Raw genomic sequence first — 57671 nt, 5'->3', positions numbered from 1 at the left:
GCCCATAACCTTCTGCTATATTAGATGAAACAGAGATAGCGCTTCTTTTTATTTGCGAAGTTAATCCATACTTTTCATCCTCAGGAAATAGCTTCACTAAGCGATAAACATGAGTTACCATATCTACTGATTTTTGCCAAACTATCAAATCTCTATAACTCTTCATTTAACAAATTTACGTTTTTTTGATGTTTCTGTAATACTTAAAACATTTGTCTTTTTTTTGCCTAATGCCTTTTCCCTGATATCAGCTTCACCCTTCTAAAACCGTTCTCATAGCTTTGGCTTTAAGCAAACACTCTTCATATTCGTTTAAAGGATCTGATTTTGCTGTAATGGCACCTCCAACTGAGTATGACACGTATTTATTACTGGCATTATATAAAATACTGCGGATAACAACATTAAAGTCAAAGTCGCCTGTTGGCGAAATATAGCCGACTGCTCCAGAATATAAACCGCGTTTGGTTTCTTCTAAAGTTTCAATAATTTTCATTGCCGAAATTTTTGGTGCTCCAGTCATACTTCCCATAGGAAACGTACTTTTAATAATATCTATTGGATGTGTCTTTTTATCTACCTGAGAGGTTACTGTAGATATCATTTGATGTACTTGATCAAAGGTATAAATCTTACATAATTCTTCAACTTTTACGCTCCCTTTTGTTGCGGTTTGCGATAAATCATTACGCACCAAATCTACAATCATTACGTTTTCGCTACGTTCCTTTTGATCCGATACTAAATTGTTTTTTAAAATAGAATCTAATATAAAATCAGCCTCACGTTTTGCGGTCCCTTTAATAGGTTGGGATATAATTTTAGTGCCTTCTTTTTTAATGTAACGCTCTGGAGACGCAGACAATAAATATTTATCATTAAGCTTTAAAAACGTCGCAAATGGTGGTTTTGATATGGCGTTAAGTTTATTATAAATCTCTAACGGATTTATAACGGTGTCCTCTGCATAAAACTCTTGACAAAAATTAGCTTCGTAAATATCACCTCTGTGTATGTGACTTAACATGGTTTTAATCTTATCAAAATACGCGTCTTTATGTATTCTAAGTTTTATTTTAATAGGGTCGTTTTCGATAGGTAAATTGTTAATTTTATCGTCCTTGTAACAATTTATTGTATTTAAATCGGTTTCCACTTCATCATCAACCATTTTTAAATACTGCAGTTCCACAGTGTCACCTTTAATTAAAAAGATTTTTTTAGGTTGAAAAAAATATAAATCAGGAAATGCTAAACCATCATAATTAGCAGATTTTAAAGGCTCTACATCATTTTTTAAATCGTAAGATAAATAACCAAAAACCCAGTCATTAGCTAATGTTTGGTATTCTTTAAACTGCTCAAAAGCATCTTTATAATCCGTTTGAAATCCTGTAAAGGCATCGACAGCTAAAACAGCATCATAGCTAGAGTATTGTTGCTTATACTGGTTAGAATCCAGCCAAACAACATCGTCAAATTGCTGACTCCAAGACAATAAATTTTGCTTGAAGTCCTCAGGATTAGTTAGTTTATGTTTTGTCGTTGTTCTCACTTTAAAAAATGTTGCGTAAAGTTAAACAGAAATGTTAAAAAAACGAGTATTTTAGTCATGAGATTAAATATAAGACAGATGTTTCAAGTATCAAATGAGGTATTAAAAATTTCGGTTAAACCGAAAGGCGCAGAATTATGCGAAATTGCTTCCGTTAAAAACGACAATCAATTTATGTGGCATGCAGATCCTGACATTTGGGGAAGCTACGCACCCAATTTGTTTCCAATAATTGGAGCTTTAAAAAATGACCAATACACTTTTGAAGGTAAAACCTACAACATGCCAAAGCACGGTTTTGTTAGGCATAATGACGATATAAAACTAATTGATCAAAGCAAAAATAGTTTAACTTTTAGTTTAATTTATAATGAAGACTTATTAAAACAGTTTCCTTTTAAGTTTGAGTTTTTAATCACTTACACTTTAGACAATAACACTTTAAATATTAAACACACGGTTAAAAACTTAGATAATAAAGCAATCTATTTTAGTATTGGTGGACATCCTGCTTTTAAATGTCCTATTTATAAAGATGAAAATTATACGGATTATAGTTTGGTTTTTGAACACGAAGAAACAGCACAAACCTATTTATTAAATATAGATAATGGTTTAGTAACCAATCAAACTAAACCTGCTTTTAATACTAAAAACAGTATTAATTTAAGACCAGATTTATTTAATGAAGATGCGCTTATTTTTAAGGATTTACAATCCAGAAAAGTGGCTTTAGTGAGTAAAACTCATGGCGAGATATTAAATATCACCTACAAAGACTTTAATTATTTGGGTATTTGGGCTAAACCAAACGCACCTTATGTTTGTGTAGAACCTTGGCTAGGTATTGCTGACGCTGAAAACACAACACAAAAACTAACCGAAAAAGAAGGGATTATCAAATTACCACAAGATGAAACCTTTAATGCAAGCTACAGTATACAAATACATGAGCATCATTTAGGGTAAACAAAATAATAGTGGTAATTTTGTAGGCTAAAATAACACGTTTTGAGCTTTAGAGATTTAAATTTAAACACCCCTTTATATAACGCAATTGACGACCTAGGGTTTACACAACCAACTCCAATACAAGCAGAAGCTTTTAATGTAGTTGCAAGTGGTAAAGATATGGTCGGTATTGCACAAACTGGTACTGGTAAAACTTTTGCCTATATGTTACCAATACTTAAAAACCTAAAATTTTCTAAGCAAGATAATCCTCGTGTTTTAATTTTAGTACCTACTAGAGAATTAGTAGTGCAAGTTGTTGATGAGATTGAAAAATTAGCAAAATACATAAACACGCGTGTTCTTGGTGTTTATGGAGGCACAAACATTAACACACAAAAACAAGCAGTTGCACAAGGTCAAGATATTATTGTTGCAACGCCTGGACGATTGTATGATTTAGCAGTTAGTCGAGTACTACAACTTAAATCTTTAGAGCGCTTAGTTATTGACGAAGTAGATGTCATGCTAGACTTAGGGTTTAGACATCAATTAATTAATATTTTTGATATCCTTCCAGAACGCAGACAAAATATTATGTTTTCTGCTACAATGACAGAAGATGTTGACGAATTAATTACTGACTTTTTTACTGCACCACAAAAAGTATCTATTGCTATTTCTGGTACACCTTTAGAAAACATAGCACAAACAAAATATAGTGTCCCTAATTATTACACTAAACTTAATTTATTAGTACACTTATTACAAGACGCTGAAACGTATAATAAAGTATTAGTTTTTGTATCCAACAAACGTATGGCAGATAGACTTTTTGAAGCTTTAGACGAGTTTTTTAAAGAAGAGTTATGTGTCATCCACTCAAACAAAACGCAAAACTACAGACTACGTAGTATCGAGCAATTTAGAGAAGGTATAAATCGTGTTTTAGTTGCTACTGATGTAATGGCACGTGGATTAGATATTGATAACGTAACACACGTTTTTAACTTTGATACACCAGACTATCCAGAAAACTACATGCACAGAATTGGTAGAACAGGTCGTGCAGAACGCGAAGGACAAGCAGTTGTTTTTAGTACCAAAAAAGAACAGGACAGTCTTGAAAAAATTGAAAGTCTAATGCAAATGGACATTCCGGAATTGCAAATTCCAGAGGAAGTTGAAATCTCTACAGAGTTGATTGAAGAAGAACGCACTGTAATTAAAGAACGTAACAATCCAACCAAACGTAAAGACATTGATGCACCTGGACCTGCTTTTCATGAAAAATCAGAAAAAAATAGTAAAGAAAATTTAGGTGGTAGTTATAAATTTAAAATTGCTGCCAAGTATAAAAAGCCAAAAACTAGAGGTGATAAAAATTACAATAAACGTAATAAAAAATAAAAAAAGCGAGCTAAATAGCTCGCTTTTTTTATTTCTAAAAATCTTATATCCTAATCCATATTATCTTGACTAACAATATTTCCTTGTTGATCATAAGTTGTTGATCCAGTTTCTTCGCCATTCTCATAATTGATTTTATACTCTACACCTCCATTTTCAAAATATTGTGTAAACAGACCATGCTGCTCACCATCCTTAAAATTAGTGGTTACAAATAATTTTCCGTTAGGATGATATTTTTTCACTTCTCCAACAAAATTATTAGTTCTTAAATCTATGCTACCCTCTTGCTGTATTGTGCCATCATCAAAATATGTCACTGTTTTTTTTGGCGTTTTCAAAATCAAACCTCTTATCTGTTCTGATATGTTTTTTATAGACTCTTCTCTCTTTAAACTTCTACTTTCCAACTCGTCCCTTACACGATCAATAACTCTATTGGTATTACTTCTTTCATTCTTGTAATTTTCTTTAACTTCTATACATCTAGTACGTGAATTTAAATATTCATTTTTACTACGTATTCCCTCGTTAATTGCATTATTATAAAGTTTTACATTGTTAGAATAATTATTATACTCTTTGTTACAATTGGATTTATTATAGATGTTATTTTTACATAAATTATATGTCGTTTCACTTAGTGTCACCATCGCTTTTAAAGTGGACAACCTCCTATCTAATTCTTTTCTTTTATTGTGATTAGCTTCAAAAGCTTTGCATATAGCAGTATCATCTGGATTTTTGTTATTGATCTTAAAGCTTACATTTAAATGATTCATTTTACTTTCAGTTTCCATTAAATCTAATTCATGCTCCACCTCCAAGTCTTGCCAATCAATTACCAATTGTACTGCATTGTTGTCTTCTATTACTTTTTTTATAAAAGCAACATTTTCAGGATTATGATTATTGAAATATTGATCTGCCAATTCTGAATAGTCTTGACTAAAAATTGAATTGATAAAAACTAAAAAAAAGACTACTAACAATTTGATTTTAAGAATACTATTCATTTTATAAATTTTAACATTTAACCAACAAGATAGAAAATTATGTTAAAAATTAAAATCTTCCGTATTAAATATGCGTCAATTTTATGTAAACATGTCTTGGTAAAGACATTTATTACTCCTGCTTTAAATACTGTAATTTAATGTAACGGTATTATATAAATTTTAATGTAAACTAACCACACGACTCATTTGCCATATATTTGCTTCTTTTTTCCATATCACTATAAACTTGCTAGGCTTGGATATGGCATTAGGTTCTTGATTATTATAAAATGTATGCATACCTATTTGCACTGCTCCAAAATTATTAATTGGATATACCTCAACACTTCCCATTACCAATTGTCTAGTTACTTTACCGCAAATATTATTTTTTAAGCCTTCCATATAATCTGATTTAGAAGTCATTAAGCCACCATTATCGTGATAAAATTCTAAATTTTCAGGAATCATTTTATTTTGTAAGATTAAATCACATGTATTATAAGCTTCAAAATAAATCCGATCTTGCTCTAAAATTGTATTATACAACGTTTTATTTACAATCTCCTGAGGCTTTACGTTGTCTACTTTTATAACGGTTTTAATTTTACAGGAACTTATTAGTACTAATAATAGGAAATAAATAAGACTTTTAGTTTTGCTGATTTTCATGATTAATAGTTATTGGTTAAGCATTAATTAATTAATTGATTAGTTACTTAATAAAGAGACTGTATAGTATTATATGTTACAGTTTTAACAAAAAAAAGCGAACCAAATTGGTTCGCTTTTTTTTATTTCCGCGAAAGCGGAATATTAATTTAATTTTTAAACATGCAAAGCACGATCATCAGTTGCAGCTAAAGCAGCTTCTTTTACCGCTTCTGCAAATGTTGGATGTGCATGTGACATACGCGAAATATCTTCGGCAGATGCTCTAAATTCCATAGCAACTACTGCTTCTGCAATTAGATCTGCACAACGTGCACCAATCATGTGTACACCTAATACTTCGTCTGTCTTTTTATCTGCAAGGATTTTTACAAATCCATCTAAGTCTCCTCCTGCTCTAGCACGACCTAACGCTCTAAACGGAAATTGACCTACTTTATAATCTACTCCAGATTCTTTTAACTCTTCTTCTGTTTTACCAACAGCAGCAACTTCTGGCCATGTATAAACAACACCAGGAATTAAGTTATAATCTATATGTGGTTTTTGACCTGCTAAAGTTTCAGCAACAAAAACACCTTCTTCTTCAGCTTTATGCGCCAACATTGCACCTTTTACAACATCTCCAATTGCGTAAATGTTAGATACATTAGTTTGTAAATGCTCATTAACTTCTACTTGACCTCTGTCTGTTAATTTAACTCCAGCAGCTTCAGCATTTAAACCACCAGTAAAAGGCTTACGTCCAACAGACACTAAACAATAGTCTCCTTTAAACTCAACAACTTCTCCTTTTTTGTTTTCTGCTTTAACAATTACTTCATCTCCAACACGCTCTACTGACTGTACTTTGTGAGATAACATCATGTTAAATTTAGCCTTTTTAAAGACTTTATTCAACTCTTTAGACAAAGCTCCATCCATTCCTGGAATAATTCTGTCCATATACTCTATAACAGTAACCTCTGCACCTAAACGTCTGTAAACTTGACCTAACTCTAAACCAATAACACCACCACCAATCACAATCATGTGCTTAGGGATTTCTTTAAGTTTTAATGCTTCAGTAGAAGTAATAATACGCTCTTTATCTAAAGTAATAAATGGTAAAGTAGATGGTTTACTACCTGTAGCTATAATCGTATTTTTTGCTTCGATTGTAGTTGTTTCTTCACCTTCGATAACAATGTGTGTAGCATCTTTAAAACTACCAACTCCTGTAAAAACGTCGATGTTGTTTTTCTTCATTAAAAAGTCAACACCACCAGTAGTTTGATCTACAACTGCTTGCTTACGACCAATCATTTTTTCTAAATTCACTTTAATATCTCCCGGAATTTCGATCCCATGATCTTCAAAGTGTTTGGTTGCTTCTTCATAATGATGCGAAGAGGCTAATAGTGCTTTACTTGGTATACATCCTACATTTAAACATGTTCCACCTAAAGTAGAATATTTTTCAATAATTGCAGTTTTCATTCCTAATTGTGCGCAACGTATTGCTGCTACATATCCACCAGGACCTGAACCGATAATTGCTACGTCGTATTGACTCATATATTTTGTTTTTTCGCTTTCGCGGAAATTAATAATTGTTATAATATTAAACAAAAGTACGATTTGTGTCTGTAATAATGAAGTAGAAACACCTAATTTTATTATACGCTTAACAGTAAGCCATAAAAACATAAAAGTCCATAAAAATCAAATTATTATTTGACTAGTTACAGACTTGTTATGAAGGTCTCCCTTAAGATTAATAGCACTGTAAAATTGCACAATACTGATAATTAACACAATACTTAAATTGAGTAAATTTAATTTTAAATTAGATTTTTATTAAATTTTAGCATACCCACTAACTCGCCAGTGGAAGAAATTTTTAATTTTTTTAGAATATTACGTCTGTGCGTGTCTACGGTATGCGAGCTGATATTTAATTTTTCTGAAATCTCCTTGCTTGTTAAGTTTAACACTAATAATCTAATAACATCACGCTCTCTATTACTAATAGACTCTTTTAATAATTTCTGAGAAAAATTATTAAAATATATAGTTTCATACTCATTATTAGCGTTTAGTAATTTAGCAGTTGCTGTGATATGCATTTTAATTTTTGGATCCAAAACCGTATAATGTGCCAATCCTATTATAGGCTTCATATCTAAATCAAAAGACAAAGGTGTGGTGTTTTGCACAATGTTAACATAGGTATCGTTTCCGTTTTTAAACCTGTAATTCCAAGTGTAATTAGTCTTACTTCTGTCTGTCGGTTTAATTTCAGTCAAGGTAAACTCCATTAATTGGTTCATGGCACTTAACCAGACCTCTATATCCTCTGGATGAATTCGACTCCAAAAATAGCGCATCCCTTGTGTTTTTAACACGTTAGGATCTATGCCTAAGCAGGAACTAAGATTTTTACTGATATACTCAAATTTTAAATCCTGTGTATTGGTTACGCAAAAAAAGGTGGAACTATAGGGTAAGTAACTATCCAATTCCATCATTTTTTTTATATGTGTTTCTAGTGACGGTTTTTCATAGGATTTAAATATATTTTTATATAATTCCTTGATTTGTGAATACTTCATTTAAAAATTATTAATAGCGATTAATTTTTAAACAAGTTATAAAAAAAAATTAAATTGGTATGGCAGTAGTACTTTTTACTTCACTGATAACAAACATACTATGTGTACTTCCAATGTGGTTTATATTGGTAAGTTTTTCTACCATAAACTCCCTAAACGCTTCCATATCTTTAACCATAACTTTTAATAAGTAGTCATAATCACCACTAATATGATGACATTCTAAAACCTCTGTTAAGTTGGTTACCTCCTTTTCAAACTGTACTACATATTCTTGGATGTGTTGCGATAGTTTTATGTGACAAAAGGCTACAAAACTTTTTTCTACCTTTTCCTTTTTAACTAAAGCGACATATTTATTAATTACACCATTGTTTTCAAGTTTTTTAATACGCTCAAAAACAGCAGTAACGGATAAATTTAACTTGTTAGATAACTCTTTATTAGTCTGTTTACTATCATTTTGTAACAATTGTAGTAGTTTTTTGTCAATGGCATCAAAGGTCATAATGGAAAAATTTTCAGTGGAATTAAATTAAAATCAAATATACATAATTTATTTTCTGTATAATTAGTAATATTTAGTTTTAAAATCTAAATTTAACCATATCTATTGATTATTAATCTAACATCATTGATATTTGATGTAATCATTACTAAAAATAATACAAATGAAATTTAAACCAGCAGATAATATTCAAGACTTACAATATTTTGGAGAATTTGGAGGAGTAAACCCTTCAATATCAGACTCGTCTACCTACACTTTTTTGAAAGCAAAAACCATGTTTGATACTTTTGAGGGTAATACAGATGGATGCTATTTATACTCAAGACACTCTACACCTTCAAACCTTTATTTAGGTGAAGCATTAGCTGCTATGGAAGGAACAGAAAGTGCCAATGTTGCAGGATCAGGAATGGGAGCAATAACACCTACCCTTTTACAATTGTGTGGTGCTGGTGATCATATTGTATCTAGCCGAACGATTTATGGTGGTACTTACGCGTTTTTAAAGAATTTTACGCCAAGAATGAACATCCAAACGTCGTTTGTAGATATTACAAAATTAGATGTTGTTGAAGCTGCAATTACTAAAAACACAAAAGTTTTGTATTGCGAGTCTGTAAGTAACCCTTTATTGGAAGTTGCAGATATTAAAGGTTTAGCTACTTTGGCTAAAAAGCACAACTTAACCTTAGTTGTAGACAATACGTTTTCACCCTTATCTATTTCGCCAGCACAATTAGGTGCAGATATAGTAATACATAGTTTAACCAAATTTATAAATGGATCTTCGGATACTATGGGAGGCGTTGTTTGTGCTAGCACTGAGTTTATTAATTCTCTTAAAAGTGTCATTGATGGTGCAAGTATGTTACTTGGTGCTTCTATGGACAGTTTACGCTCTGCTTCGATTTTAAAAAATATGAGAACACTGCATATCAGAATGAAGCAACACAGTAAAAATGCGTCTTATTTAGCCGAAAAATTTGAAGGACTAGGTATTAAAACAGTATATCCAGGATTAGCTTCTCATCCATCTCATGACGTTTTTAAATCTATGATGAATGAAGCTTATGGTTTTGGAGGTATGCTTACTATTGATGCAGGATCTTTAGATAAAGCCAATGCGTTAATGGAATTAATGCAAGAAAAAAACGTAGGTTATTTAGCAGTAAGTTTAGGATTTTATAAAACCTTATTTAGTGCTCCAGGAACCTCTACCTCTTCAGAAATACCACAAGAGGAACAAGCAGAAATGGGATTAAGCGAAGGTCTAATTAGATTTTCTATTGGATTGGATGACGATATAGAGCGTACTTTTAACATGATAAAAGCATGTATGATTGAAGTTGGTGTTTTACAATTAGAAACAGCATAAATTGATAAGTATTTTTTTTAATAAAAGCCTGAGCAAATACAATGTTCAGGCTTTTATATTTTCATTTAAAAAAAGCACAAAAACCAAATGCATTAAAGCTTGTAATTATACTTCAAATTAACCCAAATTCAATGCTAAATTATCCTTTCCAAATTCACTTAAATATTAATCAGAAGTTAGTAGAATAATTAATTTTGACACCAATTACATTTAACTTACTAATTTTCAGCACATAAATCCATTTGCATAACTTATTGTAAAATCGTAACATTACAACACTAAAAAAACTAACTAACATGCAAGACGACAATATTTCAGAATTTAAAGCAAACGATCAAAATATAGTTGAAAATAAAGAACTTAATTTTATTGAAGCTCTAATTCCTGTCGTGATACTTATGGCAATGTTGGCTTACAACATTTTTTTTGTAGAAGGTCAAGAGTGGTTTGGAACTTATACTAACCAAATTATACTGCTTTTAGGTGGTGCATCTGCAGCTGTTGTAGGATTATTTAATAAAGTTTCTGTTAAACCTATGATTAAAGAAATCTGGGAAAACCTACAAAGTGTTTTTGTTCCTATCATGATTTTATTTTTAGTTGGCGCTTTAGCTGGTACTTGGTTAGTCAGTGGTGTAATTCCTGCAATGGTATATTATGGACTACAAGTGTTAAGTCCTGCTATATTTTTACCAGCTTCTGTAATTATTTGTGCTATTATATCCATAGCAACAGGAAGTTCTTGGACAACCTCTGCAACCGTTGGTATTGCTTTAATAGGTATTGGAAGCGCGTTAGGTATTAGTCCTGGTATGATTGCTGGTGCTGTAATATCTGGAGCCTATTTTGGAGATAAAATGTCTCCTTTAAGTGATACCACAAACCTTGCTCCTGCTATGGCTGGAACAGATTTATTTACACACATTAGGTACATGACCTTTACAACTGTACCAACTATAATAATTACTCTAATTGCTTTTGGAATTATGAGCGCGACAATAGATACCACAGGAAGTGCTGATATAAGTGGCTTATTAACCAGTATCGATGGTACATTTAATATCACACCTATGTTATTTATTGTACCATTGGTTGTCATTGTTTTAATATTATTTAAAACTAAACCTTTAGTCGCCTTAGTTACTGGAGTTATACTAGCAGCTATTTTTGCTATTATATTTCAATCAAACGTATTAAATGGATTAGCAGACTCAAACTTTACTGCCATTATAAAATCTATTTTAACAGACACGCAAATCACTACAGATAACGATAAACTTAACGACTTATTTAGTGCTGGTGGTATGCAAGGTATGCTTTGGACCATCCTTTTAATTTGTTGCGCTATGGTTTTTGGAGGTATTATGGATGCAATTGGTGCATTATCTAGATTAACTAAAGCACTTTTAAAATTAGCTACTACAGTTTTTGGATTGTTTGCTAGTACTGTTATTAGTTGTTTAGGTTTAAATGCTATTGCTAGCGACCAATATTTGGCGTTGGTAATACCTGGTAAAATGTTTAAAAAAGCATATCAAGATAAAGGACTTGCGCCAGAAAACTTAAGTCGTACTTTGGAAGATTCTGGAACTGTAACCTCTGTACTTATCCCATGGAACACCTGTGGTGCATACCAGTCGGGAGTTTTAGGTGTTGGTGTTGGTGAGTATTTTGTGTATGCTATTTTTAATTGGCTTAGTCCATTTACAACCTTACTTTTTGCTGCTCTTAATCTTAAAATAAGAATGCTAAAAGATAAATCATTATAAATTATACCTTTTTATATAAACTATAATTAAAACTTATAGCCTAATAAGATTTAAAAATTTTATTAGGCTTGTTTTTTTAATATCATACTGTACTTTTGCATACTGTAAAAACAAAGTAATTAATTTTAAAATTTTAAACAAATGGCAATAGTAGGAAAACAGTTTCCAGATTTAAACGTAGACGCAATGAACGAGTTGGGAGATACTTTTAAAATCAACGTTCTTGAAGAAGCAAAAAACAACAATAAAAAAGTAGTTTTATTCTGGTACCCAAAAGATTTTACTTTTGTTTGTCCAACAGAATTACACGCGTTTCAAGCTGCTAAAGAAGAGTTTGCAAAAAGAAACACAATCGTTATTGGTGCATCATGTGATACTCCAGAAGTACACTTTGCATGGTTAAGCCAATCTAAAGATAATGGTGGTATCGAAGGTGTAACCTACCCAATCCTTGCAGACAGCAACCGTAACTTATCTAGTATATTAGGTATTTTAGATATCAAAAACGAAACTTACGATGAAGCTACTGGAACTGTACAAGTAGAAGGTGACAACGTAACTTACAGAGCAACTTATATTATTGATGAAGATGGTATCGTACAACACGAAAGTATCAACAACATGCCATTAGGTAGAAACGTTGGAGAATACTTACGTTTAGTAGATGCTTTAACGCACGTACAAGAAAAAGGTGAAGTTTGTCCTGCAAACTGGGAAGAAGGTAAAGATGCAATGCAAGCTAACGCTAAAGGTACTGCAGCTTATTTAGCAAACCACGTAAACTAAATTATTATGTTACAAGAACTAAGTCAAGATAACTTAAGCGAAATTATAGCAAACAACGACACTGTAGTAGTACAATATTCGGCTACATGGTGTGGTAACTGTCGTATCATGAAACCAAAAGTTAAAAAATTAGCTGGCGAGTTAGAAAATATAACGTTTGTTATCGCTGACGCGGAAAAATTTCCGGAATCAAGAACATTAGCTACTGTAGATAATTTACCAACATTCGCAACCTTTAAAGGCGGAAAATTTGTAAATCAAACACAGACTAACAAATTTGACGTTTTAAAAGAGTTAGTTGACGAAGTAGCATAACAACAAATAAGTCAGGTTGAGTATAGTCGAAGCGTAAAATACTTCGGCTATTTTCAATCGGATTAAAAAAAATAATTATCAATGAAATTACCTGTAATAAAACATTTAGCTCAATTTATAGAAGACAATGACGAGGATTACATCGTTGAAACTATTGAAACTCTAGAAGCCCTAACCGAAGTACCATCTTTAAAAGATGAAGAGTTAGACGTTATTGGAGAGCTAATCTCTAATATGTATGGCGCAATTGAAGTTAATAAAATGATTAAAGATGGTACACCTAAAAAAGAGGCTGTAAACAACTTTATGAAACGTGTTTTAGGTTCTATTGATAAGTAAGCTTAAGAGAAAGAAAAAGAATTATTAAAACCACTTTATATACTAAAGTGGTTTTTTTATACCTAATAATTAATTGGTTAACCAATTTTTATTACCTTACAAGGTATTACCAACCTAAACAACCAATACCATGATCAAAAATCACTTATCACAAGTATTTTACTGCTTTATAATTACTATTATTTTAGTATTTAATAGCTGTAAAGACAAAATAAATAGTGAAAACCAAACTAAAACAGAGCAAACAGAAGTTTCTAAAACAGTATACGCTAGCAGTGTTATTCCGTTTTTTGACCAATGGAAACTTATTTTAGGTGATGGTTCAAATGCAGGAATAGCAACTGAGTTTGAAAACAAAGATTTTTTCTACACTCAAAACGATGGAAAAGACAACTGGGTTGTATTTAAATCGCCAAATGGTGGTGATACCCACGGAACATCAAATAACACAAGAACCGAATTAGCACAAACAAAAAAATGGTATCCAAAAACTGCCAATGATAAATTATCTGCAACATTAAAAGTAATGAATGTATCTGCAACAGGAGATGCAACTGTGGCTGCATCACACTCCGTAGTAGTTGGCCAAATACATAGTGCAGATGCTTTTGAAAACGAACCATTAAAAATATTTTACAAAAAATACCCTGGTCATACTAAAGGTTCTGTATTCTGGCATTACGAAATTAATACAGCAGGAGATGACAATGCAAAACGTTGGGACTACTCCTCTGCTGTTTGGGGTAATGACTTTTCTGTTGTTGGTAGTGACGTCTCTACTTTCCCTGAAGAACCAAAAGAAGGAATAGAATTAGGAGAAGAATTTAGTTACCAAGTCGTAGTAAAAGATGGTATAATGAATTTAACTTTTACAAGTCCTAATCATGAAACCAAGACCTTTACAAAAAACTTATTACTATCAGAATATACTACTAAATCAGACATACCAGAGCAAACTAAAAAGTTGTTTTTTCCAATTGGACAAGATGGTGTAGAACGTTCAGAAGCCTATGCAGGCGAAGGTTGTTTCTTTAAACTTGGCTGTTACAACCAAACAAATGGTAAATCTCCTGAAGTAAATAAAAACTGGTGTTCTGGTGCAGAGACACATGGTGGAGACATACAAAAGCAATATGCTGATGGTAACTATGCAGAAGTATGGTTTAAAACAGGAAGTATATCTGTAAGTGATACTGCTGTTTCTAACGATGGCTATTTTGCTAAAAACGATTAAAATCACTTAGTGTAATATTTTTCAAAACCACTTTACAAATGTAAAGTGGTTTTTTGTTTTTATACTACAACTACCCAAAAGCAATCTGTAATCCCATAAGGACAAATACAAAACCACTAACCCGATTTAGCCAAATCCCAGAATTAGGATTACCTTTAATTTTAGTTGAAAATGTACTAGCAAACATAGTTAACGTCACATACCAAATCACACCAATTATTGCAAACGTAACACCCAATAAAACAAAAGGAACTGGATCTTCTAATTTTGAAGGTGTTATAAACTGCGGAAAAAATGCCAAAAAGAATAATGCAACTTTAGGATTTAAAGAATTTGTAAAAAACCCAGACCAAAAGTCGTTTTTAGAACTGTTTTTAACTTCACTTACCCTATTTTCTATAAATAAAGCAGAAGTATCCATATATTTTTTCATACCAATATAAACCAAATAGGCTGCACCAATATACTTAATAACCATAAAGGCTATTGCAGATTTTGCAATTAAAACCGTTAAACCAATTGCAGACAAAAACGTGTGCGTTAAAATACCTGTATTAATACCCATTGCTGACACTATTCCAGATTTACGACCTTGACCAATAGATTTATTTAACACAAATACAGTATCAATTCCTGGTGTCATTACAAAAAATAAAGCGGTAACCATAAAGGTCAAAAAATTCTCGATGCCTAACATATTATTTCAGTTTACGGATTATAAAAAAATGTTATACAAAGAAACCATGATAATAAGTGCTAAAAAATACATATTTTTGATTCAGTAATGCAAAAAACGCATTTATCATGACCACACAGCAAATAAAATATTTTTTAGTTTTAGCCGAAGAGCTTCATTTTTGGAACACTGCCGAAAAAGTCTTCATCTCTCAATCCTCATTAACTAGACAAATACAAGCGTTGGAAGACGAGCTTGGTTTTTCACTTTTCGAAAGAAATAAAAGAAATGTAAAACTAACCGATGCTGGTAAATTCCTGCAACAACATTGGAGCAAAACCATGAACGAGTTAGACCACATTTACCAACAAGCCAAAAAAATTAATCAAGGTGATGCTGGTGTGGTGTCTATCTCTTATCCTGGTTCTATCACCTTTAGTTTGTTGCCTAATTTTCTAGATCTTATTAAAACCAATTTACCAGATCTTAAATTAGAATTAGCCGAACTTACCGATGAAAACCACGAAAAACTACTCCTAAATTACAAAACAGATATTGCGTTTAGTCGGGATTCTATTTCGCATATTAATATACAATCGCTTAAATTATTTACAGAGCCTATTTGCATTGCTGTTCCCAATGACCATTGGTTAAATACAGATACCATTAACAATATAGACAAACTGCAACACGAAAACTTTATACTTTCAGGCTTACACCAAACCACCTATTTTTCGTCTTTATTACGTAATTTGTTTAATCAGTATGGTTTTGAACCTAAAATTAGCATCGAATCCGATTTTGGTGGTATGATTTTAAATCTGGTGTCCAAAGGACTTGGTATTTCTATTTTACCCCATTCTTTTAAATATTCAAAATTTAATAATGTGCGTTTTATAGATTTAGAACAAACCATTGATTTATATATTCATTGGCGAAAAAACGAAGTCAACAAAACCATCACTAAAGTTATAGATTGTGCTAAACAGTTGGACACAAGCGTCTATTAAACAAAAACTAATTCCTGAGAATTAAACCTTTTTTCATATTTTAAGTCCAAATAGTGCAACCTAATTATTTTCAATTTATGAAAACCGACCATTTATTATCTTTTGGATTACTCGCTTTATTGTTTTTTGCTTCATCTTGTTCCAATTCAGATTCAGAAGAATATATTCCTATTCCAGACAGCAATACTATAACACAATTAAACCTACCTGACACCTATTTTAACTACGCAAACATTGCATTACCTAGTTATTATACCGCAAGCGAATTCCCGCCACAATTTCAGTTTCAAGCAGTAACAGCTTATGACAATACACCTGCAGACAACCCAATAACAGATGCAGGTGCAACCTTAGGTCGTGTTCTTTTTTACGATAAAAAATTAAGTGGTAATGGCACAGTTGCTTGTGCTTCTTGTCATCAAGCGGAACATGGTTTTTCGGATGCCAATACACTAAGTCAAGGATTTGAAGGTGGATTAACCAGAAGACATTCCATGAGCATTGTAAATGCTAGATTTTATGCTGGCGGAAAATTCTTTTGGGACGAGCGCGCCAACACTTTAGAAGATCAAGTCTTAATGCCTTTTCAAGACGACGTAGAAATGGGTTTAACGCTTCAAGAATTAGTTAATATAACTAGTAGCCAAGACTACTATCCGCAACTATTTCAGGATGCATTTGGCGATCAAACTATTACAAGCGATAAAATCTCTAAAGCCTTAGCACAATTTATACGCAGCCTAGTTAGTGTCACTTCAAAATATGATGTTGCCAGAAGCGAAGTCTCCTCTCCTATGGCTAACTTTCCGAGTTTTACAGACCAAGAAAACCAAGGTAAAACCCTATTTTATGCACCACGTACGTTAACCAATGGTGTTAGCGGAAACTGTGTTGGTTGCCACCAAACCGAAGCCTTTATTGGACCTTTTCCAAACACCAATTTTCCACTTACAACTTTTGCAACATCCAATGGTTTAGACGCTACCTCTACAACAGATTTAGGTGTTAGTGAAGCCACAGGAAACACCAACGATACTGGTAAATTTAAATTCCCATCGTTAAAAAATATTGGTGTGCGTCCACCTTATATGCACGACGGTAGGTTTGCCACTTTAATGGAAGTTGTGGAGCATTACAGTTCTGGCATTCAAAACCATCAAAATTTAATTACGCCTTTAGTAAATGATGCTGGCGAAGTTGGACAATTTAATTTTAATCAAGAAGAAAAAAATGCATTAGTCGCTTTTCTAAATACATTAACTGACAACGACATGCTTACTGATGAAAAATATAGCAATCCATTTATAGATTAACATGAAACACCTTTTTATAATCACCATCCTATGTACACTATTTAGCTGTAGTAGCGATAATACCACTTCCGTAGAAACGCAAAACCCAACACAAAACCCAACACAAAACACACCTAATATTCTGTTTATTATTGCTGACGACTTAGGTAAAGATGCTATAAATGGTTACACGGAAGGCAACATAAAACCCAACACACCACATATAGACGCTATCCGTAATGCAGGATTAACATTTAATAACTTTTGGTCGTATCCAACCTGCTCGCCAACCAGAGCCTCTATTTTAACTGGAAAATATGGTTACCGTACCGATGTAAAATGGGCTGGAGACGTTATTCAAAATTCCGAAACCAGTTTGCAACAATACATTACCAACCAAACCAATACTAGTTATGCAACTGCAATTGTTGGTAAATGGCATTTGGCAGGCAACAGCAGCACTTTTAATCCCGAAATATTTGGTGTCGATTATTACGTTGGATTACTTAGAGGCGAACCACAAAGTTATTACAACTGGTTATTAACAGAAGATGGAAGCAGTACTTTACAAACGGATTATAGCACAACTGCCTTCACAGATTTATCCATAAACTGGATACAACAACAAAACAAACCTTGGTTTATGTGGTTGGCTTATAATGCGCCACACACACCGTTTCATGTACCTCCAAGCAACATGCACTCGCAAGGCAATCTACCAGAATATGCTAACGGAATGGACGAAACACCCTATTACATGGCAGCTATTGAGGCTATGGATTTCCAAATTGGTCGTTTATTAGATACTCTATCGGAAACAGAAAAAGCTAATACTACCATCATTTTTATTGGTGATAATGGCACACCAAATGAAGTCGCACAAGCACCTTATTTAAGTACAACTACCAAAGGAACCTTGTATCAAGGCGGAATAAATGTACCACTTTTTGTCTCTGGATATGGTGTAACCAGAACAGGAATAGATCAAAATTTAATTACAAGCACAGACCTATTTGCAACCATTGCCCAATTAGCAGGTGTTAACACAAGTCAAATTAACGATAGTAAAAGTTTTAAATCCTTACTTACTGAAAACACTACGGTAAGAGATTTTCAATATGCCGAAAAAGACGATGGAAACGTTAATAATTGGACCATAAACAACGGAAACTATAAGTTGATAACATACGCTAATGGCTCACAAGAATTTTACAATCTTAACAACGATGCTTACGAAAGCAATAATTTATTAAACAACACATTAACTGAAGAGCAAGCTAGTGCTAAAGCCACTTTAGAAACCGAACTTAGCGTTATTAGAAACTAAACCTTTAAATTAAAGTTAAACTTTGGAATAATCATTCCAAAATAGATACCTTTGGCTTGTGAATAAAAAAGAAGCCATACTAAACTCTGCCATTACGCTACTAACTCAACAAGGCGTACACAAAACACCAATGTCTGCTATTGCTAAAGCTGCAGGAACAGGAATGGGTACTATTTACAACTATTTTCCTAACAAAGACATATTAATAAATACCATTTACATTAGTATAAAACACCAAGAAAAAGAGCTGTTTTCAGATTTTGATGCTAACAAATCTATTAAAACCCAATTTGAAACGTATTACACTGCTATGATCGATTTTTTTATAGCAAATCCTACCTATTTTAAATTTATGGAACAGTTGCAAGCCTCTCCTATTATTACAGAAGAAAGCAGAAACGAAGGTGTAAAATCTATTATTCCAGTTTGTAAATTACTAGCCAAAGGACAAGAAGAAGGCCAAATTAAAGCCATAAATATGGACGAATTACTCATGTTTATTGGTGGTTCTGTTTTAGCCTATTTACGTTGGTATTTTAACAAAAAGGAAAACAACAACACATCAATCTACAACCAAATGCACATGCTTTGGGATGCTATAAAAGCATAAAAAAATTTAATATTAATTTGGAATGAACATTCACTCCAACAAAACAACCATTATGAAAAGAAACGTATTAATTACAGGAACATCAACAGGAGTCGGTTTTGAAAGCGCAATCCTTTTTGCTAAAAATAATTTTAAGGTTTATGCAACGATGCGAAACCTAGACAAAGCCACAAAATTAAAAGAACAGATAGAAAACGATAATTTAGACATCCACCTATTGCCTTTAGACGTTACAAAAACCGAAACTATAAAAGCTGCAGTAGATACCATTATTAAAAACGATGGTAAAATTGACATCTTGTATAATAATGCAGGAGCAGGATTCGCAAAAACCACAGAACAAGCTTCTGAAGATGAAATTAAATGGGTAACAGACGTTAACTATCTTGGTGTGGTATATTGCACGCAAGCGGTTTTACCACACATGCGCAAACAAAAATCGGGACAAATAATTAGTATTACTTCTGTTGGTGGTTTGGTTGGTCAACCATTTAACGAGTTATATTGCGGAGCAAAATTTGCGGTAGAAGGTTTTATGGAAGGCTTAGCCACTTATGTTAGCGATCCGTTTAATATAAACATTACGTGCTTAGAACCAGGAGGAATTTCAACCGAATTTATGACTTCTGCTATAGACAAAACAGCAACCGAAGGGCAATTTGCAACTGGAGAATACGCTCCTATTTTTGAGGCATACATGGCTGGAAACCAACAAAGAGCTAAAGAAAGCGACGTACAAGTCTACCAAACCGGATTAGAAGTTGCAAACGTGGCTTTACAAGTCGCACAAAACAGCAATCCACCTTTACGTTTACGTACCTCACAATGGGCTGAAGATTTTACAAATCTTAAAACAAAAGCAGATCCAGATGGTACTAAATTAATTAGTCAGGTAAGAGCTAGTTTTTTATAATATTTTAGAAACATGAATAGGAAAACCACTTAGCAAAAGCTTGGTGGTTTTTTGTTTGGAATAACCGTTGATTTTCATTCGGTTTTTGGTAACTTCGATTTAGAATATAACTTTTAATAAAATATACTCCACATATTCCTCTATATTTATGCGATATTAATAATCAGAGTTTTTATAAAATGAATTGAAAAAAATACGAAAAAAAACTAAATGGATGATGTAAATGGAATATTAAAAAAAGTTCAAAATAAATATATTGAAATTCTTTATTACGTTTCTGAATACAAAATAATATTTGTAGATGATAAAGAAATGGAAAATGTGATTGAACAAATTGATTCTAGATTTTTCTACGACTTATATTGGTTGTATTGGAATTTCATTACAATTCGAATATGCGCAATAATGGAACGAAAAGAAACTATGAGTAAAAAAAACCTTTCTATTCCACTTTTGATTAGCATTGCTGAAAATAAAAAACTTAATTGCCTTAAAAATTTAATTATCAAGAAAGATAATATTGAGAAAAAATTAAAACCTTTTAAGGATGCAAGAAATAAAGCTTTTGGTCATTACGATTTAAAAAGTAATATTGAGAAATCAGTATTTGAAAGACTTGAATTAGATAATCTAAAAATTATATGCAGTGAAATTGAAGATATTTTAAATTTAATTGAACTTGAATTAGGAGGTACACAAACATTATATGGAGCGCGAATTTCACATGGAGCTTTGAAAGTAAATAAAGTATTGAAATTAGGAATAAAAAAAAGAAACGAGTTAAAAAAGTAAAAGTACAGTTTGCAACAAAGTATATAATTTATTGATAGGTTCTAGCCTGCTTACGAAAATACTCGCGTATTTTCTATTCGGTTTTTATTTGCTAAATTTAGGTGCTTAAACATGTAACAAACCATATACAAAAACTTAACCAAACATTAATCTCAAACTCTAAACTTAATCTCATTGGGAATTGAAAGAAATAAATTAATTGGTTTTTTCGGAATTGGAATATTTACTTATAAGACAATTTCAGGTTTAAGTTATAGTTTTTCTGACCTTGCGAAAGATTTATTGATTTTATTAGATTCTAAACCTTCTTGGACTTTTTGGATTTCGGAATTGTTTGGACTTATTCTTTTTGTAATTTTAATTAATATTATAATTAATCGGATTTTTGAAAATTTTAAAACCATTAGTGAAAACGTTCTGAAATATTTTATTTGGAGTTTTTGTGCTTATTTTATTATTCAAGTTATTCAAATTTCTTATCCTTCAATAAAATCCTTTTTCGTTTTTGAAGTAGAAAATCTCGGAATTAAAGATTACTATGGCTATTTAAGAAATAACTATATGTTATATTTTACACAATCAATTTTCTATTATTTAGGAGAGATAATTGCAATTATTTTGATTTATAATAAAACAAAGAACGAATGAAAACGATTTGCTAAAACCGTGTATAATTAATTGCTCTTTTTAGCCTGCTTACGAACATTCCTGCTGAGTATAACATCAGCTATTTATTCGTTACAGTAGTTCTTAAACCACGCAACAATCCACACAGAATCAAGTTTACAGCCAATACAAAATCAACTTCCTTAATGAAATTTGAATTAGACCGTCAAACAAAAAATGATTTAGAAATTTTTAATTCTGAGGATAACTCCATCCTTAGTTATTATGATATGACAAAAACTAAAGGTGGTAAAAACTGTCTTTTTGAAATAATGAATACCCCATTGTCAGACATTTCTAAAATTAAAAATAGACGTGATAGTATTCATTTTTTTTACAATTCCGATTTTAAACTCTCTATAAATTATAATCAGTTAGAATATATTGACTATTATTTAAAATTAGGCACAACACCTTTAAGTGCCAATATATTTAGTGCTTTAATAAACCACTTAACTTATAAAGTAAGACCAAATAACGATTACTATTTAATTACAAAAGGTATTGAGCAGCTATTATTACTTTTTAAAACATTAGACAATACACTACAAATAGATCTGGAAAACTGCCCAGAATTATTAAAAAAAGAGATCAAAACCATAAATAATTTAATAAAATTACCTTTTTTAAAAATATTCATTGAATCCAATGTCGCCTTATCTTTTAGTGATATTAATAAGCTAGATGCTTTTTTAAGAAATAGCAATTTTAAAGCGTTAGAAAATGCAATAGCAGCTGTGTATAGATTAGATGCCTTTATTGGGGTAGCTGATGCTGCCAGAAAAAACAATCTTACGTTTCCGGTTTATGTTGATACTAAAACACCGGAATTGCAGGTTACTGGACTTTTTCATCCATTATTAGAAAAAGCAAAAGCTTACGATTTTGAAATTAATAAAAAATCAAATATGGTGTTTTTGACAGGCCCAAATATGGCAGGAAAATCAACCTTTCTAAAATCCATTGGACTGTCCGTTTTTATATCGCATTTAGGGTTTCCGGTACCTGCTACTGCCATGACAACATCTGTTTATAATGGCGTTGTGTCTACCATAAATTTGTCAGATAATTTAAATAAGGGATTAAGTCATTTTTACACGGAAGTCAAACGTGTTAAAGAAACAGCCCTTAAATTAAAAGAAAACAAAAATTTACTTGTTATTTTTGACGAGCTATTTAGAGGTACAAATGTAAAAGACGCAGCAGATGCCTCTTTGTTAATTATTGACTCGTTTTCTAAAATTAAAAAAAGTACGTTTTTTGTATCAACACATATTACAGAAGTAGCATCGGAATTATCTGGTGCAAATAGTATTCAGTTTAAATGTTTTAACTCGCAATTGGTTAATAACACACCAGTTTATGATTATAAGTTAAAAGATGGTATTTCTCATGAGCGTTTAGGACTGCTTATTGTAAAAAACGAAAAGATTGTTGAGATTTTAGAATCCATAAAATAAATAGCAAATACAGTAAAGTAATATGGTTTATAAAACCACTATCTAAACAAAATTTAAATTATACAGTCAAACAATAAAATGCCCAACAAAAAAGACCTAAAAGAAGTTGCAAAACTGTTTTTCAAATTAGGAAGCATTGCTTTTGGTGGTCCTGCAGCGCATATTGCGATGATGGAGGACGAAGTAGTTAAAAAAAGAAAATGGATGACACCGCAACATTTTCTGGATTTGGTTGGTGCTACTAACTTAATTCCTGGCCCAAACTCCACCGAAATGACCATGCATTGTGGACATGAAAAAGCAGGTTGGAAAGGACTAATTGTAGCCGGTTTTTGTTTTGTATTTCCTGCAGTAACTATTACCATGCTTTTTGCTTGGCTGTATCAACAATACGGACAACTCCCAAAAGTAGAACCTTTTATTTATGGTATTAAACCAGCTGTAATTGCTATTATTTTAGGAGCAGTGTATAGACTTGGTAAAAAAGCACTTAAAAACGTTCAATTGGGTATTTTAGGCGCATTAACTTTGATTGCATGTTTACTTGGTGCAAACGAAATTGTAGCGTTGTTTGCCTGCGGATTTCTAGGATTACTATTATACTTTTTTGAAAACAATAAAAATAATCTAAACAGCTTTACACCTCTTGTAGTGCTTCAAGTAGCATTAACTCCAAGCACATTAAAAATACTTTGGACCTTTTTTAAAGTTGGTGCTTTATTATACGGAAGTGGGTATGTGTTATTTGGTTTTCTGGATGCCGAACTAGTGTCTACTGGCTTACTGACTAGACAAGAATTGATAGACGCAGTTGCTGTTGGACAATTTACACCAGGACCAGTATTATCTACTGCGACCTTTATTGGTTGGCAATTAGGAGGTTTTTGGGGAGCAATAGCTGCAACTGTTGGTATTTTCATACCTTCTTTTGTGTTTGTTGCTATATTAAATCCGTTTGTGCCTAAAATGAGACAATCTAAAGTTATTTCTGCTTTTTTAGATGCGGTAAATATAGCTGCAGTTGCTGTAATTATAGCGGTTTGTGTAGCTATGGGACAAGACACACTAACGGATTGGCGCACTATAGTCATTGCTATGGTTAGCATACTTTGTGTCTTTATATTTAAAAAAGTAAATAGTGCTTTTATTGTTATTGGTGGTGGATTACTTGGGTTTTTGTTAATCTTGTTTTAGTTCATTCTAACATTATAAAAACTGTTGAAACATTTTTTACTCGTAAAAACCGAATCTTTAAATTGAGTTTAAAATAGCTAAATTTGTCAATAGCTGTTTAAAATAAGCCCGAAAAAAAAACACTACAAAATGGCAATAGAAAACATTCCTGAAATTTACTTTAAAAATCCTACCAAAAGCAAAGACATTTTTGTGTACGATTTTAAAATGACCAGCGATGTTGTTAAAAGTAAGGTAAATTTAAGCATGAATATGTTTAGCTTTTTACAAGTTGGAAAAAAGCAAGTCCATTTTGCAAACACCTCTAAAGCAGTTAATAGCGAACAGTCTTTATTATTAAAAAAAGGAAATTGGCTTTGGACAGAATTGCTTGATACCGAAGCGATTTACTATTGTAAACTCTTCTTTTTTTCAGAAAAAAAACTAACCGATTTTTTAAGTAAATACACCAAAAACATTAAGCCTTACCAAGAAAAGGTGCCTTATTTTGTAATTGAAAACGATGCTTACATTGCGTCTTTTATAAGCTCATTGTCTTCTAAAACTTTTGAAGATTCTCCGTATTGCGATGCAATATTAGCGCTTAAATTTGACGAAATATTACTGTATTTACTAGACAAATATGGTAGTGAATTTGAGCATTACTTACACGCATTAATATCTAAAGAAGTGTCGCCTTTTAAAAATATAGTAGAAGATCACGTGCATTCTAATTTAAAATTAGAAGAAATTGCCTTTTTATGCAACATGAGTTTATCTACATTTAAAAGACATTTTACTGCAGAATACAAAGAAGCTCCAGGAAAATGGTTAAAAAATAAGCGTTTACAAAAAGCAAAAGAGTTACTACAAGGTGGCGATTTAAAAGCGTCTGATATCTATTTAGACGTTGGTTATAACAACCTTTCTAACTTTAGTGTAGCGTTTAAAAACAAATTCGGAATTAGTCCAACCGAAATTTAAATATTTCCATTTTATTTTAAACTATTAAAAATCAATGTTTTAATAATTGATTAAGATTTAACTAACACTGAATTTTACTATCTGGACTGTTTTCATAAGTTATTGAACCGTATCAATAAATACAAAGCCTCTCCTCCATTCTATCTTTGTACCATAATTAAAATGCTTGTCGCAAAGCATTGATTCACACTAAAAAAAACTTATAATTATGGCAAATGTAACAAAACCCGAATTTAAAGAAAGATATGGAAACTTTATTGGAGGAAAATTTGTAGACCCAGTAAAAGGGCAATATTTTGAAAACAGATCTCCTGTAGATGGTAAAGTATTTACACAAGCAGCACGATCAACACAAGAAGATATCGATCTTGCTTTAGATGCAGCACACGAGGCATTTCCTGCTTGGAGTAACACGTCGGCAACAGAACGTAGTAACGCGTTATTAAAAATTGCTCAGGTTATGGAAGATAACTTAGAGTATTTAGCATCTTTAGAAACCATTGATAATGGTAAACCAATCCGTGAGTCTCTTGCAGCAGATATCCCTTATTGTATTGATCATTTCCGCTATTTTGCAGGTGTAATTCGTGCAGATGAAGGAAGTATTTCAGAACATGATAAAGATACAGTAAGTATCGTATTACACGAAGCTGTTGGTGTAGTCGGAGAGATTATCCCATGGAATTTCCCAATGTTAATGCTAGCCTGGAAAATTGCTCCAGCTTTAGCAGCAGGTTGTACAGCAGTTGTTAAACCAGCAGAACAAACACCTACAAGTGTTATGATGTTAATGGAACTTATTGGTGATATTTTACCAGCAGGTGTATTAAATATTGTAACTGGTTTTGGTAAAGAAGCTGGTGCAGCATTAGCAACATCAAACAGAATTGCTAAATTATCATTCACAGGTTCTACAGAAACTGGACGTATAGTATTACATAATGCAGCAGAAAACATTATTCCTGTAACTATGGAATTAGGTGGTAAATCGCCAAACATTTTCTTCCCATCTGTAGCAGCTCAAGACGATGAATTTTTTAGTAAAGCTATTGAAGGTGCATTAATGTTTGCTTTAAATCAAGGTGAAATTTGTACCTCTCCTTCTCGTATTTTAGTACACGAAGATATTGCAGATCGCTTTGTTGAAAAAATGCAAGAACGTTTAAAATTAGTTAAACCAGGAAACCCATTAGATCCAGAAACAATGATTGGTTCTCAGGTATCTAAAGCGCAATACGAAAAAATACTAAACTATATTAAAATTGGTATTGAAGAAGGTGCTGCTGTTTTAGCTGGTGGTGAAGCTGGTAACTATGAAGGTGAATTAGCCGAAGGTTACTACGTACAACCAACCGTTTTAAAAGGAGATAACAAAATGCGCGTCTTCCAAGAGGAAATTTTTGGACCTGTTGTAGCCTTAACAACGTTTAAAACTACAGAAGAAGCTATTGCTATTGCCAACGACACACCTTACGGATTAGGTGCTGGTGTTTGGTCTAGAGATGCACACGAATTATACCAAGTACCACGTGCTATACAAGCAGGTAGAGTTTGGGTAAACCAATACAATACCTATCCAGCACACGCACCATTTGGTGGAGTTAAAGAATCTGGCTTTGGTCGTGAAAACCACAAAATGGCATTAGACCATTACCGTGTTGTAAAAAACATGTTAATCTCTTATGATAAAAAACCAATGGGCTTCTTTTAATTAAGAAACAACTATAGATTTTTATATAAAACCTCAGATTTGTCTGGGGTTTTATTGTTTTACAAACTAGACACAAGCCTCACAAACTCCCGTTAAAACACAATTAACCGCTTTAACTTTATCTCTTTTTGATGCTGTAAAATTTAATATTACCTTTATAACAACACACTAACATACCACAAGATTTAAATTGTGAAATTATAGAACTTGACTATATTAAAGTGGACGAGAAGCAAAAAAACAAAAACACTAGGAATATATGCTTGTGCTGACAATACTAACAGATTTAGGTCTGTTACCAATGCAGTATCCTCTGGTAATATTGCTGGATCGATGTTAAATATGGAATTGTCGCATGAAGATTTTTAACTAAAATATTTCCGTTTAGAATATAAAAAAACCTCAGATGCGTCTTAGGTTTTTTAAATCAATATGTTCTATTCACTATGGAAATATCTACTTAAAGCGCATTGTATCACTTTAAAAGATCAACAATCTCGATGAATCCTTTTTCTGAAGCATAATCCAAAGCAGTTTTACCTTCATTATCTTTTATAGTAGCATCTGCTTTATGTTCTATTAATAATCGTACAATGTCTATTTTATTGTATTGTGTTGCAAAAGTTAATGCTGTTGTTCCGTTATTGTTTACTGCATTTAAGTCTGCTCCATTTTCAATTAAATATTTCGCAAAAGCTACATTTCCTTTAAAACTAACACCAATTAAAGCAGTATTTCCAGACGCATCTTTAGCGTTAATAGGCGCATTATGTTCTACTAAAACTTTGGTTGCAGCTTCGTTATCAAAATAGGTTGCCAGAATTAATGGTGTAAATCCACGCTGGTCTTTTGCTTCGGCTAATTGTGGGTTTTCATTTAATAGTGCTTTTAAGGTAGCTGTATCATTATTTTTAATACTTTCAAAAACTTTATCTGTATTCATTTTGTTTCATTTTTACTGTTATTAAAAGCTGTCTGAATCTATATTCTTAATGTGATTCAAAATATAAAACCTTAGGTTTCAACTTAAAAAACTTCATTTAAATTATTAATAATCAATAAAAAAGGAATGGATTTTACATAAATCCATTCCTTTATATTATATATCATCGTCTTTTATTTCACGTCAAAACGATCTAAATTCATCACTTTAGTCCAAGCTGCAACGAAGTCTTTTACAAAACGATCTTGACCATCATTTGCACCATAAACTTCTGCTATTGCTCTAAGCTCTGTATTTGAACCAAAAATTAAATCGGCTCTAGTTCCTTTAAACTTAACTTCACCTGTATTACGGTTACTACCTTCAAAGAATCTATCGTCTGAAGACGTTGCTTTCCAAGTGTATGTAAAGTCTAAAATGTTTTTGAAAAAATCGTTAGTTAAGCTACCAACATTATCTGTAAACACACCATTGTCAGAGCCATCGTAATTAGCACCTAACACACGTAAACCACCAACTAAAACAGTTAATTCTGGCACAGAAAGCGTTAGTAAATTAGCTTTATCAATTAGTAAATCTTCGGCAGCAATTTTTAAGTTTCCTTTAATGTAGTTTCTAAAACCATCTGCTAAAGGCTCTAAATACCCAAACTGCTCGATATCTGTTTGCTTTTGTGTAGCATCTCCTCTACCTTGTAAAAAGTCTACTTCCTGATTGTATCCTGCATTTTTTAACGCTTTTTCTACTCCAACATTTCCTGCAAGCACTATTAAATCTGCTAAAGAAACAGTACCTTCAAATTTAGTTTTAATACCTTCTAGTACATCAAGGACTTTATTTAATTCGGTTGGATTATTTACTTCCCAGCTACGTTGTGGCTCTAAAGCAATACGCGCTCCATTGGCACCACCACGATTATCTGATCCTCTAAATGTTGATGCTGAAGCCCAAGCGGTTGTTACTAATTGTGAAACTGTCAAACCAGAATCTATAATCATAACTTTTAAGTTAGCGATATCAGCATCACTTAATGTATAATCCACTGCTGGAATTGGATCTTGCCATAATAATTCTTCTTTAGGCACTTCTGGTCCTAAGTATCTAGACGTTGGTCCTAAATCACGATGTGTTAATTTATACCAAGCACGCGCAAATGCGTCTTCAAATGCTTTATGGTCTGCATGAAAACGTTTAGAAATTTCTAAATATTTAGGATCAACTTTTAAAGCAATATCTGCAGTCGTCATCATTAAATCTTGTCTTCCGTTAGCGTCACCTGCTTTTGGAGCGCGTTTGGCATTGGACTCTGCTGTTGGTTTCCATTGGTGTGCACCAGCTGGACTTTTAGTTAATTCCCAATCGTAATTTAATAATACATCAAAATAATCTGCATCCCAACGTGTTGGATTTGGTGTCCATGCACCTTCAATACCACTAGTAATAGTATCGTCTAAAACACCTGTACCAAAACTATTTTTCCAACCAGTACTCATTTCTTCAATTGATGCACCATGAGGTTCTTTACCAACATATTTATTTGGATCTGCAGCTCCATGCGCTTTACCAAAAGTGTGACCACCAGCAACTAAAGCTACAGTCTCTTCATCATTCATTGCCATTCTACCAAAGGTTTCTCTCACATCATGTGCTGAACCCATTGGATCTGGAACTCCGTTTGGACCTTCTGGGTTAACATAAATCCAACCCATCATTACAGCTGCTAAAGGATCTTCTAGATCGCCTTCTTTATATCTGTCTTCATTTGCTCCCCATTCTGTTTCACTTCCCCAATAAATATCTTGTTCAGGCTCCCAAACATCCGCTCTACCTCCTGCAAAACCAAATGTTGGAAAACCCATAGACTCTAAGGCGCAGTTACCAGCTAAAATCATTAAATCTGCCCAAGAAATTTTATTTCCATATTTTTGTTTGATAGGCCATAATAATAAACGTGCTTTATCTAAGTTACCATTATCTGGCCAACTATTAATTGGTGCAAAACGTTGGTTTCCAGCTCCTGCTCCTCCACGACCATCACCAACTCTGTACGTTCCGGCACTATGCCAAGCCATACGTATCATTAATCCTCCGTAATGTCCATAATCTGCAGGCCACCAATCCTGAGAGTCTGTCATAAAAGCTGTAAGTTCCGCTTTTAAGGCCTCATAATCTAGACTTTTAAAAGCTTCGGCATAATCAAAATCGTCTCCCATTGGGTTTGATTTTGAAGCATTTTGACGTAAAATATTTAGTTTTAATTCGTTTGGCCACCAATCTCTATTTTTTACTCCACCACCAGAAGTGTGTTTAACTGTTCCACTTAAAAAAGGGCAATTTGCTGAACTTTCATTAATATCAAAGTTTTTACCATTTGGCTGATGACTTGAATGAGGATTATTTTCCATAGTATTTATTTTAGATTTAATTTGAGATAAAATTAGATATATACCTTATAAATTTACTATTAAAAAAATTGATTGTTACTATTTTAGAATAGGTTTTGCTTATCGGATGTATAAAACTCAATAGTTTAAAATTATTTGATAATATTTTGCTAACATTGATTGTGACACCTCATTATTACTTATTTTTACTTGCTTAACAAAAAAATCAATAAAAATGGCTAAAATAACATTAGGAGGCACTCCTGTTGAAACTATAGGACAATTACCAAAAATCGGAGAAAAAGCTCCAGATTTTACTTTAACACTTAGCGACTTATCGATTCAAAAATTATCGGACTTTGAAGGCCATAAAGTGGTATTAAACATTTTTCCGAGTGTAGATACTGGTACATGTGCAACTTCTGTAAGATCATTTAATAAAGAAGCTGCTGAGATGGATAATACTAAAGTACTTTGTATCTCTAGAGATTTACCATTTGCTCAAGCACGTTTTTGTGGTGCAGAAGGTATTGATAACGTTATGATGTTATCTGATTTTAAAACGGGACAATTTGGTAAAGATTATGGTTTAGAATTTGCATCTGGTCCTTTTGAAGGGTTACACTCTAGATGTGTTGTGGTTTTAGATGAAAATGGAATTGTACAATATACAGAGCAAGTACAAGAAGTGGCTGACGAGCCTAATTATAAAGCGTCACTTTACGCATTATTAGATGAGTAAAAAAGAACCATTTATAATTAATCGTTTAAAAAGTGTTGGGTATGCCTTTAAAGGCATGCTCTTACTTTTAAAAACAGAAGCCAGTATACAAATACAATTTTGTATTGCTATTATTGTTACTATCACTGGTTTTGTTTTAAACATCACCTCTACCGAGTGGATTATGCAATGCTTTGCAATAGGCTTGGTCATGAGTGTAGAAGGTGTAAATACTGCTATTGAGGCTATTGCAGATTTTATACATCCAGAACATCACGAAAAAATTGGTTTTATTAAAGACATTGCTGCAGGTGCTGTTTTTATAGCATCCATAGCTGCTACAATCATTGGTTTGATTATTTATATCCCAAAGCTATTTTAAACAATTATCCATTAGGATAAACGTTAACTATTTGTATTTTTACGCAAATTAAACCCAAAAATGGCGAAAGCAAAAAAACAAACTAAAACAAAAAAGAAAGTCGGTTTTAAAAAACCTGACTTAACCCTAACTAGTCAGCAAAAACTAGTCTTAGGTAGCTTTTTAATAATTTTAGGTGTCTTGTTTTTTATATCCTTTTTATCCTATTTATTTACAGGTAAAATTGACCAAAGTGCCTTAACCGAATTTTCTTCTAGAGAGGTAGAAACCCAAAATTGGTTAAGTAAACTAGGTGCTTGGATTAGCGATCTATTTATCCAACGTGGTTTTGGTATAGCAGCTTTTATATTTTCTGGTCTTACCTTTTTGTCAGGAGTCTACGTGCTTACTGACTTAAACAAATCTAAATTACGTAAACATTGGTTTTGGGGCATTTTAGTTGTTATTTGGTTTTCAGTTTTATTCGGCTTTTTTGCTCATAAAAATGATGTATTAAGCGGAACCATTGGTTTTGAAATTAATAGCTTTTTCCAAGATTATATTGGTGAAATTGGAACTATATTATTATTAGCTTTTGCTTTTATTAGCTATTTAGCCATTCGTTTTAAATTTACACCACAACGCATAGCAGCTATCTTTAAAAATGCTAGAAAGAATATTAAGGACGATTTTAAAGATGATTTTGTTCCTGTAGATAATTCGTATTCAGACGAAGCTGAAGCTATGAAGTCTGCTTTTGAAGTAGATAAAAAAGTAGAACCTACAATTTCAAACCATTCAAAAATAGAAACCACAAATAATATAGAACTAACGCAAGAAGTTAGTACGCCTGAGGTCTCTTCAAAAGAAATAAAAACAGAAATAACAACGCCTGAGATTGAAATAGAAGAACCTCAAGTAGAAATTGAGGTAGAATCTGTTACAGAAGAAATATCAGAAACTGATAATCTTGCCAATAAGTTAGTAGAAGATTTTGGGCAGTTTGATCCTACTTTAGAATTGGGTAAATATCAATTTCCGCCTTTAGACTTACTTAAAAAGTATGATAACGAAGGCGTTACAATCAACCAAGAAGAATTAGAAGAAAATAAAAACCGAATTGTTGACACTTTAAATAATTACAAAATTGGAATTGCTAGTATTAAAGCTACCATTGGACCAACAGTCACGTTATATGAAATTGTTCCGGAAGCTGGAATCAGAATTTCAAAAATCAAAAATTTAGAAGATGACATTGCTTTATCACTGTCTGCTTTAGGTATACGTATTATTGCACCAATTCCTGGAAAAGGAACCATTGGTATTGAAGTGCCTAATAAAAATGCAACCATCGTTTCCATGCGCTCTGTAATTGCATCTCAAAAATTTCAGAAAACCGAAATGCATTTACCAATAGCAATTGGTAAAACAATTAGTAATGAAACTTTAGTCATTGATTTAGCTAAAATGCCACACTTACTAATGGCTGGAGCAACAGGTCAAGGTAAATCGGTAGGTTTAAATGCTGTATTAACATCGTTATTATACAAAAAGCATCCTGCTGAAGTCAAGTTTGTTTTAGTCGATCCTAAAAAGGTAGAATTAACCTTATTTAATAAGATAGAACGACACTATTTAGCAAAACTTCCGGATGAAGCTGAAGCTATTATAACAGACAATACCAAAGTGATACACACATTAAACTCGCTGTGTATAGAAATGGATAATCGTTACGAAATGCTTAAAAACGCACTGTGTCGTAACATTGTTGAATATAACACCAAGTTTAAAGCGCGTAAATTAAATCCAAACGAAGGTCATGCTTACCTACCTTATATTGTGTTAGTAGTCGATGAGTTTGCAGATTTAATTATGACCGCAGGAAAAGAGGTAGAAACACCTGTTGCACGTTTAGCACAATTAGCTCGTGCAATTGGGATTCACTTAATTATTGCAACTCAACGTCCTTCTGTAAACGTTATTACAGGTATAATTAAAGCTAACTTCCCAGCACGTATTGCTTTTAGAGTATCTAGTAAAATAGACTCTAGAACCATTTTAGATGCAGGTGGAGCAGATCAATTAATTGGACGTGGAGACATGTTATATACACAAGGTAATGATATGATACGTATCCAATGTGCTTTTGTTGACACTCCAGAAGTTGAAAAAATTGTAGATTTTATTGGTAATCAAAAGGCTTATCCAGATGCTTATTTATTACCAGAATATGTTGGTGAAGAAAGTGGCACAAGTCTTGATATAGATATATCTGAGAGAGATGTTTTATTTAAAGATGCTGCCGAAATTATTGTGACAGCTCAACAAGGGTCTGCTTCTTTACTACAACGTAAATTAAAATTAGGTTACAATCGTGCAGGTCGTTTAATTGACCAATTAGAAGCAGCAGGAATTGTAGGCGGATTTGAAGGTAGTAAAGCAAGACAGGTTTTAGTTGTAGATTTAGTAGCTCTTGATCAACTATTAGAAAACGAAAAAAAATAAATTACACTTAAAATGAAAAAATTATTAGTATTATTTTTATTAGCTACAAGTAGTATTTTTGCGCAGGATGACCAAGCAAATAAACTGCTAAACGAAGTTTCAAACAAAGCTAAAAGTTACAACAATATTTCTATTGCTTTTAAATACGTTTTAGAAAATACTGAAGAAAACATAAAACAAGAAACCAAAGGTGACGTTGTCATGGAAGGTGATAAATACCGTTTAAATATTTTAGGTATTACGCGTATTTATGATGGTCAAAACATTTATAGTATAAGTCCAGAAGATGAAGAGGTTACCGTATCTAAAGGAAGTGATCAAGATGAAAGCACGATTACACCTAGTAAAATGTTAACGTTTTACAAGGAAGGTTTTACTTTTAAAATGGATATTGTACAAGATGTTAATGGTAGAAAAATCCAATACATTAAACTAACACCAATGGATTCTAATTCCGAAATTAAATATGTTTTGTTAGGTATTGATACTAAGACGAAGCACATCTATAGATTAATAGAAGTTGGAAATAACGGAACAAAAACAACTTTGACTGTTAATTCTTTTAAAACTAATGAGACTTTATCAAAATCCTTATTTACCTTTGACAAAAATAAATTTAAGGACTATTACATCAATAAACTGGATTAATTCTAAGTGAAAATATTAGATAGGTACATATTAACTACATATCTTAAAACCTTTATCAGCGTGTTTGTAATACTCATGCTGATTTTTGTTTTACAGGCTATATGGCTATACATTAAAGAGTTAGCAGGAAAAGACTTAGACATTGTTACCGTCTTAAAGTTTTTAATGTATATCACTCCTACCCTTATTCCGTTAATTTTACCGCTTACAATTTTGTTAGCATCCATTATGGTTTTTGGTGATTTTGCTGAAAACTATGAGTTTGCTGCAATGAAGTCTACAGGGATTTCATTACAACGTGCCATGTCTGGATTAGGTCTATTTATTGTCGGCTTAGGTGTATTAACCTTCTTTTTTAGTAATAATGTAATTCCGTGGGCAGAATACAACAGTTTTAATTTAAGGAGAAACATTGCCAATGTAAAACCTGCAATGATTATTGCTGAAGGTCAATTTAACGATATTGGTGATGCTTTTAATATTAAAGTTGAAGAAAAGTCTGGTAAAAATGGTAAATTTCTTAAAGGGATAACCATACATAAAAAAGGCTCAAGTCGTATGTCAGGTAACTTTACCACAATTGTTGCAGACCATGGAGAATTGGCAAGCCAAGAGGATTCAAACGTGCTTAATTTAGTTTTGTATGATGGATATTATTATGATGATACACCACCTAGAAAAGCTGAAGAAAGAAATAAAAAACCTTTTAGTAAAGCCGAGTTTAAAAAACACGTTTTGGCAATTGACTTGTCTGAATTAAATAATATTGATTTAGATGAAAAAAATGTAGAAAACAAATATACGATGCTTAACGTATCAGAGTTAAATTACACAATTGACTCGCTTAAAACAGAACGTAATGGCGTGGTTAGTGAGTTTTCCAACACCATATATAATAGGACTAATTTACCAACTTTAAATTTGACCATCAAATCCATAAAAGATAGTATTTATGGTGGAGATATTTTAGACATTTTTAATACCAAACGTAAAATACAAGTATTAGATTATGCGGTTAATAGCGTATCTAGTACTCAACAAATATTAAAATCTAAGACCACAGCTTTACAAATAAAGAACTCCAATATTTATAAACATGGTATACAATTACACAAAAAATTTGCATTAGGTATAGCCTGCATTATTCTATTTTTTGTTGGAGCGCCATTAGGTGCCTTAATACGTAAAGGAGGTTTAGGATTACCAATGGTTATTGCTATAGTCTTGTTTTTAAGTTATCACTTTATAGGTTTATTTGCCGAAAACAGTGCTAAAAACGGAAAACTAAACCCTGTACTCTCTGCTTGGTTTTCAACGTTAATCATGTTACCATTAAGTATATTTTTGACTAAACGCGCTACTCAGGATAGAGGTATTTTTGAATTCGATCATATTACAGTTCCTATTAAAAATTGGTACAATGCCAAATTTGGTAAAACTAAAATTACAGCTGATACATTAAGCTCTGATACAATCTATCTACCAGAAACTGAAAAAGCTAGCTATAAAACATTATCAACACTTAGTATTACTTTTTACATAATTAGTGTTGCTCTATTTATTTTATACTTTGTATTTAAAAACAACAAATTACCAGTTGTAGCTTTAGCAGGTATTCAGATTAGTTTAGTTTCATTTATTGTATTTTTATTTAATTATATAAAATCAACTTTAAGCTTTAATAAGTTACACAGCCTAATTTCTGATAAAAAAGAACCTCTAATACAAACCATTATAGGTATAGTTATTTATCCTTTAATATATATATTAAGAGTTCAAAAACTTACTATTGGAACAGATTATAATATCTTACCAAATAGCACAACAGAAGACATAGCAACCACTACTCCAATTACCTTGGAAGCTAGTGATATTAAAAATTATAAAATATTATCTAAATTAAGTTACGTGTTTTTTACAATCGCGTTAGTATTATTTATTTTGTTTTTTGTGTTTAAAAACAACAAGCTTCCTGTATTCTCACAAGCTAGTATTCAGATAAGTGCAATTTCATTTCTAGTGTTTCTTTTTAATTATATTAAAGCAACCTTTGAATACAGAAAACTACTTAAAATAATAGTAATAAAAGACAACCCACTAGTTACCATTTTTGGAACTGTTTTTTACCCTTACACGCATTACTTTAGAACTCAAAAACTAGACACTTAGTTATACTAACTAAGAAATATGCAATATCTTTGCAGTACAACACAAATGTTATGATTACTACAAAAACAGAACGACAAACTTCTTTTCAATTAAATACAATAGAAGAAGCAATTCAAGATATAAAAGCAGGAAAAGTTATTATCGTAGTCGATGATGAAGACAGAGAAAATGAAGGTGATTTTTTAGCTGCTGCAGAATTAGTTACGCCAGAAATGATCAATTTTATGGCTACGCATGGTAGAGGATTAATTTGCACACCCTTAACAGAACATAGATGTGAAGAGTTAGATTTACATATGATGGTTACTAACAATACCGATCATATGGAAACTGCCTTTACAGTATCTGTAGATTTAAAAGGAAATGGAGTAACCACAGGAATATCTGCAGGTGACAGAGCAAAAACCGTACTATCATTAACTAATCCTGACACTAAACCTTTTGATTTAGCACGACCAGGACATATCTTTCCTTTAGTAGCAAAAGAAGGTGGTGTTTTAAGACGAACAGGTCATACGGAAGCTGCTATAGATTTTGCAAGATTAGCAGGCTTACAACCTGCTGGAGTTATTGTAGAAATCATGAACGAAGATGGTACTATGGCTCGCTTACCTCAACTAATTGAAGTTGCTAAAAAGTTTGATTTAAAACTAGTATCCATTGAGGACCTAATTGCCTATAGAATGGATCATGATTCTTTAATTGCTAAAAAAGAAGATTTTCAGATTGAAACTAGATTTGGTAGTTTTAGATTAAGAGCTTACCAACAAACTACAAATAACCAAGTACATATCGCTTTAACTAAAGGTGATTGGACTAGTGAAGATACCGTTTTAACACGAGTTAATTCTACCTTAGTAAATAACGATATATTAGGCACGTTAACCAATAACGCAGACGAGAAATTAGATGATATGTTTCGTGTAATTAATGACGAAGGTCGTGGAGCTATATTATTTATAAACCAACAAGCAGAATCTATGAATTTACTACAACGCTTGACTGTTTTAAAAAGCGTGCAAAAGCCAAACACTGTTGCTAAAGCTCCTGCTATTGCAATGGATAGTAAAGACTTTGGAATTGGAGCACAAATTTTACATGATTTAAATATTCATAAATTAAAATTAATATCTAACTCTCAGCAAACAAAACGTGTTGGTATGATTGGTTATGGTTTAGAAATTATAGAATATGTAGGTTATTAATTAATAACTTTATTACAATAAAAAAAGCTCCAATTATTTATTAATTGGAGCTTTTTTTTAGATGTTATTTTACTACTTATAACCTATAAAAGTGTCTTGTGCATCTAATACATTTTTGACATAGATTTTAAATTCTGGATAGTCAGCAGCTTGAATACGTTTCATTGAAGGCTTTGATTTGATTTCAACCTTTAATTGATTAGCCTTTAACTTACTATAAGTTATGCTATAGGAATGGTCTTTAAAAGTTAGACTAACATTCTCAGGAATTTCAGTAAAAGACTGATCGGCTTGGATATTAACAATATAATCTACTTGGTAAACATCCATGTTTTCGTATAATGTATAATCAATTACATGCTCACGTTTTTCTAAACTAACAATACTATTGGTATAAGGATTAGATACCATTGGTAATTGCAACACATTAGTAGATCCTATTTTATTTATTTTTTTATTTAATGTCATATCTGATGTATATTTAATCAACATATCATCATTAAGTCTTTCTATATTATTCACACTATTTAATGTAAAGTCATCTGATAATCTATTATCATAATCTTCGTAAACAGATTTTTTAACAACCTCTGCATTTGGCTCTGCAAATACACTAGAATAATAAGAATTAATATGACCACTATATTCTGAGTCTATTACCATACCAATTTTTGAATTATCGATATTTAATGTAACTATGTTTTTAGAGACCGCTTGCTCTCTTGATAAATTATTCAATTTAAATAAATCATACGTTTTAGTATCATTTCTATCCAAAGGAATCTCTAAAGCTGTAGCACCTCTTAACGATGTTGGTAAAGATTTATATGGTAAATACTTATCTGTTAATTCTAAAAACTGATCTTTTCCATCAATTTTAACTTTTGCAATACAGTGATTAAAATCTGTACTTGGCAATACTAAACTGTTATAACCGTAATCTGAGGTTAACACAAGTACTAAATTAGCATCTAACTCGGCTTTTTTAGCCAACGTTACATATAAAGTAGAAAAGTCTTTACAATCTCCTAAATTAGTTTTGATGGTTTTAGATGGTTTTTGTGGCACAAATCCACTTTGTCTAAAACTAACATAACTGTAGGTAAAATTATTACGTATATAATTGTAGATAATTTTAGCACGTTGGTCTTCTGATAAATGCTTGTAACCTTCCGGAAATAATGCGTCAAATGTATCTTGTACAGTCGCGTTAACTTCCATAACACTTCTAACTAGGTCAGAATACCATATAGAAATTTCGTTCCAACTATCTATTGTACTAAAGTGAACATACTCTGCAACATCACTATCACTTGGCATATAGTCTTCACCTTGTGGTAATCCTGGATTATTTAAAATAGTCCATTCGTATAATTTAGAATCGCCTTTAGTTGTTATTTTAGGTTGTGTATTACCGTTAACACTTTTATAATTTAATTTATAATCTTTTGGCGCAATTACTTTAACTGAAGAAGAGGCAGTAGGATGAAAAGAACCTAACATAAAACGGTCAGAATACGTTTTGTAAAAACGACCAGACTTAGAAAACGAATATTCGTAATCTAAATAAATTACATCACCAATTGACAATCCGTTAAATACTAAGCTAGATCCACTTTTATCTGCTGGTACGATGCTTTTATCTTGTTTAACAATTTCTGATTTATTAATATTATATGTTCCGCTTAAACCTAAATCATATTCTTTAAAACGTTCTACTCCATTGTCTGAAGTAATTTCGTAGATAAAAACAGATCTATAATTACCACCACCTTCACTATACAACTCTACAGTGCTATTATCATGTAATATATTAAAACCATAATTATTGGTTAAAATCTTACCTCTAGTGTCCGTAATTAATCCGTAAGCATCTTCTGTTACTAAATCTTTTAAAACGTTATTTTCGTTATTTAAATCTTTTAATTTTTTTCTTAGGGATTTATCGTTGCTATTGTGAGCCAATGATGCTTGATACGCAGTAATTGCCTTTTGTTTATCTATTTGAAGTAAAGCATCCCCTTTTAACTCTTGAAAAACAAACGAATCTGGAAAATTTGATAATCCTTGATCAATATATTTTAAAGATTCTTTATGTTTTTGATATTGATGTAATTTATTAATAATTGATCTTAAGTAATAATTATCTGTCCCTAGATATTCAATCTCATTGGTCAGCATATCCATGACTTTATCTTTTTGATTGCGTCTATCGTAATAAGACACTAGCTGTCTAACTAAAGCTAAGTCAAAGGTGCTTTTTTCTAAATCTTCTAATATACTAATTGTCTTATTTTCCTCTTCAAACAATGACGCATATAAAGGTGCATAACGTAATACTAACTTAGTATTACCATCTGCCATCTTCATTAACTTATCTAGGTTTTTTTTGACTTTAGCTTTATTTTCCTGACGTGCATTGTAGATAAAATCTGCAGTTTCGTGCATGATTTCTAAATCAATAGTTTTTTTAAGTTTCTCCAGGTATTCTTCTAACTCAGTAAGACTCATTCTAGTCAACTCGTCAAATAACATAACTTTTAATAAAACTGGTAGATAATAGGAGTCGTCATCCAGTTCCATATTTTTATTAATTTCTTGTATGCTAGTATAATCTTCTTCTAAAGAATACACAGAAATCATTAATTTTCTTAACAAACTACTTTTTGGATATTGCTCTAAAAATGGTTGTAATACTTTTTTAGCTTCTTCATATTTAGAGTTTCTTAAATATGTTTTTACTAAACAATAGGCATTAAAAAAGTTATTTGGGTTTTGATCAAGTTTGTTTAAAAAATAAGCTTCAAAACTATTAGTAATTGGTTTTGCATTTAGTTGACTTACAGTACTTTTATTATAATCAGCATAGCTTGCAGTATCTTTTAGATTAGTATTATGTGAGCCATCTAAATTTAATGGACTAACTATAAAGTAGCTACCATAATCACTCTCTGCAGTTTTTATTAACAACCTATTATTACCTTTAGGAAACGTTACTTTGACTTGATATGCATCTAGGTCTGTAACGACGTCTTGTTTGTTTTCAAAAATAACTATATCATTTAACCATAATTTAAAAGCAGATCCGCTTCCTATACGTAAAATTACTGTTTCGTCTTGTGATGCAGTAACAAATGTTTGCGCATAATTAACACCAGAGCCATATTCTTCGTGATTTGTAAAAAACTGATAAGCCTCTTCTTGGTTTTTTGCAGTGTACCAATTAACAAAACCATTACTTTCTGCATCAAAAGGCGCATCACTATTAGCGTTTGTTTCTGGACCATATACACGATCAAGACCACTTTTATTTAAGTTTTCAAAAACACCACAATACTGCCAATGTCTAAATGATGGTATATTGTTCATTTTAGAATTATATGTCTTCCAATCTTTACTGTCTCTTGCTAAAACAGACTCTAGGTAAATTATAGCATCTTTGATAGTGCTATGTGTGGGATTTTTTTTGGCAACGCTTCGAATTGCTCCTATATTTTTGCTATTAAAACCAGTTTCTAGATACGTATTAAATAAATAATTTTCATTCCAAAGTGCATATAAGTAATACTGATAATCTGCATCATTTAAAAATGCAGGCAAAAAATCTTTATTGGTTCTAAATTGACCATTCTCTACCCTAAGCATTTCATTAACAATAAGATTTTGAATAGTATTGTCATTAACATTCTTTAATGTTTCAGTAGCAGAAACACGATTATTACTTAATAACTCTTGCCAAAATTGATCATAATTATCTTGGGCTAAAGCCGAATAAAAGCTTAGCAAAATAAATAGTATAGCGAATTTTTTCATTTAGTGGTTGGTTTAAGGGATTGTGATAATAAATTAAAGATTATAGTGATTGTTTTATAGCGTCTACCATAAGTTGAGCACGCTCACGGACTTGTTGTTCTGTCCAAGATAACTTTATCAAACAAGATATGTTTCTGCCAATAAAGTGATCTGAAGCATCAAATGTTTTAGTTTGTAAGTACGCTAAACCATTTTTAACGTCGTTAGATACTGGATACAAGGTTTTAATATCTTTTAAATGCTCCCATTTTCTAATATAATGCCAATTATTATCATAATAATGAAAACAAGCATCAACACCTCTCTCTTTAAAAGTAGAAGCTACTTTTCTGGCAGTATCTAAATTAGGTAAGAAAAAGTTTAAAAACGCGTAACTTTCTTCTCCTCCTTCTGGTACTGTTCTAAAAGTCACCTCAGGAAACACAGCCAGTGCTTCCCTTAATATTGTGTAGTTTTTTTTCTGAATAGCGATAAAATCCTTTAAACGTCTTATTTGAGCCAATCCTACTGCTGCATTAAGCTCTGATATTCTGAAGTTATACCCTAAATATGGGTGTAATTCGGCTCCTCTATCACTACCAATATGATCGTGACCATGGTCGGTAAACAAATCAGCGTTTTTAGCATATTGTGCATTATTAGTAACCACTGCTCCACCTTCTCCACAAGTTATTGTTTTTACAAAATCAAAACTAAAACATCCTAAGTCACCATAAGTACCAAGATATTTTCCTTTATAAGTTCCTCCAATAGCTTGACAAGCATCTTCGATTAGCTTAAGATTGTGATCTTTAGCTATAGCCATCAAAGCATCTAAATTAGCCATGCTACCGCACATGTGTACTGGCATTATAGCTTTAGTCTTGCTGGTAATTGCTTTAGATACAGCTTCAGGGTTAAGGGTTAGGGTATCGTCAATATCTACCAAAACAGGGATTGCGCCTAACATCATAATAGCTTCAAAACTAGCAACAAACGTAAAGCAAGGCATAATAACTTCATCTCCTGCTCCAATACCAGCTAGCGCTAACGCAACAGATACAGCAGCTGTACCATTGGTAACTAATTGTGCGTGATTAACTTCTAATGTATGTTGAATTTCGTTTTCTAAAGATTGTGCTTTGTAATGTCCATTTCTCATGGCATCAAAACCATAGCGCATCAAAACACCATTATCTAAAACATCCTCTACTTCTTTTCTCTCTAAAGCTCCAAAGCTTTCAAATCCTGGCATCTGTATAATATTTGTTAATATTCCAAATCTAACAGAAAATAAGCAATAAAAAAAACGTCTAAAAATTAATTTAGACGCTTTAATAACTATAGATGGTATTTATTATGCTAGTAGTTTTCTAAAATAGATTCAATAAAAGCAAAATGTCTGTCTGTTTCACGTAAAAAGGTATAACCAGATAATTCGCCTATAATATTTAATTGATCGTTTAATGCTACTAAATTTGGATAACCTCCATTGGTATTGTATTTACTAACCACAGTATTGTTTTTCTTTTGTTGTTCTTCAGAAATTATATCTGTACGTCTTGGCATATCAATCATAACTAACACAAACTGTTCTGCTTTTTCTTCAAAAGCTTCTGTATTAAAAAAGTCTTTTTTCAACATCTTGCAAGGTGCACACCAATCACTACCTGTAAAATAAATTAATATTGGTTTTTTAGATGAAATAGCCTCAGTCTTTGCTTCGTTTAAATCCGTCAACCAATTTAAGTTTGACATGTCTTCGTCTTCTTCTTGAGCAGAAACAGTGAAAGAGATACATAAGACAAATAAAAATATTAATTTTTTCATATTGTGTGTGTGTTAAGCTTTACAAAAATATTCTTTTTACTGAAATAACAATAATCTTGCCACGAAATTCTATTTCCAAATAATTACACTTTCTTCAATAGGTTTTCTAACTTTTTTAAGTTTAGACATAAAATCATCTTCAGCCCTATATCCTATTGGCATAATAAGGACAGATTTTAAATTTAACTTTTCTAAATTTAAAATAGCATCATAATCTTTAGTCGAAAACCCTTCCATAGGACAAGCATCTATATTTAATAACGCACAAACCGTCATTAAATTTCCTAAAGCTAAATAAGCTTGTTTAGTTGCCCAAGTTTCTTTATCAATTTGAGTTTTAGAATCAAAATCCTGAACTAAAAAATTTTTAAATGGATCCAAAATCTCATTAGGAGTGTTTCTAATTTCTTTAACTCTATTAAAATAATCTAAAACAAAAGGTGTATCCATTTTTGAATCAATGCAAAACACAAATAAATGAGAAGCTTCTTGCACCTGTTTTTGATTAAATGATAAAGGCACTAATTGCTTTTGTAAAGTTTTATCTTTTATAACTAATAACTTTATTGGTTGAAGACCGTACGATGTTGCAGTTAAATTAAACGCTTCTGTTAAAATTTTAATATCACTTTCTGCAATTATTTTTTTTGAATCAAAACTTTTGGTGGCATATCTCCAGTTAAGTTGTTCAATTATATCCATAATATCCTTTTTTAAGCAAAAATAAAGCTTATCAATCATGCAAAACACATAAAACCCTATAGATTTTTAAATAATGTAAGATTTAATTACTTGTTATCATATTGATAAACAACTTTTTAAAAAATAATGCATTTTTTATTTGAAAATAACTAAAATCATATCTATATTTGCACTCGCAATTGGAGGATATCCAATGAGACACTCAAGGAGAATTGGCAGAGTGGTCGAATGCGGCAGTCTTGAAAACTGTTGAGGGTCACACCTCCGGGGGTTCGAATCCCTCATTCTCCGCAAAAGCCTTACATTTTATGTAAGGCTTTTTTATTATATCAACTTTTGATTTTATCAATTACACAGAGATCTATATTATTTTAAAAAACCTTTTACCATTATTTACTTATGGTTATTGATATATTTATTACTCCTATTTTGATTTAAATTGTTTAATAGCTTCTTTAAAAAATGATATAGTATCATTTTTATTTACGTCCAACAATTCTAAAATTGCACCAGTAAAATCTTCAGTTCTCCACTCTCCTATTGTTAATTCAAAAAAATTATAAGGTTTAATTATTTTATCATTTTTATATCCAGAGATATAAAAATAGTGGGTTTTAGATACATTATCCGGAATTGCTAGTCCTAAACCAATGGTTAAATTAGTATCTGGTATCTTTGCATAAATACCAGTATCAAAATGATGAGGCCATACTCTGCAAGGTGCTTCCAATTTATAATCTGCTTTTATACTTTCAATAACTTTTTCTGCCATTACACGTTGAGCTGTCAATGTTTTAAGACGATCTAAATTAGACAATTTAAAAGTGTAACTTGCGTCTATACTATATGGCAACGTATAATGAAACTTATAGGTATACAACTTATTAAGATTGCTTTTAGACATATCCGAAAGCCACTTCAGGATAGTGCTATGCGAGACACCATCCAAACTAAAACTTGTTTTACCTTTTTTAGACTTCCATACTAATGCGAAGTTGTCGTAATCTAAACCTAAGACATCGTCGTTTATAGAAAGTGAATGCGTATATAAACACTTATCTGTTATACTAAATCCAAAATTTGTGTGACTGTCGTCGTCTTTCTTTTCAAGAAAACTAATTCCAGCTGCAGCTAAATACTGAGCTGCCAAATGCATTTGATCATCCATAATAAGTTGTTTTTGATATTATAATTAAGTCTTTAAATTAGTGTATTTAAGCATTAATAATTTAATTATTACATTAAAATTTTCTTAAATAAGCTTATTAATACAACATACTTAAAAGTTGTGACAAAAAATGTGATGAAAATATTAGACTTAATACTCTATAAAAACCATCCTATTTATGCTATTAGATTTTGACATAAAAAAAGCCATAACATCTATTCTGTTATGGCTTTTTAAAATTATAAGTTTTGACATTACTCCCAAAACCCTTCAATCTCTTCTAGAGATTTACCTTTAGTTTCTGGTATAAATTTATAGGTTACGTACACTATAATTAATATAAAAGCAATAAATATAAAATAAGGTAAAGAGCCATTCCATGGAGCACTGTTATTAGTCTCGCTTCCCATAACCATTGGAAAAGATTGAGAAACTACATAATTTGCAGCCCATTGAGCTGCTACAGCTACTGACATAGCCACACTACGTATTTTATTTGGAAACATCTCTGACAATAATACCCAAACAACAGGTCCCATTGATAAAGCAAAAGATGCAATAAAAACTAAAACACCAATTAATGATAACATACCAACACTTTCTTGTTGTAATGTAACTCCTAATAGCAAAAATCCAATTATCATCCCTATTGACCCTATGTACAGTAAAGGTTTACGTCCAAATTTATCTACCGTAAACATAGCTACAAAAGTAAAGACTAAGTTGACAAATGCTAATAATATTTGTTGTGCTAAAACATCTTCTTTTCCAAAACCTAAGGCTTTTTCAAAAATATCTGCACCATAATATAACACTGCATTTATACCTGTAAATTGTTGCAACATTGACAAAGCAGTACCTATTGCTATGATTATTAATATAGCTTTAGAAAAATAACTAACCTTAATACCATCGTTATTTTGGTTTAAAGATTTTTTAATTTGTAACATCTCTTTGGACGCTACTTCGGCATCATTAATTTGCTCTAATACAATTAATGCCTCTTTATCTTTTCCTTTTAAAGCTAACCATCTTGGACTTTTAGGCACAAAAAATAATAGTATTAAAAATAAGCCACTTGGTATTAACTCTGACCAAAACATACGACGCCATCCAAATTCTATGTTTTCGGCTACTGTTAAATTGTTTCCTATATAATAAGTTGCTAAAAACACTACAAAAAAGCCTATAACTATCGCTAATTGATAATACGTAACCATACGACCTCTTATATTTGAAGGTGCAATTTCTGCTATATACATTGGTGCATTCATAGATGCTACACCTATACCTAATCCTCCTAAAATTCTAAAAAACACTAGCATGCTAACTGATTGTGGAAAAATTTCTGGTAAGCCAGAACCATATGCTGATAGTGTAAATAATAATGCCGAAATAATTAAAGACCATTTTCTACCTATTTTTATACTTAATGGTCCTGCTACTATTGCTCCAACAAAGCAACCTAATAGTGCACTACCAACAACCCATCCTTTTAAAGCATCGCTTAATTGAAAATGTTCTGTAAGATAATATTGTGCGCCATTTATAACACCTGTATCATAACCAAATAATAAACCTCCTAATGCTGATACAGCTGCAATAAGAAGTAAGAAAACACTTTTTTTCATTTAAATAATTTTTGTTAGCCAATAAATATACTATTAAATTGATAATAAATTCAACATGTTTGGTTTTTGTATGGTTAGTATTTTTTAATTGTAAGCAATATGTTATTAAAGTAATCTTAACAGATTATTTTATGTGATTAATATCATGTTTTAATGTATAGATTTTAAGTAATTTTATAGTAAACTTATTATTATGAATACAAATATCAAGTATTATCAAAGTAAAAATGAATTTAGATTATTTGTTAAACAATCACATTCTGATCTTCTTCAATTTAAAAATGAAGGTGACAAAGATGCCTTTAATAATTTAGTTTTAAAAATATTACCTGTTTTACGGAATTACATTAATAGACAACTTAATGTGTACATTAGTCAAGGACATTTTTCCAAAGGAAAATATAAAGGTGATGATATAATAGATCAACTTTTTATAGAAATTTACGATCATATTGAAGACGTTAAACATGAAAAAGACTTTTATGCTTGGTTATACTTAAAAGTTGATCAAATAATGGAAGATATTAAAGTTGAAGAAGAATTTAATGACTTCTTTTTTAAAAATATTGACACCTATTCTAAACCTGAATGGGATGCTATGGAAGAAAAATATACTAAGGATGCAGATGGTGATTTATTGCTAATTGAAGAGTTGTCTGATAGCTCTTACAATCATAATGACTACGAATTAAAACCTATTTTTATTGAAGAGAATGAAGTCGATTTTATTAATAAAATTGATAAGCATTTAAAACAAGATGAAGCAAAAAAACATACAGCTTTTGTTGTTGGAAATTTACCAAATGCAATGCGTCAAGTTTTTGAGCTATTTACTAATGAGCATTTATCCTTTGAAGAGATTGCAGTAGTTAGAAAATTATCTATAACTGAAGTTAAAAAATTATTTAACGATGCTAAAAAAGCTTTACAAATTAGCTTATTTAATAGGTATTTAAATAATTAATCTGATTTTAATTTTAAAAAAAAAGAGCTATTAATAAAAAGCTCTTTTTTTATATTCTATTATAATATTAGGCTTTAAAGTCTAATCTTTTTTTTCCTGTTATAGATTCTATATTAATTAAAAACACAGCAGGAATATCATCCTTATAAATTTTACTAGAAAAATCACTTATAAAGTTAGCTTTACTATGTTCTTTTTCTAAAATAATATCCTTTATTCCCAAAGAAAATTTATGCAAATAGGCTTTAGCATCACTACCAAAGTGTTGTTCAAATTTACCGTGTACTAATACAGATTTCCAATTAGTAACATTTTCTACATCAGAAACTAACATTGACACTGTTGGATTTTTACGCATAGCATTCATTTTATGACCATCTCCAGAGTAACATATAATTGCATGCTTTTCTTTGTCAAAAAAATAGGTTATTGGGATTACAAACGGAGTATTGTTATATATATAACCTAATTGTCCAATATAATTGTTTTCTAAAATGTATTCTATTTCTTTTTCTTCTAAATTTTTAAACATAATGCTTAGTGTTTTATAGTGTTTGTTTCTACTTTTAAATCAGGTATTTTAATTAACTCAATAGTTTGAGAAGCTAAAACAACTTTACCATTGGTTGCTTCAATTTCTGTCCTAATTAAATCATTTAATATGTGTTTTGTTATTCTTCTTTTTTTATAATCTACGATATACCTTAAATTAAATTTAATCCAATTATCTGTTAGTGTGGTTGCTAAAGTAGGCTCTACCATTGCATCTTCTATATAATATTTATTAACGACTTCTTTCCATTGATCTTTAGATGCTTTTGTATATTCTGCTAATGTTGTTGTTGCTGCTTTTATAATTATGGATTTTGCTAAATCGATATCAGAACCATAACGTATTGGCAAATTAAACTCGTCCCAAATAAATGGAAAATCTTTAGAGTAGTTATAAACAGGTCCTTTAAAGACAAATGCATTACTTAATTTTACAATTCGGCCTGTATAATTATCGCTTTCTACCCATTGCCCAATTTCCATCATTGTGGTATAAATACTATCTACATCAATGACGTCTCCTTTGATTCCGTTAATTTCTATTCGGTCTCCTGGTTCATACACTTTTACAACAAAAATATACACGGATCCTGCAATGCTTAATATTAACTCTTGCAGTGTAAATGCTAATCCAGCAGACAATAAACCTAGCGTAACTGTAAAATCTTTAATACTTCCTGTAAAGTATAAAACTGTAATAAAGGCTAACAGAAAATAACCTATTAGCTCAATCCCTTTTTGAGATTTATATCTAACAGAAGTATTAGCAATATTTTTTTTTAAAAAGCGTCTAATAAATTGTACACAAAGCAATACAAAAGCAACTATTACAATATATTTAATTATACTTTGCAATAGTGGATACTCTAAAAACCATTGATTTATTTTGTCCATTATTTAACTATAAATCTTCGTATAATCTTAGTTTATTATTAAGCGATGTAATTTGATTTTGCATGTCCTCTACACGTTGTAATAAATTATAAACTGCATCTAAACCTTCTAAATTTATATTAAGATCAAAGTGTAAACGCATCAATTTTTCAACCTCACTAATTTGTGTTGTTTTAATGTAATTATCATTGTCTGAAACCACAATTTCAATTAGTTCATAATCTTTTAAATCATTTATAAACGTTGAAGGCACGTTGTAATGCGTACAAAAAGTTGTTATAGAAATTAAATCTGTTACTTCCATAATTATCTTAATTTTTGAAGTTGGGTAAATAAATCTTTCTCTTTATCTGTGAGGTTTGTCGGTGTTTTTATTTGATAAGTTATATATAAATCTCCAAACTGTTCTGCTTTTTTATACTTAGGAAACCCTTTACCTTTTAACTTAACTTTTGTTCCGTTTTGGGTTTCTGGTTTAACCGTCAATTTTACTTTACCATTAAAAGTATCCACCATTAAATCTCCACCTAACATAGCAGTGTATAAGTCTAAATCTACAGTCGTATAAAGGTTGTCTTTATCTCTTTTGAATTTGGAATGATTTTGAATAGAAAACTGAATGTATAAATCACCATTTGGTCCATCATTAACCCCTTTACCTCCATGACCTTTTATTTTAATTGTTTGTCCATTTTCTACTCCAGCAGGAATGGTGATTCTGATGTTTTTATTATTAACAGTAAGTGTGCGTTTATGATCTGTATAAACATCTTTTAAATCCAAATGAAGCTCTGCATTAAAATCTTGACCTCTAAATCTAGTGTTTCTTTGTCTTCCAGATGCTTGACCACCAAACATACTACCAAACATATCTTCAAAATCTTGTTCGCTGTAACCTCCAGAATTTCCTGCCTGACCTTGATATGCACGTTGTTGCTGTTGTTGCTGTTGTTTTGCTTGTTCGAAGGCTTCAGAGTTTTTCCAATGCTCTCCATATTGGTCGTATTTTTTACGATTTTCCGGATTGCTTAACACCTCATTGGCTTCATTAATCTCCTTAAATTTTTTTTCAGCTTCTTTATCGTTTGGATTTAAATCTGGATGAAACTTACGTGCTAGTTTTCTGTAAGCTTTTTTTATATCCTTATCCGAAGCTGTTTTGGCAATACCCAACGTTTTATAATAATCTATAACTGCCATTTATTTAGTTTTATGGTTTTCTATGTGGTGTTTAAGCTCCTGTTTTAAGGTGTTTAAATAGTCCTGTAATTCTGGAATATCAATATGTGGATGTTTTTCAGTAGGAATCGTAATTGGTTCTTCCAACAAAAAGGTGTACAATTCTGGATAATTAGTTTCTATATTAGATGTTAATTGTGTGATTTGCGTTAATAGCTCTTGCTTTGTTTTCATACCTAACTTATTTAATAACAATAAATTTACTCTTAAAGTTACAAGAATAATATGATTAAAATCAGTTTAAGGTATTAATAATTAGCTAATTATTTGACCATCTTCCATGGTGATTATCCGATCTGTTCGATTTGCAAAATCTGTATCATGTGTTACGATTAATAGAGAAAGGTTTTCTTCTACACTTAATTTTTTAAAAATATTAAACACGTTATCTGCATTATGACTATCTAAATTACCAGTTGGCTCGTCTCCCATAATTATAGACGGATTATTTATAAGTGCTCTAGCTATTGCTACACGTTGTTTTTCGCCACCAGAAACTTGAGAAGCACGTTTATAAGCTAAATGTTGGATATTTAAAATTCTTAATTTTTCTAGTGCATCTTTTTCAATCTCTTTTAAACTTTTCTCTCCTAATTTTTTAGCTGGAAGCATTACGTTTTCTAGCACTGTAAATTCGGAAAGCAAATAATGAAACTGAAAGACAAAGCCTATATGTTTATTTCTTACATAAGATAATTTATTAGGACTATCACCTGTTAATAAATCGTCATTTAAATATAAATCACCTTCATAGTCTGAATCCATGGTAGACAAAATGTATAATAAGGTAGACTTACCGCAACCAGATTTTCCCATTATGGAAACAAATTCGCCTTCATTAATTTTAAAATTAATATCTTTTAAAACATGAAAAAGCACGGGCTTTTTAAAGTATTTATTTATGTTTTTGGCTTCCAGAACTGTTTTCATAATTATTGACCTCTTATTATTTTAACTGGATCTATTTTTTTAGCTTTTCGGGATGGTAAGTAACCAGCAAAAAAGGTAGATATCATAGCAAATACAATACCTATAATATAAAACCAACCATTAAAATTTATTGGATAAGTATCTACGGTTGGCAAAGCTTCAGTTTTAAACGGAATTGTACTAATTATGTTAGTAAAAACAAATCCTATTAATAGCCCTAAAACACCACCAACTAAACCAATAATCATAGCTTGACTCATAAAAATGTACTGTACATCTTTTCCAGAAAACCCTATGGCTTTTAAAATAGCTATATCATTCATTTTCTCATAAATAAGCATATTTAAAATGTTATAAATACCAAAGCCTGCAACTATTAATAATGTTATTGATACAGCATAAGTAATTAGGTTTCTAATGGTTGTTCCTGTTTCAAATTGAGCATTTGCTGTGTTAATATCAATAGCAGTTAAATTAAATTGTTGCTCAATTTTTTTGGATAATGATAAAGCTTTATCAATATCAAAAAGCTTGACATTAATATCTGTAATATAGTTCTCGGCTTCTCCTAAAATCCGTTGGACTGTTTTAAGGTTTACAAAACTTTGGATAGCATCAATATCTGCAACACCACTTTGATAAATTCCAACAATTTTTAAAGGAAAAATGTCACCTTTTATAGTACTAACTTGCACTCGGTCTCCTAATTGTAAGGACATTTTTTTTGCTATTCCAGAACCCAATAAAATTCCGTTTTCTGTATTTTTTAGTTTTTCTGGAGCGCCTTCAATAATATAATCTCTAAAGTTAAATAGTCGTGCCTCCTCTACAGGTTGGATACCTGTAATATTACCAGCAATTTCAATGGATCCTGAAATATAAAATATTTGCGTTTTTATTTGCGGAATGGCACCTTTTACGTCTTCGTTTTCATTTAAAAATTTAATAATAGGTAAGGCATTGTGTATTTTTTTCTGACTTAATTTTGGTTTAATAGAATGTACTACGTTAATACTATTTTTAAAAGCATCGTAAAGCTCTACAGGTTGTTTTTTAGAGGGTTCAATCTCATTATAAACATGAATATGTGGTGTTTGATTTAAAATTAAATCGTCTAACATAGCATTTAAACCTGTCATAAAACTAACTAAAGTTATATACGCTCCAATACCAAAAGTAACACCTAAGGCTGCAATTGCAGTTTGCTTAAATTTTGTTAGCAAATGCGTTTTTGCAATATTTAATATGATGGTCCAGTTTACCATTATTCTGGTTTATAGATGTAGGTTTCTTTAGTAATTCCGTCAATAACCTCTACAAATTCCATGTTTTGTAAACCTATTTTGATGGTAATTAAACCTTCTGCTGTTTTTACTTGGTTACTATTAATCAGGTAATTTCTTGGAATGGTTAACACGTTTTCTTTTTTAGATATGACAATATTAGCTTCTCCTGATAATCCTGGATATAACACTTCGGGAGGATTTACAAAAATGGCTTCGACTTTAAATGTTTGATTACGTTCGTCTTTTTTAGGATATATTTTAGACACCTTCCCTTCTAATACTTTTCCTGTGTACGCATCTAGAGTAATTAATACCTCTTGATTTTTTACAATTTTTACAATATCCACTTCATCCACCAACATTTCAATAATAAAAGTTTTAGCACTTCCAATAGAGGCTACAGGTTCCATGGTATTAACCAACTCGCCAGAGGATTTATAAAGCGCGTAAACTTTACCATTTACAGCACTTTTTACTGTAAAATCCTTAGTACTAATTAAAGACGTTTGGTAATTATTTTGCGCTTGTTTTACACTTGTATTTAATTGATTTTTAGTTTGGTAATATTTATTTTTAAGTAATGTCAAAGTATTCTGTGACAGTTGATAGTTAAGTAGTTTTGCATCAAAATCGGCTTTAGAGCCTATACTTTGTGTCCAAAGGTTTTGCTGTCTAAAAAAGTTAATCGAATCGTTTTTATACTTTAAATTTGCTGCTTCAATTTCATCTTTAATCCCTGATAAAATAGCTGCACTTCCATTATAATTTTCCTTTGCTAAATCTAAAGACAGTTTAGCATTTTGTGTATTTAAAACTGGTGCATTATTTATTATTTGAGCAATCGCTTGGCTTTTTTTAACAACATCACCTTCTTCAACAAAATTTTTATCTAAAATACCAGCAACAATAGCGTACGCTTGATATAAACTATCCGGTTGTATTGTTACAGACGTGTATACAGATTGTGTTAAATCTTGAGCTATCGGAAACATCTTTTCTGTTTTACTATTGCAAGATAAAAGCAATAAAACAAGACCTATTAATACAACATTTTTCATATTTTTTTTAATTCAATATCTAATTTAGCTAACAGCATTAATTCTGATTTATTACGATTAGAAAAACTACTTGCTACTGCATTTGCTGTTTTTACTATTAATGCTTTTCGTGATTCAGTAAATAGCGTTTTATTAGTGTTCATAAAATTCAAAAAACTTTTAAAACAGGTGTCTGCATCGTAATCTTGATCCCTCTGTAACCAACTAAAACTATCAATAATTGTAAATGTATCTTCAGTTAATTTCCATTCCTTTTCTACTGTAAATTTTAAGGCGTTAATTTCATCAACTTCAATTGTACCATCTATACAAGCAATAGCATAAAACAACTTACCAAGGTTTTGATAAAATAGTTTAAGGGTATGATCTTCATTTTTCATATTCAATAATATTACACCGGAAAATTAAGCCGAATCTTTAACTTATTTCATGATATAAATCATCAAAAAGTAGAGCACTCCCACTTTTTTTTGTAATTTTATTTTCGTTAATAAATACGCTTAAAACACTGTATGCTTAAAACTAATCAAGATGTTTTTGAAATACTATCTGAAGCCATATCTGAAGGTATTTTGATAGTGGACGAAAACCAAATTATTATAGCTGTAAACTCGTCCACTGAAGAGATGTTTGGCTATGAAAAAGATGAGTTAAACAACAAACCACTAGAAACTTTAATACCTAAGACCTACCATAAAGGTCATGGACAGCATTTTAACAACTATTATAAACACAGCGAAAAACGTACCATGGGTAAAGGACGCGCACTTTTTGCTGCAAGAAAAGATGGCAGTACTTTTCCTGTTGAAGTTGGTTTAAATCCATTTACTGTCTCTGAAAAAAAATATGTAATGGCATTAGCTATTGATATTACAGAACGTAAAAATTATACCGATAAACTTGAAAAAACAGTTATCGAACGTACAAAACAACTTACCGAAGCTTTAGCTACAGAAAAAGAATTAAATGATTTAAAAACAAAGTTTCTATCTCTTGTTTCACACGAGTTTAAAACACCTTTAACCGGAATATTAACCTCGTCTATGCTACTAAGCAAATACAAATTAGCAGAACAACAAGATAAACGAGACAAGCATATAAATACCATTAATAGTAAAGTACACTACCTTAATAATATCTTAAATGACTTTTTATCTGTAGAAAAACTTGAATCTGGAAAAGTAAATTATAGGTTTACAGAGTTTAGATTAAGCAAGGTTATAAATGAAGTTATTTATAATGCAAATATGCTTTTAAAAGAAGGTCAAAAAATAAATTATCCAGAAGATATTGATGATATGTCACTAATTCAAGATGAGAAAACTTTGGAATTAGCATTGTCTAATCTAGTGCATAATGCCATTAAATATTCACCAGAAAATACTACCATTCAGTTAAAAGTAAAACAAGATCCAATCAATACAACTTTTATAATTATTGATAACGGAATTGGAATTCCAGAAAACGATCAAAAAAACATTTTTAATCGTTATTTTAGGGCTGAAAATGCGCTGTTAAATCAAGGTACAGGAATAGGATTAAATATTGTCAAAACACATTTAGAAAACTTAGGAGGAACCATAAGTTTTGAAAGTGAAGAAAATAAAGGTTCCACATTTACCATTACCATACCAAACCAACCAAACTAATGAAAACCATACTTTTAATTGAAGATGACGCTGTTTTAAGAGAAAACACTAAAGAACTTTTAGAGCTTTCTAACTACCACGTGACTACTGCATCAAACGGAAGATTAGGATTAGAAGCTGCTATGACAACCACACCAGACATTATTATCTGCGATATAATGATGCCAGAACTAGATGGATATGGTGTATTAGATGGCTTGTCTAAGCAAGAAAAAACAATGCACATTCCTTTTATTTTTTTAAGTGCAAAAACCGAAAGACAAGATGTAAGAAAAGGTATGGATTTAGGTGCAGATGATTATATTACAAAACCCTTTGAAGAGGATGAAATAATAAGCGCAATAGAAAGTAGATTAGCTAAAGCTTCTATTTTAAAAGACCGTCGTGAAGCCCAAAACCCTGACTCAAATAAAACAGATACGCTTAGAAATTTAAATGACTTAAAAAACTTTTTTGATGATAATGGAGACCTGTTTGATTATGGTAAAGATGAGCAGATTTACAAAGAAGGTCAAAACTCTAACTACATTTATTTAATACTTAAAGGTATAGTAAAATGCCATAAATTAGACGAAAAAGGAAAAGAGCTGACCACTGCTTTACATAAAGAAGATGACTTGTTTGGCTATACCTCATTTACACAAAACATACCATATCAAGAAACCGCAACAACTATAAGCGAGACATCATTAGTTGGGCTTTCAAAAAACGAATTGACCAATATTTTAAATACCAATCACAAATTAACTTTAGAGTTAATACAATTACTTACAGATGATATTTCTGGTGTAAAAAATCAATTATTAGAAATGGCTTACAGTTCTGTTTACAAAAAAACAGCAACTACAATTTTAAAATTTGCGGACAAATTAAATTGCAAACCTAAAGAGCCCATTAAAATTTCTAGAAACGATTTAGCAAGTGTAGCTGGAATAGCAACAGAGACCTTAATTAGGACTATTTCATCCTTTAAAAAACAAGGATTAATAGAAATTGAAGGTCGAAACATTAAAATTATTGATATCGAAAAACTTAAAGAAGTTAACTAATAGCCTTATCAAATAAAGGGTATATGATTTTTATCATTTTTTAAAACAAGTGTTACGCATAGATTTGTTTTTAATAAGATAAAAATTAAATGAAATCTATATTATTACCTACAGATTTTTCAAAAAACTCTTGGAACGCTATTGAATATGCAATTAAGTTTTGTTCAAACACACCATGTACATTTTATTTAATGCATGTCAATAGATTAGCAGAAGTTTCTGTGGATACAATAGATTACAACATTAATACTGCTGTTATTGAAGAGACTTATACTGCAACTGCTAAAAACCAATTAACCGCATTTTTAAAAAAAATAGCTAGTCAATATCCAAATAACCCAAATCATGCTTTTTATACTATAAACGAAGTCGATTTTTTTATAGACGCTGTTAGAAAACAGGTTTTAGAAAAAAAGATAGACCTTATAGTTATGGGTACAAAAGGAGCTTCCGGATTAGAAAAGCTAATTCTAGGCAGCAACACAGCAGATATTATTACCAAAGTAAAATGCAACACTTTAGTGGTACCTGAAAACGCAACCTTTAAAACCCTTAGTCAAATTGCATTTCCTACAGATTTTCTACAATTTTACGGTATAACAACATTACAACCTATTGTAGATATTTTAGAAAAATTTAATGCAGCATTAAGAGTACTTCATATTACAAAGAAAAACTCTGTATTAAATAATGATCAAAAAAAGAATAAAGAGTTTGTTTCAGATTACTTTGGTGCTAACAAGCATAGTTTTCATTACCTTACTAACACAAAAATTGAAGCTGCAATACAATCCTTTGTACAAGAAAATTCCATTGATATGATTGCTATGGTAGCTAAAAATTTAAACTATTTTCAACAAATACTTTT

The 57671-nt window shown here is 31.3% G+C and carries 55 protein-coding genes and 1 tRNA gene (2 of these 56 only partly in view); 31 read left to right on the top strand and 25 right to left on the bottom strand.

The window, feature by feature from the left end:
* Together WNY60_RS01090 and WNY60_RS01085 are read right to left on the bottom strand one after the other, a co-directional pair.
* On the bottom strand, positions 1 to 166 hold the beginning of the coding sequence (locus WNY60_RS01090; protein WP_282070013.1) for a four helix bundle protein. It extends 188 nt beyond the left edge of the window; 166 of the gene's 354 nt are visible here — the first part of the coding sequence; it begins with the start codon at positions 164 to 166; its stop codon lies off the left edge, out of view.
* An 87-nt stretch (positions 167 to 253) separates the two neighbouring features.
* The gene (locus WNY60_RS01085) at positions 254 to 1555 is read right to left on the bottom strand and encodes an anthranilate synthase component I family protein (protein ID WP_145001885.1); all 1302 of its coding nucleotides are present in this window, start codon (positions 1553 to 1555) and stop codon (positions 254 to 256) included.
* Between the two features lie 57 nt (positions 1556 to 1612).
* Here WNY60_RS01085 and WNY60_RS01080 point away from each other — a divergent pair, with 57 nt between their 5' ends.
* Together WNY60_RS01080 and WNY60_RS01075 are read left to right on the top strand one after the other, a co-directional pair.
* Positions 1613 to 2524: an aldose 1-epimerase family protein gene (locus WNY60_RS01080; RefSeq protein ID WP_342861221.1), complete on the top strand. Its 912-nt coding sequence runs from the start codon at positions 1613 to 1615 to the stop codon at positions 2522 to 2524.
* A 42-nt stretch (positions 2525 to 2566) separates the two neighbouring features.
* Positions 2567 to 3916, top strand: a complete 1350-nt coding sequence (locus tag WNY60_RS01075; protein WP_342861220.1) for a DEAD/DEAH box helicase — start codon at positions 2567 to 2569, stop codon at positions 3914 to 3916.
* 50 nt (positions 3917 to 3966) lie between these two features.
* On the opposite strand, the gene WNY60_RS01070 is transcribed toward WNY60_RS01075, so the two are convergent.
* The 5 genes from WNY60_RS01070 to WNY60_RS01050 all read right to left on the bottom strand — a co-directional run bounded on the left by WNY60_RS01070 (position 3967) and on the right by WNY60_RS01050 (position 8688).
* Positions 3967 to 4932, bottom strand: a complete 966-nt coding sequence (locus WNY60_RS01070) for a hypothetical protein (RefSeq protein WP_342861219.1) — start codon at positions 4930 to 4932, stop codon at positions 3967 to 3969.
* Between the two features lie 162 nt (positions 4933 to 5094).
* Complete coding sequence (locus WNY60_RS01065) at positions 5095 to 5586, bottom strand: nuclear transport factor 2 family protein (protein WP_145001888.1); 492 nt, start codon at positions 5584 to 5586, stop codon at positions 5095 to 5097.
* 156 nt (positions 5587 to 5742) lie between these two features.
* Positions 5743 to 7143 (bottom strand): dihydrolipoyl dehydrogenase, encoded by a 1401-nt coding sequence (lpdA, locus tag WNY60_RS01060; RefSeq protein ID WP_342861217.1) that lies wholly within the window; start codon positions 7141 to 7143, stop codon positions 5743 to 5745.
* A gap of 266 nt (positions 7144 to 7409) precedes the next feature.
* Complete coding sequence (locus WNY60_RS01055; RefSeq protein WP_292944781.1) at positions 7410 to 8180, bottom strand: helix-turn-helix transcriptional regulator; 771 nt, start codon at positions 8178 to 8180, stop codon at positions 7410 to 7412.
* A gap of 49 nt (positions 8181 to 8229) precedes the next feature.
* On the bottom strand, positions 8230 to 8688 hold the full coding sequence (locus tag WNY60_RS01050) for an Lrp/AsnC family transcriptional regulator (RefSeq protein ID WP_028281948.1): 459 nt from the start codon (positions 8686 to 8688) through the stop codon (positions 8230 to 8232).
* Between the two features lie 163 nt (positions 8689 to 8851).
* On the opposite strand from WNY60_RS01050, the gene WNY60_RS01045 reads away from it, so the two are divergent.
* From WNY60_RS01045 to WNY60_RS01020, 6 genes are all read left to right on the top strand, one after another.
* Positions 8852 to 10066 carry an aminotransferase class I/II-fold pyridoxal phosphate-dependent enzyme gene (locus WNY60_RS01045; protein ID WP_342861216.1) on the top strand — a complete coding sequence of 405 codons (1215 nt, stop codon included), beginning with the start codon at positions 8852 to 8854 and terminating at the stop codon, positions 10064 to 10066.
* A 296-nt stretch (positions 10067 to 10362) separates the two neighbouring features.
* Positions 10363 to 11835, top strand: a complete 1473-nt coding sequence (nhaC, locus tag WNY60_RS01040; protein WP_342861215.1) for a Na+/H+ antiporter NhaC — start codon at positions 10363 to 10365, stop codon at positions 11833 to 11835.
* A gap of 141 nt (positions 11836 to 11976) precedes the next feature.
* The gene (locus WNY60_RS01035; RefSeq protein ID WP_342861214.1) at positions 11977 to 12621 is read left to right on the top strand and encodes a peroxiredoxin; all 645 of its coding nucleotides are present in this window, start codon (positions 11977 to 11979) and stop codon (positions 12619 to 12621) included.
* A gap of 6 nt (positions 12622 to 12627) precedes the next feature.
* Complete coding sequence (locus tag WNY60_RS01030; protein WP_145001894.1) at positions 12628 to 12936, top strand: thioredoxin family protein; 309 nt, start codon at positions 12628 to 12630, stop codon at positions 12934 to 12936.
* Between the two features lie 81 nt (positions 12937 to 13017).
* Positions 13018 to 13275, top strand: a complete 258-nt coding sequence (locus WNY60_RS01025; RefSeq protein ID WP_145001895.1) for a hypothetical protein — start codon at positions 13018 to 13020, stop codon at positions 13273 to 13275.
* 130 nt (positions 13276 to 13405) lie between these two features.
* A complete protein-coding gene (locus tag WNY60_RS01020; RefSeq protein WP_342861213.1) occupies positions 13406 to 14509 on the top strand; it encodes a polysaccharide lyase family 7 protein in 1104 nt (367 codons plus the stop codon).
* Positions 14510 to 14579: 70 nt separating this feature from the next.
* Here WNY60_RS01020 and WNY60_RS01015 read toward each other — a convergent pair whose 3' ends face one another.
* A complete protein-coding gene (locus WNY60_RS01015; RefSeq protein WP_342861212.1) occupies positions 14580 to 15206 on the bottom strand; it encodes a LysE family translocator in 627 nt (208 codons plus the stop codon).
* A gap of 107 nt (positions 15207 to 15313) precedes the next feature.
* On the opposite strand from WNY60_RS01015, the gene WNY60_RS01010 reads away from it, so the two are divergent.
* The 12 genes from WNY60_RS01010 to WNY60_RS00955 all read left to right on the top strand — a co-directional run bounded on the left by WNY60_RS01010 (position 15314) and on the right by WNY60_RS00955 (position 27492).
* The gene (locus tag WNY60_RS01010; RefSeq protein ID WP_342861211.1) at positions 15314 to 16195 is read left to right on the top strand and encodes a LysR substrate-binding domain-containing protein; all 882 of its coding nucleotides are present in this window, start codon (positions 15314 to 15316) and stop codon (positions 16193 to 16195) included.
* Positions 16196 to 16272: 77 nt separating this feature from the next.
* Entirely contained in the window at positions 16273 to 17508 is a 1236-nt protein-coding gene (locus tag WNY60_RS01005; RefSeq protein ID WP_342861210.1) for a cytochrome c peroxidase, read from the top strand.
* Between the two features lies 1 nt (position 17509).
* The gene (locus tag WNY60_RS01000; RefSeq protein ID WP_342861209.1) at positions 17510 to 18814 is read left to right on the top strand and encodes a sulfatase-like hydrolase/transferase; all 1305 of its coding nucleotides are present in this window, start codon (positions 17510 to 17512) and stop codon (positions 18812 to 18814) included.
* Between the two features lie 58 nt (positions 18815 to 18872).
* Complete coding sequence (locus WNY60_RS00995; protein ID WP_342861208.1) at positions 18873 to 19424, top strand: TetR/AcrR family transcriptional regulator; 552 nt, start codon at positions 18873 to 18875, stop codon at positions 19422 to 19424.
* A 52-nt stretch (positions 19425 to 19476) separates the two neighbouring features.
* Positions 19477 to 20337: an SDR family oxidoreductase gene (locus WNY60_RS00990; RefSeq protein WP_342861207.1), complete on the top strand. Its 861-nt coding sequence runs from the start codon at positions 19477 to 19479 to the stop codon at positions 20335 to 20337.
* A gap of 210 nt (positions 20338 to 20547) precedes the next feature.
* Positions 20548 to 21129, top strand: a complete 582-nt coding sequence (locus WNY60_RS00985) for a hypothetical protein (protein WP_342861205.1) — start codon at positions 20548 to 20550, stop codon at positions 21127 to 21129.
* Positions 21130 to 21303: 174 nt separating this feature from the next.
* Positions 21304 to 21777, top strand: coding sequence for a hypothetical protein (locus WNY60_RS00980; protein WP_342861204.1), 474 nt, complete (start codon positions 21304 to 21306; stop codon positions 21775 to 21777).
* A 164-nt stretch (positions 21778 to 21941) separates the two neighbouring features.
* The gene (locus WNY60_RS00975) at positions 21942 to 23255 is read left to right on the top strand and encodes a hypothetical protein (RefSeq protein ID WP_145001901.1); all 1314 of its coding nucleotides are present in this window, start codon (positions 21942 to 21944) and stop codon (positions 23253 to 23255) included.
* A gap of 78 nt (positions 23256 to 23333) precedes the next feature.
* On the top strand, positions 23334 to 24449 hold the full coding sequence (gene chrA, locus WNY60_RS00970; protein ID WP_342861203.1) for a chromate efflux transporter: 1116 nt from the start codon (positions 23334 to 23336) through the stop codon (positions 24447 to 24449).
* A 129-nt stretch (positions 24450 to 24578) separates the two neighbouring features.
* Entirely contained in the window at positions 24579 to 25412 is an 834-nt protein-coding gene (locus WNY60_RS00965; protein WP_342861202.1) for an AraC family transcriptional regulator, read from the top strand.
* 208 nt (positions 25413 to 25620) lie between these two features.
* Entirely contained in the window at positions 25621 to 27123 is a 1503-nt protein-coding gene (locus WNY60_RS00960; protein WP_342861201.1) for an aldehyde dehydrogenase family protein, read from the top strand.
* Positions 27124 to 27330: 207 nt separating this feature from the next.
* Complete coding sequence (locus WNY60_RS00955; protein ID WP_342861200.1) at positions 27331 to 27492, top strand: hypothetical protein; 162 nt, start codon at positions 27331 to 27333, stop codon at positions 27490 to 27492.
* Between the two features lie 106 nt (positions 27493 to 27598).
* On the opposite strand, the gene WNY60_RS00950 is transcribed toward WNY60_RS00955, so the two are convergent.
* Positions 27599 to 28066: an ankyrin repeat domain-containing protein gene (locus WNY60_RS00950; RefSeq protein WP_145001905.1), complete on the bottom strand. Its 468-nt coding sequence runs from the start codon at positions 28064 to 28066 to the stop codon at positions 27599 to 27601.
* Positions 28067 to 28239: 173 nt separating this feature from the next.
* Positions 28240 to 30471 (bottom strand): catalase/peroxidase HPI, encoded by a 2232-nt coding sequence (gene katG / locus WNY60_RS00945; RefSeq protein ID WP_342861199.1) that lies wholly within the window; start codon positions 30469 to 30471, stop codon positions 28240 to 28242.
* A gap of 214 nt (positions 30472 to 30685) precedes the next feature.
* Between katG and tpx the strand changes: the two genes are divergently transcribed.
* The 6 genes from tpx to ribB are packed head-to-tail and all read left to right on the top strand — an operon-like array spanning position 30686 to position 38059.
* A complete protein-coding gene (gene tpx, locus WNY60_RS00940; protein WP_145001906.1) occupies positions 30686 to 31192 on the top strand; it encodes a thiol peroxidase in 507 nt (168 codons plus the stop codon).
* On the top strand, positions 31185 to 31553 hold the full coding sequence (locus WNY60_RS00935) for a diacylglycerol kinase family protein (protein ID WP_339807933.1): 369 nt from the start codon (positions 31185 to 31187) through the stop codon (positions 31551 to 31553). The genes tpx and WNY60_RS00935 overlap by 8 nt, the downstream gene beginning before the upstream one ends.
* A gap of 60 nt (positions 31554 to 31613) precedes the next feature.
* Entirely contained in the window at positions 31614 to 34037 is a 2424-nt protein-coding gene (locus WNY60_RS00930; RefSeq protein ID WP_342861198.1) for a DNA translocase FtsK, read from the top strand.
* Between the two features lie 12 nt (positions 34038 to 34049).
* Positions 34050 to 34685: an outer membrane lipoprotein carrier protein LolA gene (locus WNY60_RS00925; RefSeq protein WP_145001909.1), complete on the top strand. Its 636-nt coding sequence runs from the start codon at positions 34050 to 34052 to the stop codon at positions 34683 to 34685.
* Positions 34686 to 34691: 6 nt separating this feature from the next.
* Positions 34692 to 36854 carry an LptF/LptG family permease gene (locus WNY60_RS00920; RefSeq protein WP_342861197.1) on the top strand — a complete coding sequence of 721 codons (2163 nt, stop codon included), beginning with the start codon at positions 34692 to 34694 and terminating at the stop codon, positions 36852 to 36854.
* Between the two features lie 50 nt (positions 36855 to 36904).
* Positions 36905 to 38059: a 3,4-dihydroxy-2-butanone-4-phosphate synthase gene (ribB, locus tag WNY60_RS00915; RefSeq protein WP_342861196.1), complete on the top strand. Its 1155-nt coding sequence runs from the start codon at positions 36905 to 36907 to the stop codon at positions 38057 to 38059.
* A gap of 72 nt (positions 38060 to 38131) precedes the next feature.
* On the opposite strand, the gene WNY60_RS00910 is transcribed toward ribB, so the two are convergent.
* The 4 genes from WNY60_RS00910 to WNY60_RS00895 all read right to left on the bottom strand — a co-directional run bounded on the left by WNY60_RS00910 (position 38132) and on the right by WNY60_RS00895 (position 44383).
* On the bottom strand, positions 38132 to 41872 hold the full coding sequence (locus WNY60_RS00910) for a DUF3857 domain-containing protein (RefSeq protein WP_342861195.1): 3741 nt from the start codon (positions 41870 to 41872) through the stop codon (positions 38132 to 38134).
* 40 nt (positions 41873 to 41912) lie between these two features.
* The gene (locus WNY60_RS00905) at positions 41913 to 43106 is read right to left on the bottom strand and encodes a DegT/DnrJ/EryC1/StrS family aminotransferase (RefSeq protein ID WP_145001913.1); all 1194 of its coding nucleotides are present in this window, start codon (positions 43104 to 43106) and stop codon (positions 41913 to 41915) included.
* A gap of 107 nt (positions 43107 to 43213) precedes the next feature.
* Positions 43214 to 43681, bottom strand: coding sequence for a thioredoxin family protein (locus WNY60_RS00900; protein ID WP_339807939.1), 468 nt, complete (start codon positions 43679 to 43681; stop codon positions 43214 to 43216).
* 69 nt (positions 43682 to 43750) lie between these two features.
* Complete coding sequence (locus tag WNY60_RS00895) at positions 43751 to 44383, bottom strand: NAD(P)H-dependent oxidoreductase (protein WP_339807940.1); 633 nt, start codon at positions 44381 to 44383, stop codon at positions 43751 to 43753.
* A 206-nt stretch (positions 44384 to 44589) separates the two neighbouring features.
* Between WNY60_RS00895 and WNY60_RS00890 the strand changes: the two genes are divergently transcribed.
* Positions 44590 to 44674, top strand: a tRNA-Ser gene (locus WNY60_RS00890).
* A gap of 133 nt (positions 44675 to 44807) precedes the next feature.
* Here the strand turns inward: WNY60_RS00890 and WNY60_RS00885 are convergent.
* Positions 44808 to 45551, bottom strand: coding sequence for a hypothetical protein (locus tag WNY60_RS00885; protein ID WP_342861194.1), 744 nt, complete (start codon positions 45549 to 45551; stop codon positions 44808 to 44810).
* A 254-nt stretch (positions 45552 to 45805) separates the two neighbouring features.
* On the bottom strand, positions 45806 to 47182 hold the full coding sequence (locus WNY60_RS00880) for a sugar porter family MFS transporter (RefSeq protein WP_292944660.1): 1377 nt from the start codon (positions 47180 to 47182) through the stop codon (positions 45806 to 45808).
* 193 nt (positions 47183 to 47375) lie between these two features.
* Between WNY60_RS00880 and WNY60_RS00875 the strand changes: the two genes are divergently transcribed.
* Positions 47376 to 48146, top strand: coding sequence for a sigma-70 family RNA polymerase sigma factor (locus WNY60_RS00875; protein ID WP_145001918.1), 771 nt, complete (start codon positions 47376 to 47378; stop codon positions 48144 to 48146).
* 67 nt (positions 48147 to 48213) lie between these two features.
* On the opposite strand, the gene WNY60_RS00870 is transcribed toward WNY60_RS00875, so the two are convergent.
* The 9 genes from WNY60_RS00870 to WNY60_RS00830 form a co-directional block, all read right to left on the bottom strand.
* Positions 48214 to 48678 carry a pyridoxamine 5'-phosphate oxidase family protein gene (locus WNY60_RS00870; protein WP_342861193.1) on the bottom strand — a complete coding sequence of 155 codons (465 nt, stop codon included), beginning with the start codon at positions 48676 to 48678 and terminating at the stop codon, positions 48214 to 48216.
* 5 nt (positions 48679 to 48683) lie between these two features.
* On the bottom strand, positions 48684 to 49592 hold the full coding sequence (locus WNY60_RS00865) for a mechanosensitive ion channel family protein (RefSeq protein ID WP_342861192.1): 909 nt from the start codon (positions 49590 to 49592) through the stop codon (positions 48684 to 48686).
* 7 nt (positions 49593 to 49599) lie between these two features.
* A complete protein-coding gene (locus tag WNY60_RS00860; RefSeq protein ID WP_342861191.1) occupies positions 49600 to 49896 on the bottom strand; it encodes a chaperone modulator CbpM in 297 nt (98 codons plus the stop codon).
* A gap of 2 nt (positions 49897 to 49898) precedes the next feature.
* Positions 49899 to 50792 carry a J domain-containing protein gene (locus WNY60_RS00855; protein WP_342861190.1) on the bottom strand — a complete coding sequence of 298 codons (894 nt, stop codon included), beginning with the start codon at positions 50790 to 50792 and terminating at the stop codon, positions 49899 to 49901.
* The gene (locus WNY60_RS00850) at positions 50793 to 51005 is read right to left on the bottom strand and encodes a hypothetical protein (RefSeq protein WP_145001923.1); all 213 of its coding nucleotides are present in this window, start codon (positions 51003 to 51005) and stop codon (positions 50793 to 50795) included.
* A gap of 81 nt (positions 51006 to 51086) precedes the next feature.
* The gene (locus WNY60_RS00845; RefSeq protein WP_339809397.1) at positions 51087 to 51761 is read right to left on the bottom strand and encodes an ABC transporter ATP-binding protein; all 675 of its coding nucleotides are present in this window, start codon (positions 51759 to 51761) and stop codon (positions 51087 to 51089) included.
* Positions 51762 to 51763: 2 nt separating this feature from the next.
* Positions 51764 to 53026: an FtsX-like permease family protein gene (locus WNY60_RS00840; protein WP_339809399.1), complete on the bottom strand. Its 1263-nt coding sequence runs from the start codon at positions 53024 to 53026 to the stop codon at positions 51764 to 51766.
* On the bottom strand, positions 53026 to 54105 hold the full coding sequence (locus tag WNY60_RS00835; protein WP_342861188.1) for an HlyD family efflux transporter periplasmic adaptor subunit: 1080 nt from the start codon (positions 54103 to 54105) through the stop codon (positions 53026 to 53028). Before WNY60_RS00835 ends, WNY60_RS00840 begins: the two co-directional genes overlap by 1 nt.
* Positions 54102 to 54485, bottom strand: coding sequence for a hypothetical protein (locus WNY60_RS00830; RefSeq protein ID WP_145001927.1), 384 nt, complete (start codon positions 54483 to 54485; stop codon positions 54102 to 54104). Before WNY60_RS00830 ends, WNY60_RS00835 begins: the two co-directional genes overlap by 4 nt.
* Before the next feature lie 132 nt (positions 54486 to 54617).
* On the opposite strand from WNY60_RS00830, the gene WNY60_RS00825 reads away from it, so the two are divergent.
* From WNY60_RS00825 to WNY60_RS00815, 3 genes are all read left to right on the top strand, one after another.
* Positions 54618 to 55754: a PAS domain-containing sensor histidine kinase gene (locus tag WNY60_RS00825; RefSeq protein ID WP_342861186.1), complete on the top strand. Its 1137-nt coding sequence runs from the start codon at positions 54618 to 54620 to the stop codon at positions 55752 to 55754.
* Positions 55754 to 56803, top strand: coding sequence for a response regulator (locus tag WNY60_RS00820; protein ID WP_145001929.1), 1050 nt, complete (start codon positions 55754 to 55756; stop codon positions 56801 to 56803). Before WNY60_RS00825 ends, WNY60_RS00820 begins: the two co-directional genes overlap by 1 nt.
* Before the next feature lie 89 nt (positions 56804 to 56892).
* Positions 56893 to 57671, top strand: the 5' portion of a protein-coding gene (locus tag WNY60_RS00815) for a universal stress protein (RefSeq protein WP_342861184.1). Its footprint extends 64 nt past the window's final position; 779 of the gene's 843 nt are visible here — the first part of the coding sequence; the start codon lies at positions 56893 to 56895; its stop codon lies beyond the right edge, outside the window.

The organism is Olleya sp. AS48 (assembly GCF_038900355.1).
In the GTDB taxonomy this organism is placed as follows: domain Bacteria; phylum Bacteroidota; class Bacteroidia; order Flavobacteriales; family Flavobacteriaceae; genus Olleya.
Note: the sequence above shows the minus strand (reverse complement) of the source record. Positions and strands in the feature narration are given on the sequence as shown.

What these genes read in the sequence shown, in the direction of transcription:
- WNY60_RS00845 (WP_339809397.1), bottom strand. Translation starts at nt 51,761, where the DNA reads ATGAAAACAGTTCTGGAAGCCAAAAACATAAATAAATACTTTAAAAAG.
- ribB (WP_342861196.1), top strand. Translation starts at nt 36,905, where the DNA reads ATGATTACTACAAAAACAGAACGACAAACTTCTTTTCAATTAAATACA.
- WNY60_RS00850 (WP_145001923.1), bottom strand. Translation starts at nt 51,005, where the DNA reads ATGAAAACAAAGCAAGAGCTATTAACGCAAATCACACAATTAACATCT.
- WNY60_RS01030 (WP_145001894.1), top strand. Translation starts at nt 12,628, where the DNA reads ATGTTACAAGAACTAAGTCAAGATAACTTAAGCGAAATTATAGCAAAC.
- WNY60_RS00930 (WP_342861198.1), top strand. Translation starts at nt 31,614, where the DNA reads ATGGCGAAAGCAAAAAAACAAACTAAAACAAAAAAGAAAGTCGGTTTT.
- WNY60_RS01010 (WP_342861211.1), top strand. Translation starts at nt 15,314, where the DNA reads ATGACCACACAGCAAATAAAATATTTTTTAGTTTTAGCCGAAGAGCTT.
- WNY60_RS00865 (WP_342861192.1), bottom strand. Translation starts at nt 49,592, where the DNA reads ATGGACAAAATAAATCAATGGTTTTTAGAGTATCCACTATTGCAAAGT.
- WNY60_RS00895 (WP_339807940.1), bottom strand. Translation starts at nt 44,383, where the DNA reads ATGGATATAATTGAACAACTTAACTGGAGATATGCCACCAAAAGTTTT.
- WNY60_RS00820 (WP_145001929.1), top strand. Translation starts at nt 55,754, where the DNA reads ATGAAAACCATACTTTTAATTGAAGATGACGCTGTTTTAAGAGAAAAC.
- WNY60_RS01080 (WP_342861221.1), top strand. Translation starts at nt 1,613, where the DNA reads ATGAGATTAAATATAAGACAGATGTTTCAAGTATCAAATGAGGTATTA.
- tpx (WP_145001906.1), top strand. Translation starts at nt 30,686, where the DNA reads ATGGCTAAAATAACATTAGGAGGCACTCCTGTTGAAACTATAGGACAA.
- WNY60_RS00975 (WP_145001901.1), top strand. Translation starts at nt 21,942, where the DNA reads ATGAAATTTGAATTAGACCGTCAAACAAAAAATGATTTAGAAATTTTT.
- WNY60_RS01045 (WP_342861216.1), top strand. Translation starts at nt 8,852, where the DNA reads ATGAAATTTAAACCAGCAGATAATATTCAAGACTTACAATATTTTGGA.
- nhaC (WP_342861215.1), top strand. Translation starts at nt 10,363, where the DNA reads ATGCAAGACGACAATATTTCAGAATTTAAAGCAAACGATCAAAATATA.
- WNY60_RS01055 (WP_292944781.1), bottom strand. Translation starts at nt 8,180, where the DNA reads ATGAAGTATTCACAAATCAAGGAATTATATAAAAATATATTTAAATCC.
- WNY60_RS00880 (WP_292944660.1), bottom strand. Translation starts at nt 47,182, where the DNA reads ATGAAAAAAAGTGTTTTCTTACTTCTTATTGCAGCTGTATCAGCATTA.
- WNY60_RS00885 (WP_342861194.1), bottom strand. Translation starts at nt 45,551, where the DNA reads ATGGATGATCAAATGCATTTGGCAGCTCAGTATTTAGCTGCAGCTGGA.
- WNY60_RS00900 (WP_339807939.1), bottom strand. Translation starts at nt 43,681, where the DNA reads ATGAAAAAATTAATATTTTTATTTGTCTTATGTATCTCTTTCACTGTT.
- WNY60_RS00875 (WP_145001918.1), top strand. Translation starts at nt 47,376, where the DNA reads ATGAATACAAATATCAAGTATTATCAAAGTAAAAATGAATTTAGATTA.
- WNY60_RS01000 (WP_342861209.1), top strand. Translation starts at nt 17,510, where the DNA reads ATGAAACACCTTTTTATAATCACCATCCTATGTACACTATTTAGCTGT.
- WNY60_RS00950 (WP_145001905.1), bottom strand. Translation starts at nt 28,066, where the DNA reads ATGAATACAGATAAAGTTTTTGAAAGTATTAAAAATAATGATACAGCT.
- WNY60_RS00855 (WP_342861190.1), bottom strand. Translation starts at nt 50,792, where the DNA reads ATGGCAGTTATAGATTATTATAAAACGTTGGGTATTGCCAAAACAGCT.
- chrA (WP_342861203.1), top strand. Translation starts at nt 23,334, where the DNA reads ATGCCCAACAAAAAAGACCTAAAAGAAGTTGCAAAACTGTTTTTCAAA.
- WNY60_RS01070 (WP_342861219.1), bottom strand. Translation starts at nt 4,932, where the DNA reads ATGAATAGTATTCTTAAAATCAAATTGTTAGTAGTCTTTTTTTTAGTT.
- WNY60_RS01020 (WP_342861213.1), top strand. Translation starts at nt 13,406, where the DNA reads ATGATCAAAAATCACTTATCACAAGTATTTTACTGCTTTATAATTACT.
- lpdA (WP_342861217.1), bottom strand. Translation starts at nt 7,143, where the DNA reads ATGAGTCAATACGACGTAGCAATTATCGGTTCAGGTCCTGGTGGATAT.
- WNY60_RS00905 (WP_145001913.1), bottom strand. Translation starts at nt 43,106, where the DNA reads ATGCCAGGATTTGAAAGCTTTGGAGCTTTAGAGAGAAAAGAAGTAGAG.
- WNY60_RS00965 (WP_342861202.1), top strand. Translation starts at nt 24,579, where the DNA reads ATGGCAATAGAAAACATTCCTGAAATTTACTTTAAAAATCCTACCAAA.
- WNY60_RS00925 (WP_145001909.1), top strand. Translation starts at nt 34,050, where the DNA reads ATGAAAAAATTATTAGTATTATTTTTATTAGCTACAAGTAGTATTTTT.
- WNY60_RS00840 (WP_339809399.1), bottom strand. Translation starts at nt 53,026, where the DNA reads ATGGTAAACTGGACCATCATATTAAATATTGCAAAAACGCATTTGCTA.
- WNY60_RS00860 (WP_342861191.1), bottom strand. Translation starts at nt 49,896, where the DNA reads ATGGAAGTAACAGATTTAATTTCTATAACAACTTTTTGTACGCATTAC.
- WNY60_RS01035 (WP_342861214.1), top strand. Translation starts at nt 11,977, where the DNA reads ATGGCAATAGTAGGAAAACAGTTTCCAGATTTAAACGTAGACGCAATG.
- WNY60_RS00960 (WP_342861201.1), top strand. Translation starts at nt 25,621, where the DNA reads ATGGCAAATGTAACAAAACCCGAATTTAAAGAAAGATATGGAAACTTT.
- WNY60_RS01015 (WP_342861212.1), bottom strand. Translation starts at nt 15,206, where the DNA reads ATGTTAGGCATCGAGAATTTTTTGACCTTTATGGTTACCGCTTTATTT.
- WNY60_RS00870 (WP_342861193.1), bottom strand. Translation starts at nt 48,678, where the DNA reads ATGTTTAAAAATTTAGAAGAAAAAGAAATAGAATACATTTTAGAAAAC.
- WNY60_RS01025 (WP_145001895.1), top strand. Translation starts at nt 13,018, where the DNA reads ATGAAATTACCTGTAATAAAACATTTAGCTCAATTTATAGAAGACAAT.
- WNY60_RS00985 (WP_342861205.1), top strand. Translation starts at nt 20,548, where the DNA reads ATGGATGATGTAAATGGAATATTAAAAAAAGTTCAAAATAAATATATT.
- WNY60_RS01005 (WP_342861210.1), top strand. Translation starts at nt 16,273, where the DNA reads ATGAAAACCGACCATTTATTATCTTTTGGATTACTCGCTTTATTGTTT.
- WNY60_RS00830 (WP_145001927.1), bottom strand. Translation starts at nt 54,485, where the DNA reads ATGAAAAATGAAGATCATACCCTTAAACTATTTTATCAAAACCTTGGT.
- WNY60_RS01050 (WP_028281948.1), bottom strand. Translation starts at nt 8,688, where the DNA reads ATGACCTTTGATGCCATTGACAAAAAACTACTACAATTGTTACAAAAT.
- WNY60_RS00910 (WP_342861195.1), bottom strand. Translation starts at nt 41,872, where the DNA reads ATGAAAAAATTCGCTATACTATTTATTTTGCTAAGCTTTTATTCGGCT.
- WNY60_RS00825 (WP_342861186.1), top strand. Translation starts at nt 54,618, where the DNA reads ATGCTTAAAACTAATCAAGATGTTTTTGAAATACTATCTGAAGCCATA.
- WNY60_RS00935 (WP_339807933.1), top strand. Translation starts at nt 31,185, where the DNA reads ATGAGTAAAAAAGAACCATTTATAATTAATCGTTTAAAAAGTGTTGGG.
- WNY60_RS00835 (WP_342861188.1), bottom strand. Translation starts at nt 54,105, where the DNA reads ATGAAAAATGTTGTATTAATAGGTCTTGTTTTATTGCTTTTATCTTGC.
- WNY60_RS00990 (WP_342861207.1), top strand. Translation starts at nt 19,477, where the DNA reads ATGAAAAGAAACGTATTAATTACAGGAACATCAACAGGAGTCGGTTTT.
- katG (WP_342861199.1), bottom strand. Translation starts at nt 30,471, where the DNA reads ATGGAAAATAATCCTCATTCAAGTCATCAGCCAAATGGTAAAAACTTT.
- WNY60_RS01065 (WP_145001888.1), bottom strand. Translation starts at nt 5,586, where the DNA reads ATGAAAATCAGCAAAACTAAAAGTCTTATTTATTTCCTATTATTAGTA.